Here is a 41,496-nt window from a genome sequence, read left to right on the forward strand (position 1 = left end):
ATGTTGGACATGGTGGAATCAGATGTAAATCTAATGAGTCATGATCTGGAACATTTTCTGGATGAGCTTTTATCTCATTCAGTTCTATAGACTCGCGTTCACTGGATTTTACCAGTTAGTCAAACGGCAGCTTTCCCCTATTTGACCTGAATTTGGGATAAGAAAACTGAGAATGAGCGCCGCCTTTTTCGTGTAAAATTTTGTTTCCGCAAACAAGTCTTAACCTGAACCGGGAGGCGCTCATGGACAGTTTAACTGAGCTTTATTGCCTGATCGACGATTTTTGCCGTGAATTTGAGCCGGCATGGCAACGGCATTTGCTGGCGATGGGGAAGAATCGGCGCCAACGGCCCGCCCTGTTGAGCCTAGCGGAGCTGATGACGCTCGCCATCAGTTGCGCTACCGCCAGTTCAAGCCCTTTTACCTGAGTTATGTCTGCCGCCATTTACGTGCCGAGTTTCCCAAGCTGCCGAGTTACCCATGTTGCGTGGAACTCCTGTCCCACTGTGCGGTACCGCTAGCGGCTTTGTTCGATCTTCTCAAGGGGCAATGCGACGGAATCTCCATTGCCGATGCGACCGCCCTTGCGGCCTGCGACAACAAGCGCATTCCGCGGCACAACGTCTTCAAAGGCTATGCCGAACGGGGCAAAACGTCGATGGGCTGGTTTTACGGCTTTAAGCTGCATGCCATCATTAATTCGAAAAGCGAATTGCTCCGAATCCAGTTAACGCCCGGCAATGTCGATGATCGCAAGCCGATGCCTGAACGGTGCCAAGGGCTGCAACTGATTACGCCGCTGAAGAAAAACATGAAACCCGTGCCCCGCACCGACTTTGACAAAGCCATTCTGCGCCGCCGCTCACTGATCGAGGCCGTATTCGATGAATTAAAAAATCTCTGCCAAATTGAGCATACCCGCCACCGCTCTCACTTTAATTTTATGGTCAACCTGATGGCGGGCATCGCTGCCTATTGCCTGTCCGACAACAAGCCCACATTGTCTCTGACCAAGGTCAATCTCTTGCAGTAAGCTTAATGGCTTATCCCGAACTCAGGTCACTACTAGATCACAAAAGTTAATCGAATAACATAATGAAAAAACTTCTTTTTCTTTTTGTGTTTGTGGTAATTCTTGTTTTGCCTTTTATCGCACAAGCACAAAATATGCCCTGTTCTGGCAAAAAAGGCGGAATTTCCCATTGCGATGGTTCCAGATTTGTTTGCAACGACGGCAGCTATAGTCGATCCCACCCAGAGTTTGCTCATACTGTTGATAGCCCTACTGCTGAAGCAAGTACCCAAATAACCAGACAAGACGAACTGTTAGAGCTGGACTATCAGGGCTTTGCTATCTGGTTGGATTGCCGACAGCGAGTGCCGGTGAAGTTTCGCTATAACGCTCAGCATGATACTGGCAGCGAAGCTCGTGCCAAAAATTTTCGTTGAGATCCGGATGTCTGACACTTGTTCCTATAAAAAATTGGCAAATTTTTGACGCCGAATTACAACTAATGCGATGGGAAAGGAGTTCTCACCGTTACCCATCGGCTAGAATTGCTAGGATCTGCGCAAATCCACTTAGATACTGCTGCTTGTATCTTGGTATCAGGAACTGGGACCCTTGTAGGGTTTTTATAAAAATTAACACCCATTTGGAACATGCCATCATCTGTTGCCAAAACCTCGGCTTCTAGATAATAAGACTGTTTATCAGCTGCTTTAGGCCGGGGCCAGACCGTATTCCAGCCATGAAAGAGTGAGTTAGGTTGTGTTCCAGTTGGAATTTCAATAATATTATCCACTAACTTGAAAACCGATCCGTGATTTTCACGTATCCATGCCGATGAGTTGCGCCATTCTGATTTTGGCATGTTATATCCCCATTTTAATGCCAATTTTAGAACCGCCTCCGTTTTTAGAACTGTTTTCGTTAGACATAGGGAATATATAGAGTGGAATTTGGACTGGTGTTGTAATGCTAGACATTTTAAGACTCCGTTAATAGAAAAAATATTCGATTATCTGCCGAGCGCGCTCGAATGCATAAATATGAAGCCGGTTGCTCCATGTATATAAAACTATTTTGCGGCGGGGCAATAGCGGTTTTCCGCTATTGCGTCCTTTCAACATGAAGATTGCAGGTTAATCTGCCGCTTCCAAAGATTTGAAGCCCACCTGGTTGTTGCTCGGATCAAAGACCATGCCGTAAGCGAACAGCGGGTTGAAACCGGTATTGATGAAAGCGTTGTTAGCAGGATTGCTGATAACATGCACTAGTGTTGGTGCTGACGTGTTTACTCTGCTGTTATCCAATAAGGCGACATTACCGTTCGTTATAGCACTATTTTTTGTTGTATATACGGTTGTAGCGACGGCATTGCCAGGGGAAAGCTGCGCCGATGCGGTGCCTGTCAATGGGAAGCTAAAACTAGGCGCCGATCCGCTATTGGCATTAATTCCAAGCGCGATATTGGCGGTATTCCAATCTGGATTTGTGCCGGGTGAAGGGAATAAAGTTCCCATATTATTCACCATCATCAGGTCCAGCCCGGTATCGATCAGCAGGGATACCGGCGTCGATTTCAATAATGTTGTTTCATTAGCGCCAGTCACGGCAATTGTGCCCTGAGGCGTACTCCAACTCCAGTCTTGGTAAGTTCCTTCGGAGCCCTTGGTCTGCGTTATCAGCGTTTGGAACGCAAATGAAGACGGGTTCGGATTTGAGGGATTAAGGCCAAGCTGAACTGTTTGGTGATCCAGATAATAGGAAGGATAGAGCAGCGTAGCATCCTTGGCGGAAATCAGATTAGCCAGAAATGCATTATCGGCAATCATAGGACGATCGAAGCCGACGCCCATCATGAAAGGACAACCGCTGATCGCGCCGATCACTTTTACGTTTTTAGCGATCACTTGTGGATTTCCGTTGCCATCGTCGCCTATGCCCAACGCCTCGACGTAATAATAGTAACCGATTATCGAATCGCCGGAAGGTTGATAGATAATAGCGGCCGGCTCGTATTTCGTGGTAACGCCGGGCAATAACGGGGATGCAAGGTGGGTTGCGTTGTATGTCGTCGTTCCGGTTGTTGAATCCTTGGAGGCGGACGATATAGCGGATATTGCCGCTTTGCCACCAACCAGCTGATATAAGGCTGCGGCCGGTATTACGATACCACATGAGCCGGTATCGATCTGCACCTGCAAGCCGACGTCATAGTTATAAGCGTTGTTTGTTTGGTTTGCGATTCCTATTTTGATCTTGAATTTTCCGGTAATGCTTTGATCGAACGGTATGTTAATCGGCGTAGCATAGTTAGTCATTTTTGTATACCTGGTTATTTAAGTTACTCAACGTAACGTGCGAAAGCCGGCACTAAAGCGGCCTTTAGCACGCGTCCGGAAGTTGCTGAATCACCGGCGATCCGGCCTAGCCCTTAAAATCACGGGCTTATGTCGTCAAAAAAGCCGAATAAATAAAAAAAGCACGGCGATTTTTGATTCTTATGCCGACGGCGGATAGCCGACGTCGCTAGCGATTTTCAGCGTATATTCGTAGTTATGAGCGCTATCGGCCGATAACGTCCAATTGAATATCCCTGCCAAACCTTCATAGTCCGACTGAGCCGGATAATCGGGCGTTGTCGGCTCGGTATCGATACCCCAGGCAATCTGGTTCTTTGGATAACCTAAACCCTCTAAGTCGCTCGGGAACGAGCCGCCATAGCATTGGGCATTGATAAGATCGAAATACTTCATATTGGTACTGTCGACCTGCGCGCATCCGCCGGCCGGCGTAATCGTGAAATAATAAGGTTTGTTGTCTTTCGTGCTTGCGGCATTAAGCGCATTGCGAATGTTTTCAATAACCGCATTAAAATTGCTTTGGGTAATAAAACCGGAACTTCCGCCGATGCTTTCATCGTCAATATCGAATCCATCCAATTGATATTGACGGATAAGAGCGACCACACTGGCCGGGAAACTGTTGACGCCGCTGGTGTAATCGTCACTGATATAGTCCCAGTCATTTTTGCCCCAGCCGAGCGAAATAAGAATTTTAATGCCGGGATTTACTTTACGCGCAGTAGAAGTAAGGAGTGGAAGCCGGGTCGGTTCGTCCGGCTGGCCTTGCTCGAGTTGAAGTTCGGCACCGCCTGCCTGGGTAGGATAAGCATGGGCAAACGCGACAAATATGGCGCTTATCTTATCGAACGGCATGCTTTCTGTAGGGGGAATGTATTGATTCGGGCCGGAGTTGTAAATAGGGTAATACGTGCCGGCATAAGGTGTTGGAAAGCTCATGAAAATTCCTCTTCATTGTGAATAGTTGAATGACGCAGGCCATTGGCTGTAGCCTGAAATCGACTATAACCACTCGAAAAAAAGAAAGCTTACAAAAGCCTACAAAGAAACGCGGGAGAGCGGAGAAATTGCCAATCGATGCGTGCGGTATTGTGGACAAAACGGTATATGCCGGTCGCCGGACATCGCTACGGATTAGACCTTCCAGGTTTTACGACTGCCAGGGATGGCGGCCGAAACTGCTCCCGGCAGTCCTCGGCATTTCCTCCATCCATGGAAGTCAGAAGTGTTGGTGCAGCCGGGAGCGGCTCCAGTAAAGACCTGGAAGGTCTGCCTTTCGGGCTATTTTTCGCCTAACATCAAGCCAGAAAATCAACTGGAAGATTGATTAGGAACAACTTGATAAGTCAGTACGCTGGCTACCTGAGGCTGGGTGACATCGATACCAAATGCCGCCAAATACCCCCAAACATGAATTATGCCCAAGTAACTGGTTACCGTGGAAAAATCAGAAATCGACGCTGGCGGCTGGGGAAATGTTTGTTGCGTAGGCGACGCGCTTGACTTAGAGGCAGCATAATAAGTAAGAGGCCAACTACTCGTCCAAGGAATCCGATGCGTCGTCATTGTCATATCGGCACCATCCCCCTTAGCCTGACAAATATTCGCAAGCAGATACAGGGCATCGGCTGCCGCAGGAATAAGATCGGCAAGCTGGGTTTTTATGGAAACTGTTATATCAGCAACTGTCTCGTCATCCCAGGAATAATACTGCATCGAACCTGGAGCCGTTGCTTGCGTTGCGTTATAAATGTATTCCCAAGCATGAGGTACTATATCCTGTATATTATAAACGAGAGCGTTTAGAGCGCTAACGCGGTTTCCGCTATTAAGGTTGGTCTCCTGTTGTACGCTAAAAGTGCTATCCCAGTTACTCGCAAAAATGGCATTTCCCGGCGTAGGTCCTGCCGTCGGCAATGCGCAGACCTGCGTACCAGCGGTCCAGTCGTGAGCATTATAGTTAGCGAACCAGCTTGCCAGCGTTGGCGCAAGCGCTCCCCCTAAACTGTGCCCAGTAAAAATCAATTTCGTTGTAGTAGAGGTTGGCGCCAGTTCGGACAGATACGCTTGAAGCGTTTGATTTACATTAGGTGAACAGCCGGATTGCACCAACTTATTCAACAAGTAATAAACGCCTTCGGCTGTTCCAAGTGAAATCTGGGCTTGTGCGGGATCGGCAGGAACAGGTGTTGGCGGATTATCAAGCGGATCAGGCCAGTTCACGCAATCGTTGGGGCCAACCTCAAAATCTTCATCGAACCAATCTAAGAACGCGGAAGGATCGGTACCGGCAATTGCCACGACATATGCATCTTGCGTCGTGCTGTAAACGATAAAAGCAGTATTATCGGCTTTTCCACTTTGGACATCTATCTCATAAACTCCCGGTCCCCAAACAACCTGCCAATCTCCACCAATCAATTGCGGGCCAAGTGTTTTAATAAGACCGGAAACTTCAATATTTTGATAAGCTTTGCCAACATTACCATCCATCAACGCGTCATATACAAAGTCGGCTACGTTCTGCTCGCTGCCTGTAACATGGCAAGAGCTGTTTGAAATCCAGTTAAACAAAAATACGGTTTGCGTAAGATCGAAACTATTTGAAGACATTATTGCTACCTCGATTTATTAAAAAATTAACTCAACGTTAAACACGGCACCAGCCTCGGTTTGAACTCAGCCAGCATTCGGTCGGGGTAACAGGGTTGCGCCCGTCACTTATCCAACACTACTGGACATGCGCTTTTCTGCAACCGGGAATTGTTTAACACCGTTTGCGAGACGGGACGATATGCATCGCGCCAAACGCCCATCCAGCGCTGCCTAGTTTCAGGTGATTTGTTAATATGTTGAACTACAGAGGTCATTGGCGATGACCTAAAATCGACTATAACCAATCAAAAAAAAGAAGCCCTACAAAAACCTACGAAAATCATGCGTCCAACGGATTCGCTCGGAAATTCTTTTTATTGCGGCAAGCTGATGAAATCCTTTGAGAAATGTGGTTTGTCGTGATAAGGAAGATATAGCCCGTTCCCATGCGTCCTTCCGCTATTTCCTAAATTTGAAAACCGGCCGGAAAATTGCCGGTAATCGGAATACAGGCTTCGTCTGTAAGCGCAAGCAAAGTTTGCACTCCCGATACAATAAAACCGGCACGAATGCGAACAAGAGCAGTGACGGTTCAAATATCCTTGCTGAAAACAAAATTGTAAAAACTTGAGTCTGCTAAGTGGAGATTCCGTTAAGGCACGAATACGGGACAAAGTAACTATTGGGCAGAGTTGTGTGTAGCGGTAAGCGTAACGCGCCACTATCATTAAGTTAAGGACGAGCAGTTCTTTCTCCCTGGTGAAGAAGGTTGGGATAAGAGGAGTCAAATAAACTTTTTGCCTTACTCATCGAATAGTTGATAGCCGGAAGGGCTAAGTGTGGAAGAATCAGAGTATGACCCTGGCAGGCATTCCTCCGGTCGTCTGAGCGTTGTTTGAGGCATCTTTTTCCGTCATAAGGAACGGGAAAATGCTGCGTTATGCGACGGTCACCTCGATACATAGCTGATAGCCCTGCCCACGCACAGCCTTGATCGGTTGATCGACGGCGCCCGCTTGCATGAGCTTCTTGCGCAAACGGACGATCTGGACTTCCAATGTGCTTTTACTGAGGTCCGCATCCGCTTTGCCGGACAATTCAATCAATTGCCAGGATTCCAGCCGGCGTCCAGGAGCACGGGCCAATGCCGACAACATCGCCGCTTCATGCGCGGAAAGGCCGACGCCGCCCTGGGAGCCTTGCAAAAATAACCCGGATCGGTTTAGCACAAACCCAGGACGATCTTGTTCGCGGCGTTTTATCCGCCTTGCCAGGGCGCCTACCGCGGCGCCAAGCTCTTCGACCGAAATCGGCTTGGTCAGGTACAGATCGGCGCCGTTTTCGTAGCCGGACAGTTTTTCACTGATTTGGCTGCGCGCGGTCATCATGATGATGCCGACATCCGGTTGCACGCTTCGCAGGCGGCGCGCGAGGCTGATGCCATCCTCGCCCGGCAGGTTCAGGTCGACGACCAGCAGGTCGATCGGAAACGCGCCGATTTCGTCAACCAGCGCTTCGGCACAATCGACGCCGACCGCGTTATGGTTCATGTTGCATAATGCTTCGACGGTCACTTCGCGCAAGGCGTCATGGTCTTCGACCACGACGATGTTCAGAGCGGTATCCATAGTTCAAACCTTACTTCATTTTCAAAAGGGCAATAGCGGATCCAGCCGCCAAGCTGTTCGATCACGCTGCGCACCAGGTACAGGCCAAGCCCCGAACCGGTCTTGCCTTGGGCGCCGGGAGCGCGGTAATACTTGTCGAATACGCGCTGCGGGTCGGGCATGCCGGCCGTGCCGGAAGCGTTGGCGATGCGTTTCAGAATGCCGCTCCGCCCTTGGTGTTCAAACAGGCTGACATCGATACGCACGGCGCTTTGCGGTTCGGCGTATTTGAGCGCGTTGTCGATCAGGTTGCCCACGGCAATGCGTAACAGTTGCGGGTCGGTTTCGAGCGCCGGCAGCGTTTCGGACTGAATCATCAGCCGTTGCGGCGTGGCGCTGGCGCTACGCAGTTCGGCGAGCAATTGGTCTACGCGGCAGGGTTGGCGTCTTGGCGCAAGCTGCTTCTGCTCCAATTGATCGGTTTGCAGGCAGCGCTCGATGATCGCATCGACGTCCCGCACCGATTGCTGGGCAAGATTTTTGACGGCGGCCGTTGTTTGTTTCATGCCCAAGGCCATGCGGATCACCGATAGCGGCGTCTTGAGTTCATGATTCAGCATGGACATGAAGCGGTTTTGTGCCTCGCGCTGGGTCCGTTCGATGTCGAGCTGCTGCCGGGTCAACGCCAGTTTCAGCAGCGCTTGTTGACCTTCATGCACCAACTGGCGGGAGCGAAGGTGCAAAAGAATGAACATCAGGCTCGCCGTAATAGAGCCAAGTACCAATATGACGTTCAAGTTCCATTCGATAGCCTTGACCCAGCCCAACACCGGTAATTGGGAAATCACCAGCGAAACGGCTTGCAGACTGTATACCGTGCGCAGGACACGGCGGCCGGGAATAACGTCTTTACGCGTGCTGAAAGCGAGGGCAAGTCCGACAGGAATAAACAACACAACCATCAGCGCGTTGATATGCAATGCAAGGCGCACATAGCCGAAGGCCATGATCGCTAATTCACTCAACATCACCAGAACCATCGCATCGAATCCGCGCATGATGAATTTCGACGGCGCGAAAGGCGCCAGCAGTACGCGATGGAATATCGCGGAGAATAAACAGTTAGCCCATACCATAAGGCTGGTCAGATGATCGACCAAATCCGGCGGATAGGACTCGAGCAGCGGCGCGAATGCGCCCAGAAACGCGAAGTTAAGGGCAATATAGGTAGCCTGGTGAAAACCGAACCAGGCTACCACCCGTTGGCGGCTGGACAGGTAATCGTTGACGGCCCAGACCAGCAGCGCCAGCATGAAGCCCAAATATACCGTCTGATACAGAGTGAGCCGCATATCCTTGATCTGGGCCTGATGGGGGGCGAGCGCTTCGACATTCAGCAAGGAAGTGCTGGTGGTTTTGAGCCGCAAATAATAGACATTTTCCGGCTGGGTCGGTTTGATCGTAAAGCCCAATACCATAGACGCCCTTTCGCGTTCCAAATAAGGCGTGCGGTCGCCGGTAACGCGGGTTTTCCATCCGCCAGGAACGGAGGGGGCCGCTTCGTACAGTTTTATTTCATCGAGAAAAGCGGGACGAATACGCAATATCAGTTCGCCGCCGTCAGCGCGCGGTCGCACTACGATACGTAACCAGTGGACTGAATCGGTATAACCTTTGGATAGAATAGGTTCAGAGGGTAGGAACTTTGCCTGAACGGCTTCTTCTATCGACAATGTGCCGGAGCGGTCTTCAAGAACGGTGCGCGAGACAATGAAGTCATCGCCCCAAGCAACGGAACAGAAACTCCAGACCATCGCCAAAAGCAAAAGAAAGGGAAGAGAACGCATGATTCAATGATCGGACTAAAAGTTGCCAGGATATAAGTTTTCAATTTTGTCTCTAAAGCCGGAAGGCAGACTTGGCCTTGCCGACTGCTCCGGTATTGCTAAGCCGCAGGGATGTGGTGAATAAAGAACTGACTGGAGCAGTTGCGGCCAGGCGCTCGCATTTTCGGCCGCCTACTACTTTGCAAGCGGAGCTTGCACGCCAAAACGCTCGAAAATTTTAGATAGCTTGCTTCGTAAGAGTGCGACTAAACGTAATGCAAGCCTATCGATCGGCTTGAGTTTCCGTCGGCTCCCTAAATTCTATCTTTAAAAATCAGTTGCTTAAAATTCTAACGCCCCGTTTCCCAGCCGCGAGCTGCGGTTATATTTGCCCGGCCGGAAGCCTGGCTGGAGTTTTGGCGTTTTTTATATCGGATTAGAGCTTGCAGCGATACCAATGTCGTCATCCTTGAAAACTTTGGTATCTTATCGCTACTTTGGAATTTATACCACGATTACAACCGCTTAAATCGCTATCGAGCAATCGTCGTCACGCGTCTGGAAGGAGCCATGGTTCTTGATAAAACGCTTTGTTCCGTTCCCGCAACGCGTCTCGTCGGCAAGGGCTCTCCGGCGCTTGCCGACGGGTTCGAGCAAGTTTGGAGAGCCTTACTCCGGCTTGTATCGAGATGGGTATAGCAATGAATGTTCAGCTTACCGCAGGCTTTAACCTACAAACCAAACAACTCCCGCATCTTTTGTCCCGGACTTTCCGCGCGCATGAACGCTTCGCCGATCAGGAAGGTGTAAATGCCGTTGTCCAGCATCAACTGCACGTCTTCGGGCTTATGGATGCCGCTTTCGGTGACGATCAGGCGGTCGGCCGGAATATCGGCTTTCAGGTCCAGCGTGGTTTGCAGCGAGGTTTCGAACGTGCGCAGGTTGCGGTTGTTGATGCCGATCAATTTAGTGTCCAGTGTTAACGCGCGTTGCAGTTCTTCGGCGTTGTGGACTTCGACCAATACGTCCATGCCCAGTTTGGCCGCGGCGTCGGCCAGTTCGTGCATTTGCCCGTCCTCCAGCGCGGCGGCGATCAGCAGGATGCAGTCGGCACCCAACGCGCGCGCTTCGTGGATTTGGTAAGTATCGATCATGAAATCCTTGCGCAACACCGGCAGCGGGCAGCGTTCGCGGACCATTTGCAGGTACACTTCGGCACCTTGGAAGAACTCCTTGTCGGTCAATACCGACAAACAGGCCGCGCCGTTCATCGCGTAATCCTGGGCGATCGTGACCGGCTGGAAATTCTCCCGGATCACGCCCTGGCTGGGCGACGCTTTCTTGATTTCGGCGATAATCGCCGGTTTTTTCGCCAAGGCCTTGCTTTGCAGCGCATTGTAGAAGCCGCGCGGGCTCTCGACGCCGGCGGAAACTTCTTCCAGGTTGGCGACTGTCATCGCTAATTTGCGTTTGGCGACTTCCTCGGCTTTTTTCTCGAGGATTTTTTTTAGGATGTCTGGCGTATCGGTCATGGCTCTCGTCATTGTTATTGGTTTTTTGAATAAGCGATCAACGCGTCGAATTTGGCTTTCGCGGCGCCGCTGGCGATCAGTTGTTGGGCTTTGTCCACGCCCGCGCTCAACGAATCGGTAATGCCGGCCGCGTAAATCGCAGCTCCCGCGTTCAGCGCGACGATGTCCCGGGCTGGGCCGGCTTTATTTTCCAGCACCGATTTTACCATCTCCAGGCTGGTCGCCGCATCGGTAATGGCCAACTCGCCCAACCCGGCGCGCTGCAAGCCGAATTGTTCCGGCGTGATCGTATAAGTGCTCACATTGCCGTCTTTCAGTTCGGCGACCGTCGTCGGCGAGGTGATGCTGATTTCGTCGAGGCCGTCGTCGGCGTTGACGATTAGCACATGCTTGCTGCCGAGTTTTTTCAGCACCTGCGCCAACGGCTCGACCCATTGTTTGGCGAACACGCCGATCAACTGGTTCGGCGCGCCGGCCGGGTTCGACAGCGGCCCGAGCAGGTTGAATAAAGTCCTGACGCCCATTTCCTTGCGGGCGTTGCTGGTGTGCTTCATCGCGCCGTGGTGTTTCGGCGCGAACAAAAAGCCGACGCCGATCCGGTTGACGCAGTCCGCGACTTGCTCGGCGTTCAAATCCAGATTCACGCCGGCGGCTTCGAGCAAATCGGCACTGCCGCAACTGCTCGAAGCCGCGCGGTTGCCGTGCTTGGCGACTTGGCCTCCGGCCGCGGCGACGACGAACGCGCAAGTCGTCGAGATGTTGAACGTGTTCGCGCCGTCGCCGCCGGTGCCGCAGGTATCGATGACGTGGTCGCCGCGCACCGGCACTTTGGTCGCCAACTCGCGCAGCACTTCGGCCGCGGCGGCGATTTCGTCGACGGTTTCGCCTTTGCAGCGCAACGCGATCAAAAAGCCGCCGATCTGTGCGTCGGTTGCGTTGCCGGTCATGATCTGGCGCATCACGGCGCGCATTTGTTCGGAACTAAGGTCTTGCTTGTTCAGCAGGGCTTGCAGGGCTTGTTGTATTTGCATATGAGTTTATTTATTTGTCCACGAAAGCCAAAAGTAGGCGCCTCTAGGCGACACGAAAAGCACGAAAAACGTTTTTCGTGTCTTTCGTGCTTTTCGTGGACTGCGATTATCAAAAATCAGCTGGTCAACGCATCCTGCAACCGCTGGTAAATGCCGCCGAAGCTGCCGTTGCTCATCAATACGAAATGTCCGCCGTAGCGCGCTTCGAATTTGAGCTTGGCGATAATCTCGTCCAGCGATGTGCAGATTTCAATATTGCCGGCGTATTTTTTCAGCGCGCCCAAATCCCAGCCCAATCCGTCCGGCTGGTAGATCAGCGCAAGGTCGGCATTACTCAGCGATTCGGCCAGCGTTTTGGTATGCACGCCCAGGCGCATCGTGTTCGAGCGCGGCTCGACGATAGCGACGATGCGCTCGGCGCCGACTTGTTTGCGCAAACCGTCCAGCGTGGTTTGGATCGCGGTCGGATGGTGGGCGAAGTCGTCGTATATCGTCACGCCATTCCCTTCGGCTCCGCTCAGGGCAGGAATGTTGGCGATGACTTCCATCCGGCGCTTGACGTTCTTGAACGCTGCCAGCGCGGCTATCGCATCGGCCGCCAGAATGCCGACGTGTTTCGCGGCCGCAATCGCCGACAATGCGTTGTAAACGTTATGCTCGCCGGTCAATGCCCATTGGACGCGGCCTTGCAATTGCCGGTCGAAGAATATGTCGAATTCGCTGCCGTCGCTGTTGACCAGTTCGGCGTTCCAGCCGGCATCGCTGTTGATCGACGACCGAACCACCGGCGTCCAGCAGCCCATCGCCAGCACGTCGTCGATATTGGCTTCGCGTTTCGGGCTGATAATCAGGCCTTCGCCCGGTATCGTCCTGACCAGATGGTGGAATTGTTTTTTGATTGCGTCCAGGTCCGGGAAAATATCGGCGTGGTCGTATTCGAGATTGTTCAAAATCGCGGTCCGGGGCCGGTAATGGACGAATTTGGAGCGCTTGTCGAAAAACGCCGAATCGTATTCGTCGGCTTCGAGTACGAAAAAATCGGACTCGCCCAGGCGCGCCGAAATACCGAAATTCAACGGGATGCCGCCGATCAAAAAGCCCGGCTTGAAGCCCTGGTGTTCGAGTATCCAGCTCAACATGCTGGTGGTTGTGGTCTTGCCGTGGGTGCCGGCGACGCCCAGCACCCATTTACCTTGCAGCACATGCTCGGCCAGCCATTGCGGACCGGACACGTAGCGCAGCCCGCGATTCAGCACGGCTTCGACTTCGGGATTGCCGCGTGACAACGCGTTGCCGATGATGACCAGGTCCGGGTTGCTGTCGAGGTTTTCGGCCCGGTAGCCTTCGATCAACCGGATGCCTTGCTGTTCGAGCTGCGTGCTCATCGGCGGGTAAACGTTCTGGTCGGAACCGCTGACTTCATGGCCCAATTGCCGGGCAATCACGGCCAATCCGCCCATGAAAGTCCCGCAAATGCCTAAGATATGAATATGCAATGTCTTGTCCTTGCTTGGTTATTTTTTTTCTGCCGGTTTCGCGCCTGCACCGTCTTTCGGAGCCGCTTTCGCATCCTCTATCGGTGTTTGTTCTTCTTCTTTTTTCTCATCCGTTGCCCCGGCCTTTTCGAGTATTTTAATGACTTTTTCATGGCCGATTTTTTTTGCCCTGGCCATGACAGTCGCATTCTGTTTATCAACCGCATTCACATCGGCACCGGCTGCAATCAATGAATTGACGATCTCTTCATCGCCAAAAACCGCTGCATCCATCAATGCGGTCGTTCCCAAATTATCGGCAATGCTGACGTCGGCGCCATAGGCCAGCAATGCTTTAACAATCTTTACATTGCCGTTGAAACTCGCGGCCATCAACGCCGTACGGCCGCTGGCCGTCTTTCCGTTAACGTCGATTCCTTGCGCGAGTAAAGCTTCCGTTCTCTCAAGCTTGCCCATCATCGCCGCGGCAAATAAATCTTTTGCGTCTTCCGCCTGGGCAGCCAGGGACAAGGCCAATAACAAGATTAGAAAACAGTCTCTATATTTCATACTGAATAGTCGCTTGCGTTTAATGAAAAGTTACGATGAAATATTCAACATATAACCTATATGATCTAATAATGAACGAAAAAAACAAAATATTAGTTGAAGCCACGCCTTTTTTTATTGAAGCGCAATCCTCTCCGGAAGAGGACCGCTATGTCTTCGCCTATACGATCACTATTACTAACGTCGGCGAAATACCGGCCAGGCTTCTGCAGCGCCATTGGCTGATTACCGATTCCAACGGCAAGGTACAGGAAGTCAGGGGCGACGGCGTCATCGGCGAACATCCTTATCTCAAACCCGGAGAATCTTTCCGCTATACCAGCGGCGCTATGATAGCAACGCCGGTCGGCACCATGCAGGGCGCTTATACGATGCATTCGGACGATGGCGATGATTTCCGCGCCGATGTGCCCCGGTTTACCTTATCTATCCCAAGAACCCTGCATTAGAGATGTCTATTTATGCTATAGGCGATATTCAAGGCTGTTTTGATGAATTATTAAGGCTCCTCGATACTGTTTCTTTTAACGCACAGTCCGATCAACTGTGGTTTGCCGGCGACTTGGTTAACCGCGGTCCCAAATCTTTAGAAACCCTCCGCTTCGTCAAGTCACTGGGAGATTCGGCGGTTACCGTATTGGGCAATCACGACTTGCATTTATTGGCGGCGTCTTGCGTGCCCAAAATAGCCAATAAAAAAGACTCGTTGCTGCCAATTCTTGAAGCGCCTGACCGGGACGAACTGATTCACTGGCTAAGGCATCGGCCGCTGTTTCATTCCAACGATGATTTTTGTTTGCTCCACGCCGGTCTTCCGCCGCAATGGGATTTGAAAAAAACCCAAAAAATGGCTTCGCTGGTGGAGCAAGTGTTAAGGTCTGACGACTATCAGTCGTTTTTAAATCAAATGTACGGCAATAAGCCTAACTTGTGGTCATCGAGCTTGAAAGGCGTTGATAGATTACGCTTTATCGTTAATTGCTTTACCCGGATGCGTTATTGCGATCTGAAAGGCCAACTGGATTTTATCCATAACGGGCCTCCCGGCTCACAGCCCAAAAACCTGATGCCGTGGTTCGAAGTGCCCAAACGTAAAAGCGCAAACATGCGTATTATTTTTGGACATTGGTCGTCTTTGGGATATTACGAAGGGGCAAACTGTTACGCGATTGATACCGGCTGCCTTTGGGGCGGCCAATTGACCGCGTTAAAGTTGGGCGAACAGATGCAGCGTTTTAGCATTGATTGCCCGGAAGCTAAAAAACCGCGTAAGAATAACTTGGCTGTGCCGAGTTAGCTTAAAATATAGATGAAACACGGATGACACTGATTAGACGGATTTAAACGGATTTTTAAAATGTTCTAATAATTTATCCGTGATTATCAGCCAAATCCGTCTCATCCGTGTTCTATCTCTTCATCTTTTCCAGCTTCAAAAAGCTGTAACTGAAGCCGGCATCGGCATCGTCCTGTATATCTTCACGCTCCACTTCGATCCACTGATCCGGATCAATTTCGGGGAAAAACGTGTCGCCGGGAAAGTCTTTATGTATTTGCGTCAAATAGAGCGTATCGGCAATCGGCAACATTGACTTATAAAAATCCGCACCGCCGATAATGAACACTTCGCCGCTATCGCGGCAACTTTCCAGCGCCTCGTTAATATCGTTAAACACCAGACAACCCGGTTGTTTATAGGACGGATTCCTGCTGATAACGATATTGGTGCGTCCCGGCAACGGCCGGCCTATCGATTCATGGGTCTTCCGGCCCATCAAAATCGGCGAGCCCATGGTTATTTTCTTGAATTTTTTAAGGTCGGCGGATAAATGCCAGGGCATTTGATTATTCAGGCCGATGGCCCGGTTGCTAGCCATCGCGACGATAAGTGATATTTTCATTTTAATGCAGTATGCTTTTAGTAATTTATTGCTACCCATCATACTATGAAAAATATACTGGTTGTATTTACCGGCGGAACGATTGGCTCTGTTGCAACTGGCGGCACGATTAATACCGAAGGCAGCACATCGTTCCAATTGATCCGGCTGTTTGAACAGCATTATGAAAATCACCGGCAAATCCATTTCGACACGATCCAGCCGTTACAGATATTAAGCGAAAATCTTGCTCCCGCTGCCTGGAATACGCTGATTCAAGCCATAGAAACGGCCCGGCCCGATCAATACGACGGCATTATCGTTACTCACGGCACCGATACGCTGGCTTATACGGCCTGCGCCTTGAGTTTTTACTTTAACGCGATCGACATTCCAATGCTGTTGGTTTCCAGCGATTATCCGTTGGCTCATGCCAAAGCCAACGGGCTTGAAAACTTTATCTGCGCCGTTGAGTTTATCCTGCAAAGAAATGAAACCGGTGTTTTTGTGCCGTATCGAAACCAACAACAAACGGCCCAATTGCATCGAGGCTCCCGCCTAACCTGTTCTTTACAACTCAGCGGCGATTTTTTCAGCGTGCAGGACAAAAGCTATATGCGATTTGAAAACCGGCAGTTTTCATTGCCGAATCCCCCGGAGCAGCAAACGCCGGCCCGGCATGTCCCGCTAAAAGCCGATTTTTCGGCGCGCATCTTAATGATCAAACCCTATCCGGGGCTCGATTACGGCAGTTTTAACCTGAACAATGCCGATGCTGTTTTGCATGACCTATACCACTCCGGCACCGCTTGCGCTTCATTGCAATGGGGCGAAAACTATTCGTTGCTTGAATTCATCAAGCGCTGCAAACAGCAAGGCATTAGCGTTTATCTTGCTCCGGCGCTTAAATCGGCCGATGCCTATCAAAGTACCCAAGCTCTAATTGAGCAAGGCGCAAAAATAATTTGGAACATGTCGATTGAGGCTGCTTATGTGAAATTGCTGTTGGCTTACGGCAATTGCGATCATCGGCAAGAAATAATGGATTTTATCGATGCGGATGTTGCCGGCGAACACCTTTAGCCGGGCTTGTGCGGATAAACATCGCGGCGTAGACCTTCCAGGTTTTTACTGGAGCCGCTCCCGGCGGCTCCAGCACTTCTGATCTCCATGGCAGTCGTCTTAACTGGAAGGTCTTAAAGTTTATTCGGCAATAAAACGACTTTGATAATCTTCCATCGAGCGCCTGATCACTTCATGCGCTTCTTCCCTGCCGTACACATTGGTTATTTCGCAGGAACTCTTCTCGCTCGGCAACTGTTTATAAGTCAAAAAATAATGCTTCAGCCGGTTGATATACGATTCGGGACAATCCGACACGTCGCGCCATTGCCGGTAAAACTCGTCGCCTTTCATGACCGCGATGATCTTGTCGTCGGCCTCGCCTCCGTCCAGCAAGCGAAAACCGCCGACCGGAACGGCCTGTAACAGAATATCGCCGTGCGTCACGCTACGCTCGCTTAAAACGCAAATATCCAACGGATCGCCGTCGCCTTTGGTAACCGGCTTGCCGGACATTAATGCCGCATATTCGGCAACCCTGTCCGCGCAATAGGTCTGCGGAATAAAGCCGTAAAGCGTAGGAACCGTGTTGGAAAATTTTTGCGGCCGGTCGATTTTAAGGTAGCCGGTTTCTTTATCGACTTCATACTTAACGGTATCCGACGGCACAATCTCAATGAAGGCCGTCACGACGTCCGGTGTATTGTTGCCAGGGCTGATGCCGTGCCAAGGATGCGCTTTGTATTGTATATTCATGAGTAATGGTTGGTTTTCTTAGAGAAATGGACAGCACCTATCTTAAAACTAAGTTGAGCAACTTGTCCGCTCAAACCCTACTTATGCCCTTTGGGTATAAAGCTGAGTCGAGCGGCGTATCCGCTCATACGAAACTTATGCCCTTTGGGTATAAACATTAAATAGAAATCGGCGCTTTAATATGTTCATGCGCTTGATAGTCAACGACTTCAAAGTCCTCGTATTGATAATCGAATATCGATTCGGGCCTGCGTTTTATTTTCAATAGCGGCAACGTATAAGGCTGACGGCTTAACTGTAAATTAGCCTGCTGCCGATGATTAAGATAAAGATGCACGTCGCCCCCGGTCCAGACAAAATCGCCGACGTCCAGATCACACTGCTGGGCGACCATATGCGTCAATAACGCATAACTGGCAATATTAAACGGAACGCCCAAAAACGTGTCGCAGCTGCGCTGGTAAAGCTGGCAAGACAGTTTGCCGCCGGCGACGTAAAACTGGAAAAATGCATGGCAGGGAGCCAAGGCCATCTTTCCTAACGCGACGTTCTGCTGCGGGCTGATACTCTCATCCGGCAAATCCGCAACATTCCAGGCGGAAACGATTATCCGGCGGCTGTTCGGCGTTTTTTTAAGTTGTTCGATAACTTGTTGAATCTGGTCGATATGCCGGCCGTCAGGCGCCGGCCATGAACGCCATTGATGCCCGTACACAGGGCCTAACTCGCCGTTTGCATCGGCCCATTCGTTCCAGATACTCACATTATGCCGATGCAAAAAGTCCAAGTTAGTATCGCCTTTTAAAAACCAAAGCAATTCATAAATAATTGATTTGAGGTGTATCCTTTTAGTTGTCACTAGCGGAAAACCTTCCGCCAGCGAAAAACGCATCTGGTGCCCGAAAATAGACAGCGTACCGCTACCGGTCCTGTCGCCTTTTTGATGACCTTCAGCCAAGATTTTATCTAATAATTCCAAATATTGCTTCATGTGTTTTTTTATGACTCTGGAGGGCGACAAAACGTACGGATCAGTTGGGTATCTCGACAGGAATATTATCCTATATTCGCACGTTCAATAAGTTTTATACCCAAAGAGCATAAGTAGGGTTTGAGCGGACACGCCGCTCAACTCAGTTTTATATTTCACGCTATAAATACCTATTGGTTCCGCTACAAGGTAATGCCAATAATTAAAATTTTACCATGTTTAATAAGTAAACACCGGCGCAAAGATATTTTATTTATGAATTTTTGAGGCCGCTTAGGTTGAGTCTAATCTTATACCCAAAGGGTATAAGATTCGTATGAGCGGATACGCCGCTCGACTCAGCTTTATACCCAAAGGGCATAAGTAGGGTTTGAGCGGACAAGTTGTCCAATTCAGCTTTAAGCCGGCAGCGATCAACAAACAGAAAAGAAACGATTCATATCATCTCGCCTATTGGATACAACATCATTATCTAGTATTCCTGCAATACCTTCCTCATAGGAAAAACAGCCTGACAAACCAATTGTCGCTATTACTTATCAGTATTCGTACCAATAGAAATAATTTATCGCAAAGCCATATTATTAGCTACTGGTTAAATCATGGTTAATATAATACCGGTAATTGTTTCAGAATAAACAAGTGCTTTAATTATAAATATTAAGCATCGATAAAGCCATTTTAGATTCCTACATAAAGTTCGCTGATTACCATTCCATTCAGCACATAAACGAATTTCATGCAAAGCCTAGTATTTTTCAACTTAGAGAATACTCTCGAGAACTAATATGAGCCAACCTGAATTACTGTCATGGAAAAGTAGCAATCAAGAAGAATTAAAAATTACAAAAAACTGGATAAACGAATTTCTATGCAGCCCTCATCCCGCATTAGGACGCACGGGGGATGTCTGCCCATTTACAAAAGAAGCCATTGATAAAGATAGTATCTATTTTTCGCTGGAAAAGTCTTTTTACCTGAACCAAGAGGACGAGATAAAGAAGATAACCAGTCAAATCAGATTATTCAAGGGATTAAAAATCAATAATGAAAACTATAAAGTGATAATAAATGCTTATCCTTATATTGATAAAAGTGAATATAATAAAATCGAACTGATACAAAACAAATTAAAGCCGGTATTTGTCAAGGAAGGTTTGATGATTGGACAGTTTTATCCGGGATGCAGAGAAAAGGGTTTATGGAATGATAACTTCTTTCCGCTTGATAGTCCTGTTAGTCTATTAGCTATTAGAAACATGGCAATAACCGATATTGCCTTTTTGATGTCGGATAATAGTTATATAGAAAAATATTTACAGGTATTCGAAAAAAAAGGAGAAGATTTTTTAACAAAATTTATGGAGCGCAAGAGATCGCCTTGATTAAATATAACAGTCATTTACCAGCCGGTTAGCCAGCATCCGATATTATTTTTAATATATTTTTAAACGCTATTTCATCTTATGTCATCAACAATACATGCAATAAAAGATAACCTCTATGTGAACTCTGTTTATATAGATAAATTAGGGCTGTCGTTCAACCAGTTTATATTAGTATCACCGGACCAAAGCATAACAATTATAGAAACAGGATTCAGGAAAGATTTTAATCAGCTATGTAAAAACATCGCATTTACCGGGCTGCAACCTGAAAATATAAAAAACATAGTCATACCGCATTTCGAAGCCGATGAAATGGGAGCAGTGCCTGAAATATTACAAATCAACAAAAAGGTAAATATCTATGCTCACCCTATTTGCGCATTTGGTTTAAACGATGTTTTTGATGCAAAGGCTAAACCGGTAAAAGACAATGAAGTTATATCCGTCTTCGCAGGATGCTCTTTAAAATTTATCCATACAAAACATGTTCACCAATGGGATAGCCTTGTTGTTTATTGGATTGAGCGGAAAATATTATTTTCTTCCGATTTGTTTATACAAGCCGGTGAGTTTACCGGTATAAAAACAAACGACTGCACGGCGGAAATCATTAATTCGATCAAAAAAGACAACTACTTACCTTCACATAGCCATCTGCTTAATGCGTTAAATAAAATAGAAGAAAATGAAATCGAAATTATTTTGCCAATGCACGGGTCAGGGTTATCGAATCATATTGGTCTTTATATCGATTCATTGAAAAACCTGGATTTCAATGATGTTTAGGATCAATAATCGGTGACGGCGCCGTGACCCGGCTCCATTCGGTTAAAACTTAAGGCTGGCGGCCGTAACTCAGCTTATACGCTTGACTGTTTTTTATGCGCAAAATAAAACAACGCCGCACCGATCAAGATCATCGGCGTTGACAGTATCTGCCCCATCGTCAACCAATTTAAAGCCAAATAGCCTATTTGCGCATCCGGCATTCTGAAAAACTCGATAAAAAACCTGAAGCAGCCGTAAAAAAACAGCGCCAGGCCGGTCGTCGCCATAGCAGGTCTAGGTTTGCTTGAGTAGACCCAAAGGATTGCGAACAGTACAAGGCCTTCCAAGAAAGCTTCGTACAATTGCGAAGGATGGCGAGCCAACGTGCCGCCGTTAGGAAACACCATCGCCCACGGCACATCGGTAGGCCTGCCCCATAATTCGGAATTGATAAAATTGCCGATACGGCCGGCGCCCAAGCCGATAGGCGCTAACGGCGCGATAATATCGGTCAATTGCCATAGGCTGCATTGCTGCTTTTTGGAAAATAGCCACATTGCGACAAAAACGCCCAACATGCCGCCATGAAAAGACATGCCGCCTTGCCATATCTTAAACAGTACCAACGGATTATTCAGGAAGCCGGAAAAGTTATAAAACAGGATATAGCCGATCCTACCGCCCAAAACGACGCCGAATGCGCCGTAAGTTACCAGGTCTTCTATCGCTTCCGGCTTAATCGGCGACCAGGGCTGTTCGGCGCGTTTTTGCCCTATAAACCATACCGCGGCAAAACCGATTAAATACATCAGGCCGTACCAATGAATCTTTACCGGACCTAAACTTAAAGCAATGGGATCAATTTGGGGAAAATTCAGCATAATCGTCGAATGAGTGATTTTTGAAAAGGCGGCTATTAATGGATGATTTATTGTTCAATTTTAGTGTTGTTATCTCGGGATATGTCATCTTGTTATAAAAATGAAAGCATCCGGAACCATGCCGTTAAGTAACTTCCGAGCACCTAACGGCACAGGTTGATAGTTATTATCCAAACTCGTGGGTTTACTTATTATATCTTTAGCTCCATCTACCAGCCTAATAAGATATGTCTTGAGTAAGAGCGGATTAATTACAGCGTTGCGTAATATGGGCAGGAAGTGGAAGCGGCCGCCGAATATCGCCATTAATCGTTATCAACCGAGCTGCCGATATATTCGACTTTTACTTGGGCCAATCCATGCAGTCCTATTTCTTTTGCCGCATCATGCGATAAATCAATCAGCTTGTTTTTCTTGAAGGAGCCGCGATCATTGACCAATACAATAACGGGCCGGCCATTATGCAAGTTAGTCACGCGTACTTTACTGGGTAACGGTATGGTCTTGTGCGCAGCTGCTAATCAAGCCGCTTGCTGGCATGGCAAGACCAAGCAATCCGGGGCGAGAATAATCCCTGGCATCATGAAAAAAGTGTGACCTGCGTATCACGGCTTATACCCAAAGGGCATAAGTAGGGGTTGAGCGGACACGCCGCTCAACTCAGCTTTATCTTCTCCGTTTATGGTTAATTTGTATGTCCCTATCTGACCCGTTCCAGCATCTGTTGATATTAACACGATGAATAAATCCGAGGTTATTGCAATCCGGGCTGGTTTTCGGAGCCGATGAGAGTGCCTCCATTAACGTGGCAATCATTAACGACTGGATCGTTGGAAATAGTGCGGCGGCAAATTTGCCGCCGTGCTATTTCCTGTTCTAAAGCTTATTTCATCATTGATCTTCTGAATCTTCCATCCAGTTTTCTATTGGCATCTTGAGATAACTGGGAGGCTTGATTAGCGGCCGCTTCCGCAGCGGCTGACTTTGCCGCCGCGTCGGCAGCTGTAGCTTGCGCATCGGCCGCATCGGCCGATGCTTTTTTCACGGAAGTATCCAGGCCGTTAACTTGCGACTGTAAATTTTCAATATCCGAAGTACTCGCGCAGGCCGTAACCAGACTAAAAGCCAAGGCAATCACGGTTAACTTTATTACTTTTCTCATGTTATTTTTTTCCTTACTCAAGATTATTACCATCAAAGAATATTCATTCCCTAATTTTTCGAAACCGGCGTTACGTACAAACCGCAACGGCTGAGTCAAGGTTACATAAACAACATGAAAGGAAACCTGTAGGTTTAATTAAGATTAAATGAAGATAAGGGGATAACTCAGGGGCACCGGCAATGCCGTTAAGTTAAGACTTGTTCCGTTCGTCCTGAGCCTGTCGAAGGGCGAGCGGAACAAGTCGTTAAGCCGCTCATGGTTCGCAGGGCTCTCCTGAATTTATCGAAGCCTGCCGTGAGCTTGTCGAATGGGGCTCACCACGAACGGCTTAACTTAACGACATTGGGGGCTCCGGGGGAAGGCGGCTGTTTCCCCGGTGTTGTATCGCTATAGGTAGGTGTCGTCGATGTCTTTTTTTCCGGTCAGCATGGTTTTAACCAGTTTCTCTTTATCGATGTAACTGGAAACGACGACGCCAGAAATGTGTAAAAACACTAGCAATAGCGTCAGGTTAGCGAAAACCTCATGCAGCTCTTCCCAATACTCTTCGCCTTCTTCCTTGTTATCTTCTTTTTCGTCGATAGGAGCAGGGTTGCTCGGTTGTATTTCAGTCCGGGCTTGTGTTGCCGATATGGCGAGCGGCCCTTTATTATTTTCTACGGCGTATAATTTCAAACCGGTCAAGGCAGTTACAGCCAAGCTGAGTAACAAGGCGACCACCATCGCACCGCCGGCGGGGTTATGGCCGATATAATGCTGCGGCTTGAACGCTATCAGATTTTTCAGGTATGCAACAATCTTAACCGGGGAATATATAAAATTACTGAAACGCGCATACTTTCCGCCTACAAGGCCCCACAGTATTCGCGCGAGCACGTAAGCTGCCACGACGTAGCCTGCCCATACATGCAGGGCCATAAAATCATCTTCGGTAAAGTAGGCTGTAAAAAATGCAATTACTAAAGTCCAATGTCCAATACGAATTAACGGATCCCATACCGTTAAGGTTTTTTTATTACTTGTCATGTTATTTTTCCTGATACGTTGCCGGTACAAATTAATTAAGCCAAATATTGCGTTAAACTGGTTTCTTTGGCATCCGTCATCCGACGTATAGGCGATTATCTATGGCACTTATTAACGATAATAAACGGTTTATACAGTGGGCTATTGCACTCAGCCTTTTTGTTTCTGTGCTGATTACACTTGATTTTATTGGCGACTATCGCGATGGCGTTGCATGGACGCATTTACTCACTGAAGTGCTAATTCTGACGTTCTCTCTGGCTGGCATCGTCTATTTCGGCCGGCTTTATCATCAATTTGCGCAATCCAAAATCAATTTGCTGAGGCAGGATTTGGCATTGGCCAATCAACAAGCTCAACAGTGGCGCGAGGCGAATCGCGGGCTTATCGAGGGTTTGGCGGCTCAAATTAAAAAGCAGTTTGATAGTTGGCAACTAACGCCGGCTGAAGCGGAAGTCGGCATGCTGATGTTAAAAGGTCTCAGCTTTAGCGAAATTGCCGGTCTGCGTAACGCAAGCGAGCGTACCGTACGCGACCAGGCCCGGGCGATTTACCGCAAATCCGGGCTGGCAGGACGCACCGAGCTGTCCGCTTTTTTTCTGGAGGATTTACTATTGCCACGTCAGTAAGAGTAAAGCGTGAATTCCGTTGATACGCCAGATTTGAGCGCGAAAACTTATGCGACCTTTTATATATGTGGTGGCCCCGCTATAGAGCAGTCGCAGGCTGCATTTTTACATTGCACGTTTCTACCGGGCGGGGCGAGCGAAGTGAAGCGCGCTGCACGCTTCACTCCTCAAACGTCTACGAATCGTCAACCTGATCGGCCAGCTCGGCCAGTTTCTTAACCGATTCCGATAATTGTTCAGCGTTTTCCGCCCGTATCGTTGCATGGGCCACTTTGCGGCCTTTGCGCGGGGCTTTGTCGTACAGATGCAGATGCGCATGCGGGATCGCCAGCACGTCTTCGGTCGCAGGCAGGCCGCCGATGAAGTTGACCATCGCCGCATGGCCTACCGGCGCGGTCGAACCCAGCGGCAAATCCAGGATCGCGCGCAAGTGGTTTTCGAACTGGCTGGTTTCCGCGCCTTCTATCGTCCAATGGCCGGAGTTGTGCACGCGCGGCGCAAACTCGTTGGCAAGCAGCTTGCCGTTCACGTCGAACAGTTCCAGCGCCAGCACGCCGACGTAACCCAACGCTTCCAGCAAGCGCGATACGTAGTCTTCGGCTTGTTGTTGCAGCGGATCGTTCGCTCGGCATTCGGATACGCGCAGGATGCCGCCGCGATGCAGGTTTTCCGATAGCGGATAGAACACCGTTTCGCCGGATACGCTGCGCACGGCGATGATCGACACTTCGCGCTTGAACGGCACGAACGCTTCGACGACGGACGGCACGCCCTGCAACAGTTCCCATGCCGGTTTTAAGTCGTCGGGCGATTTCAGCACCGATTGGCCTTTGCCGTCGTAGCCTTGGGTGCGGCTTTTCAGGATGGCCGGATAGCCTATTGTTGTCATCGCCTGTTCCAGGTTTTCAAGGCTGTCGATCGCTGCATAATCAGGCGTCGGGATGCCGATGTCGTGGAAGAAGGTTTTTTCGAACAAACGGTCCTGGGCCACTGCCAAGGCTTTAGGGCAAGGATGCACTTGCGTGTGCGAGACTAAAAATTCGGCAACGTTGGCCGGCACGTTCTCGAATTCGTAAGTGACCACGTCGGCGCGCTCGGCCAATTGCGCCAGCAATGCCGGATCGCGGTAATCGCCGACTAAAGGCTCGCCCAACCTATTCGCGCAGGCGTCGGCGGACGGGTCCAGGAACACGAATTCCAAGCCCAACGGCACACCCGCCAGAGCTATCATTCTGGCCAATTGGCCCGCGCCCAATACACCCACTCTCATAATGCGTCTCCCGGTCTTGGATCTGAGTGCGCAAGCACCGATTCGGTTTGCTCATTCCTGAACTTGTTTAAGGCGTCCTTATAGTGGACATGTTTGTTACTGATGATGGCCGCAGCCAGCAAGGCCGCGTTGATTGCGCCGGCTTTGCCTATCGCCAAGGTGCCGACCGGAATACCGGCGGGCATTTGCACGATGGATAATAAAGAATCCATGCCGTTTAGCGCTTTGGACTGCACCGGTACGCCCAATACCGGCACTGCGGTTTTTGCGGCGGTCATGCCGGGCAAATGCGCGGCTCCGCCCGCTCCGGCAATAATCACTTCCAGGCCCTTGGTTTCGGCTGTTTCGGCATAATCGAACAGTTTATCCGGGGTACGGTGTGCCGAAACGACTTCAACTTCGTGAGGGATGCCGAGCCGCTCCAGGGTTTCCGCAGCAAAGCGCATGGTTTCCCAGTCGGACGTCGAGCCCATGATGATGCCAACCAATGCGGTCATCTGTTACTCCTTATTAAGCAGGTAATCATAAATGTCTAAATAGCATGTAGGCCGGAATAAGTCTGTTTGAGCGGGAGCGAAAACAGGCGTTTCCGGCATATTGCATAGCAAGCCGGAAACGCTTTCCTTGCGCTACGCTCGGGAAAGCCTTATTCCGGCCTACGATTCTATATCCAAAAATCAAAGCCGCGTAGTATCGCATAAATGCAGCTATGTTCATCTTTATACACAAGTATTTTAAGAGTCGTCATTCCGGCAGGGATTGCCGGAATCCAGGTCACAGGGATGTGAACGCTTGATTTATCTAATCAACTCTTATTTTGTAAGACTTATTGTTGGCTTCGGAATTGCTATCCATGGCATCTGGATCCCGGCAATCCCTGCCGGAATGGCGCGGTTAATAAGCGCATAAATAATTTCTAATTTTCATCGTTATCCAACCCTGCCTGATCGGTAATACTTTTCGGGAAAGCCTTTTTGACTTTAACGCCCAGCTCGACGAAGCTGCCGGCTTGGCGGATCAGGTTGCCGTTGCCCTGGGTCAATTTATTCATCACGCCGTCATAGGTGCTGTTGACGGTGCTTAACTGCTTGCCCAGTTTGTCCAGGTCGTCGACAAAGCCGCGTATTTTGTCGTAAACCAGGCCGGCTTTATCGGCAATCGCACGGGCATTTTCGTTCTGGCGTTCATAGCGCCAGATATTTTCTATCGTGCGTAGCGTCGCCAGCAAGGTGGTTGGGGTAACGACAACGATTTTATGTTCGAAAGCGTCGGTAAACAAACGCTCGTCGGCTTGAAATGCGGCAATGAAGGCCGCTTCAATTGGCATGAATAACAATACAAAATCCAGCGATCTCAAGCCTTTTAAGTCCGAATAGTTCTTGTTGCTGAGCCCTTTGATATGTTCCCGGACCGCGTCGGTATGCTGCTTTAACGACAGCGTCCGCTCCTGGTCGTCTTCGGTCGAGCAATAACGTTCGTAAGCCAGCAGGGATACTTTGGAATCGATAACGACATCCTTGTTTTCCGGCAGGCGAACAATTACGTCCGGTTTGAACAGCCGGTTATCTTCATCCCGGAACGCGCCTTGCGTTTCGTATTCGATGCCTTTGCGCAGTCCCGATTTTTCCAGCACTTTTTCAAGGATCATTTCGCCCCAGTTGCCTTGGGCTTTTTTATCGCCTTTTAGCGCGCGGGTCAGGTTCAGCGCTTCCTGGTTCATTTGCGCGGTATCGCGCCTCAATGAGACGATTTCCTCGCGCAGGGAAATACGGTCTTTGTTCTCGTTATCGTAAACCGTTTCTATGCGTTGCTTGAATTCGCCCAGCTGTTCGCGCAACGGCGAGACGATGTGATCTAGGCTGGTTTTATGGTGTTCGGTGAATTGTTTGCTGCGGTCGTCGAAAATCTTGCCGGCCAGGTTTTCAAACTGGGTATTCAGGCGCACTTCCGCATCCAGCAATAATTTTAATTTTTCCTCGGTATTTTTCGCCTGTTCGTCGATGCGGGTTTGCAACTCGGCATTGTGGGTTTTGGTCTCGATAAATAGCTGCTGCAATTGCTTGAATTCGGCTTCGCGGTTTTGAAATTGCTTGAGTTTTTCTTCTAAAACAGCCTGGCCGGTTGAGAGTTGGCGAATCAGGTTTTTATCTTTGCCGCTTAGCAGGCGCATTGCCAATGCGCCAACCAGGAAGCCGGTAAAAGCCCAAATCAAAGGTGGTATATTACTGATAAAGCTCATGTTGACTAATTAGCAAACGGGGCGAGCAATTTTCCGACGCTATCGATATGCGTTACAAACAGTGGGTTTCCAAGTGCCTCATAATGCACGACGTCAAAAAAATACGGCAAAGGCAATTCTTCATTGAGTAAGAAATGTAACTGTTGAATCGTTTTGCCGGTGACGGCTGAGCCTTTTACCGCCAAGTCGACATCGGATGCTTTACGGTATGTGCCTCTGGCGCGGGAACCGAAAATAACCGCGTTTTCAATTTCAGGGAATTGTTGAATCGCGGTTGCGATAAGTTTTATATCGCTACGGCTCAATCCTGTATTCATCGCTCCAGCTCGATACTCATACGGCGATGCAATTGCTGTAAAGCCGGGAAATAGTCGGACTTGATTTTGTCGACCACTTCGATGGCCCTGATTTCTTCATACGTATGAGTGTTCAGGTTTGTATCGCTCAATGCATCGATCCACAGCTGGCCGTCAGCCAGAATATTGGCCTGAAAAGCCAGTTTTATCGCATCTCTTGGCGAATTAACGGTGTAGCCTTGATACTCCAGATAATCTTTCATGCATTTCCATGCCAGTTTAAAAGCCATTTTATAGAACTGGATGATGCCGCCGCGCTCAATTTCGGTTGGCGTTGTAATGGATAGCCCGCGTTCCAGCAATAAAAAGGCTTTTTCGTAATTATGGAAACGTTGTTGCCAGCGAATATCGTCAGTCATGGTTATTAATCTAAAAATTACGTAAAACTGTTCAGCATATAGAAGATAGAACACGGATAGAGATGGATTGACACGGATTTTTAGCTCGCCTTCGATTTGTTTGGTTTTTTATACCCAAAGGTCATAATTAGGGTTTGAGCGGACGAGCCACTCAATTCAGCTTTAAATCCGTGTTTATCCGTTTAATCTGTGTCATCCGTGTTCTATTGAACATACGCTGACCAGTTACAAAATTACAAACTCTTGAATACGGCTTCCGCAATATCCAAGGTTCTTTCCAAATCTTCATCGCTATGCGCAGCCGAAACAAAGCCGGCTTCGAATGCGGAAGGAGCTAGATAAACGCCTTGCTCCAGCATCGCGTGGAAAAAGCGTTTGAACAGGTTTTGGTCGCAATTCATGACCTGGGCGAAGCGGCTGACTTGTTGCTCGGCCGTGAAAAACAGCCCGAACATGCCGCCGACGCTGTTGGTCGTCAATGCGATACCGGCCAGGCCGGCGCGTTGTTTCAAGTCCGAAACCAGTTTTTCGGTTTTCCCCGTCAATGCTTGATAAAAACCGGGTTCGGTGATCAATTCCAGCGTTTTCAAACCGGCGGCCATTGCAACCGGGTTGCCGGACAACGTACCGGCCTGGTACACGGGGCCTAACGGCGCAAGATGTTCCATGATTTTGCGCGAGCCGCCGAAAGCGCCGACCGGCATGCCGCCGCCGATGACTTTGCCCAAGGTCGTCAAATCGGGCTTGACGTTGTAATAGCCTTGCGCGCCGGTCAATCCGACGCGGAAACCGGTCATTACTTCATCGAAGATCAACACACTATTATATTGATCGCAAACTTGGCGCAAACATTCCAGGAAGCCGGGCTCAGGCGGAATGCAATTCATGTTGCCGGCAACCGGCTCGACGATAATGCAGGCGATTTGTTCGCCCAGTTCGGCAAACAGGGCTTTGACCGCTTCGCTATCGTTGTAGGCCAGCGTGATCGTGTTCTCGGCAACGGCAGCCGGTACGCCGGGAGAGCTGGGTACGCCGAACGTCAATGCGCCGGAACCGGCCTTGACCAATAATGAGTCGGAATGGCCGTGATAGCAGCCTTCGAACTTAACGATTTTATCCCGGCCGGCGTAACCGCGGGCCAGACGGATTGCGCTCATCGTCGCTTCGGTGCCGGAGCTGACCATTCTGACCATATCGATAGACGGCAACAGTTCGCAGATTTTTTTCGCCATTAGCGTTTCAATTTCGGTCGGCGCGCCGAAACTCAGGCCTTTTTCGGCAGTTTGCTTAACCGCTGTAATAACGTCCGGATGGGCGTGGCCCAAAATCATCGGCCCCCATGAGCCGACGTAATCGATATAACGCTTGCCTAAACTGTCGTAAATATAAGCGCCTTGGGCACGGTCGATAAAAACCGGCGTGCCGCCCACGCCGCTAAAAGAGCGTACCGGCGAATTGACGCCGCCTGGAATTACAAGTTTTGCATCGGAAAATAACGCGCTCGCTTCTGTCATGATTTTTTATTGCCAAGGATGGTTGCCGCAAGCCTAACAGGCGCAGGCATGGAGTAGATTGAATTTAAGGCTTACAAGGATAGGATAAGTTTGCCTGGATTGAAAGTTTATCGTTAACGCTTATGAAAAATAAAGGTAACTATTCAGCCACGGATTAAATGGATAAGGCGAAAGGCACAGGGCAAAAGGCAAAAAAAATCGGCGTCGACAGGACCTTTGTCTTTCGCCTTTTGTCTCGCTCTTTAATATCCAAAGGGCATAAGTTTCGTTGGGCAGGAAAGCCGCTCAACTCAGCTTTAATCCGTATGCATCTGTGTCAATCTGTGGCTGAATAGTTACAAATAAAGCTTTTAAAGCTAAGCTGCGGAATGGACCGGTTGCTCGTTGAAACGGCTGTTTCTATCGTTTATAGCGTTTTTAGCATGCTTATTCAGGCTAAAAGAATGAACTTCGCGTCCTGAAAAAAATGGCAGTACCTTAATAATAAGATTATTATTCTTCGCTTAATACCACAGATAACTGATGTCAGAAGAGATTTATGTCAACACCATTGTCGCCGTCGCAACATTCAAAGCGTAATTTTCTCCGGTCGTTAAGCGTTGTTATTCTGGTTGTCAGTGTTTCCGAAGCGCTGGTAATGTTATTGCTTCATGCGGCCCAGCAATCGGGGATGGTCTTATCGCCCGTACAAAATATTGTTCTGGACGTTATTTTGCTGGCAATGCTGACCGCCCCGCTGCTGTGGCTATTGGTAATACGCCCTTTGGTTTTACAGATTGTCCGGGAAAGACGGTCAACCAATAGAGAACTGCTGAAGGCTTTGGAGAATCATGTCCTGGTGAGTATTGCCGATGTGCAGGGCCGCATTGTCTACGCAAACGACATGTTCTGCAAAGTCTCCGGTTATGAACAGACTGAGTTGCTTGGACAGGACCACCGCATTGTTAACTCCGGCCATCACGACCGCGATTACATCCGTAACATGTGGAGCACCATTACCAGCGGGCAGGCGTGGCGGGGGGAATTTTGCAACCGCCGTAAGGATGGAGAGTTGTACTGGGTGGATAGCACTATCGCGCCTGTGTTGGACAAGCTCGGCAAGCCCGAACAATATATTTCGATACGCCGGGATATTACCGAACGCAAAGCGGATGAACTCAAACTGGCGGCGCTGAAGCGCGGGCTGGACGCCAGCAGCGAGATGATTCTGATCACCAATGCCGAGGGCTTCATTCAGTATGCGAACCCGGCTCTTTGTTTGTTCACAGGCTGGGACGAACATGCGTTGATGGGGCAAAAACCTTCGGTACTGGACAGTCCTGACGCCGATCAACAAATCCTGGCCGAGTTGCAAAGCCGGCTGCATTGTTGCGAAGCCTGGTCGGGCCGGCTGAAATGCCGTCGACGCAGTGCGTTGGAATGCGTGGAGCAAGTTTCCGACGATAAGCTCGAATATTGGGCCAAAACCAATATTACGCCGATTCTGACTGCAAACGGCGCGCTGTCCGGGTATGTGCAGATTCAGCACGATGTGACCGATCAGGTCGAGCAGGAAGCGGCGTTGCAAATCGAAAGCGACGATACTGCCGCGCGGCTGGCAATCTCGGAGGCGCTGCATCAATCCCTGCCGCTGGAACAGCGTTTCGTTCAGGTGCTGGATATTCTTTTCAACCTGAAGGCCTTTGATTTGCAACACAAGGGCGGCATATTCCTACGGCATCAGAATGAAGACTATCTGGAAAGTTTTGTAAGTCTTGATGCCAATGGGGTTGGGAGGCATCGGGTCGCTTTTGGCGACGGTTTATGCGGCCAGGTTGCTGTTTCAAAGAAGCTTGTCGTTGCCGATCAGTGTTGTTGCGATGAACAGCGGGCTCACGGACATTACGCAGTGCCTATTGCGTCGGGCGAGGAAATCCTCGGTGTCTTATTTATATTTACCGATCCTTATCCTGTGCATAGCGAAGCCCGTATTGCGATGCTGAAGGAAGTCGGCGACATGATAGCGCTGGCGATACTTCAATATCAGGCCAATGCTTCGCTGGAAGCCGCTCGGGATGCGGCTTTGCAAGCAGCGCAAACCAAGACGGAGTTCCTGGCTAATATGAGTCATGAAATTCGCACGCCGATGAACGGCGTATTGGGCATGCTTGATCTGTTGCAGGATACTCAATTGTCTCGTGAACAATGGGATTTGATCGATATTGCCGCGCACTCTGCAGAATCCCTGTTAACCATCATTAACGATATTCTGGATTTCTCCAAACTGGAGGCGGGCAAGATAGAGTTGGAGCGGATCGAATTTAACCTGCCCGATTTAGTGGAAGAAGTTTGCGCGCTGCTGTCTAGCCGCGCTCACGGCAAGGGTTTGGAATTAAACTGCTTTTTGCCGCCGAATCTGCCGCAGCGTTGGCAAGGCGACCCGACGCGCATACGGCAAGTGTTGACTAACCTGATCGGTAATGCGGTTAAATTTACCGAGCAGGGTGAAGTTTCGGTGAAAGTCTCGGCAACTGCTCCTTGCGTTGCTCCCGATCACTGTTCCAGACGTGATTCTACCTCCCCCATCCATGGGATCGTATCTCCTGCATCCATGCAGTCGTCGGCAACTGTTCCCGGCACACCCTCTGTAGAGGCATTGCGTTTTGATGTTATCGATACCGGCATCGGCATCAGCGCCGAGACGCAAGCGCGCTTGTTCCAGGCATTCTCGCAGGCCGACAGCTCGACTTCGCGGCGTTATGGCGGTACCGGGCTTGGCCTGTCGATCAGCAAGGATCTGGTTGTGCTTATGAATGGCAGCATTGGCGTAGAAAGTGCCGAGGGACAGGGGGCAAACTTTTGGTTTACCCTGCCATTGACGCAAGTGGAGAGTGAGGCTCCGGTTCCGCCGGCAAATTTCACCGGCAAGCGGGTCTTGATAGTCGATGACAATGCTACCAACCGTATAATTTTGACGCATTACTTAAGCAATTGGGGATTTTCTTCAACTGAAACGGATTGCGGGCCGGCGGCGCTTATTGAACTTGAAGCCGCAGCCTTACGAAATGAACCTTATGATTTGCTGTTGTCGGATATGCAAATGCCGGACATGGACGGTTTTGCGCTGGCTCAAGCTATTGCCCGGAAAGCCATTATTGCGGATACGCCGCGTATTCTCTTATCTTCGGGCTCTATAGGCACCGAATCCGAAAGACTGGCAACGGGATTTATGCAAAGTCTGTTGAAACCGGTACGGCAATCGCAGCTTTTCGATGCAATTATCGCTGCATTGTCGTTTCCGTATCAAACATTAGCGCCTGTAAACCAGGTAAAAGAAATCTTGCCCGATTACAGCGATAAGCGCGTGTTGGTCGTGGAAGATAACAAGGTTAACCAGAAAGTGATAATGGCGCAGCTGGCTAAATTCCAGCTTAAGCCCGACTTGGCCAATAATGGGCTGGCCGCGTTGGATCGTTTGGATTGTCAAACGTACGACCTGGTGTTTATGGACTGCCAAATGCCGGTCATGGACGGCTATGAAGCCACGCGTATTTTGCGCGAACGGGAAAGCGGCGAAACGCATACTCCGGTAACCGCATTGACCGCACATGCGTCTACGGGTGAGCGCGAAAAATGCTTAGCCGCAGGCATGGATGATTATCTCAGCAAACCTGTAAATCGAGCCGATTTGGCCGTGGTTCTGGAACGCTGGATGGGCTTGCCGTCGGTTCCTGAAAGTACGTCCGTCGCGCAGGATAATACCATTGCAAACGAAGTGTTCCGTTCGGTCAGTAGTGCTGACGATAAGGCAGCGGTTTATTGGGACGAAGCCGCTGCACTTAAGCGGCTGGATGGCGACTATGATTTACTGATCGAGATGATGGATTTATTCCTGGAAGAGGCCCCTGTACAATTATCCGAGCTGAAATCGGCGCTGTCCGAGTCCGATTTTCTTGCACTGGCCGATGCGGCTCATGCGATTAAAGGCATGGCCGGACATTTTTGCGCTGAAAAAATAATCAACCTTGCGGTAAAACTGGAGCACTCAGCCCGCAACGGCAGCGTAGATGCCGACTTTCAGGTGATGGCCGATGAGCTAAATCAGGCCACGATGGAGTTAGTCGGCAATCTGTTAAACAGAACAAGCAAAATCAATGAACACTGAATTCAATCTTAATGAACTAAAAGCCACCGAACGATTGCCTTCCCCTTCGGGAACGGCATTGGCTATCATGCAGCTTGTGCAGCAAAAAGACGCCACCGCGCAGCAGGTCAGCCAGTTGGTTAAAGTTGATCCCGCTCTCAGCGGGCGTATCCTGCGTTTTGCTAATTCGGCCGCTTTTGGCGCACGGCGTCCGATTGCCGATGTGCAATCGGCAGTCATGATGATGGGCATGCAGGCAGTGCGCAATTTCGCGCTGAGTCTGTCGCTGATCAGCGACAACGGCAAGGGCCATTGCCCGGCTTTTAATTACGAGATTTACTGGTCGCGGTCCTTGGCAATGTCGGTGGCTATCGCGGCGATTACCGCACGGGAGCGCACCGTCGTCCCGGAGGAATCGTTCACGATCGGCCTGCTTGCCGATATAGGCAGCCTTGCTTTGGCAACCGCATGGTCTGAGGTTTACGGGGAATGTCTTGGAAAAGCAGAGGGTAAGCAGCTTCTTGCTTTAGAGCGCGAGCGTTTTGCAATCGACCATAATGCGTTGACTTTGATGCTGTTGGAGGACTGGGGATTTCCGGCGATATTTCTGGACGCGTTGAGGCTCAGTTTTGAAATGAAGGTAGCGGGAATTAGCCGAACCGACCAGTTCGCCAGACAACTGGTTCTTGCCCGCCTGATCGGCGAGTATTGCGTAAGCGACGATGTCCAGCGAACAGTATTACTGCCGGATTTAATAGCTGAAGCCGGCCTGCACGAAATGGACGAGCAAGCGCTGCTCGCGTTTGTAGATAACGCCATTGAGGTTTGGCACGAGTGGGGAAAATTAATCGATGTAAAAACCGATGTACGCCAGTCTTTGCTAAAACCGGACACGGCCCTGGAACCGGCGCTACCCGGCCTGGATATATTGCTGGTCGACGACGACCCGATGATGCTGGCGCGGCTTTCCAAGCAGCTTGTAGCATCCGGAAATCGGGTCGCGGTATGCCGTAATGGCGAATCCGCATTAAAACATGTGATTGAGTGCGGACCTCAATTGGTGATAACCGACTGGCGGATGAAACCGATGGATGGACTAGCGCTTTGTAAAGCATTGCGGGCATCGTCGTTCAGCAAAAATATCTATCTAATCATGCTGACCTCTACCGAAGACGAGGATGCGTTGGTTGAAGCTTTCGATGCCGGTATTGACGATTATGTAACTAAACCGATCAGTTTGCGTGTGTTGCTGGCTCGCCTGCGTGCAGCGCAACGCATCATCATGTTGCAAAACGAGCTGGAGAAAGAGAGCCGGGATATCCAGCGCTATACGGCGGAGTTGGCGGCAGCTAATCGCCGTCTTAAGTCTATGGCAAACACGGACGTTCTGACCGGTTTGCCTAATCGGCGCTATGCATTGAACCGTCTGGAACAGGAATCGGCGACGGCGTTACGCGCGAATCAAGCCTTGAGCGTTTTAATGGTGGATCTGGATCATTTTAAATCGGTCAATGACACCTTGGGGCACGATGTCGGCGACCAAGTGCTGGTCCACGCGGCCGGCTTGATGCGAGCGACTGCGCGCACTAATGATATCGTGTGCCGGTTAGGCGGCGAAGAGTTTCTGGTTATCGCCCCGAATACTGACAGTGCTACGGCGATGTTATTGGCTGAACGCATCCGCCGGTCTATTGAAAAAGCTCAGCCGAAAGGATTGGCGTTGCGTTATCCGGTTACGGTCAGCATTGGCGTGGCAGGGGCCGTGGGCGCCAAGCCGAGCTGGAAAGACTTGATCAAATGGGCGGATGATGCGCTGTATCTTGTCAAACAGGGCAAGCGCAACGGCGTCAGGCTTGCTTCACAGAATTAGCCTGACGATGAGGCTTGCTATCGGTTCGGCTGGAACGCTCTGCCAATAGCAGCGGTTGCGCTTACCGTGTTTCAACTTTATCCGTATCAATACGAGATCATGCAATGAATGTATTAGCTATTTATAGCATCAAGGGAGGTGTCGGTAAGACTTCAAGCGCGGTTAACCTGGCCTACACAGCCGCCCGCAACGGTTATCGTACCTTGATTTGGGATCTCGACCCGCAGGGAGCCAGCAGTTACTATTTTCGGATCAAGCCGAAGATCAAAGGCGGCAGCAAAGATTTAATCGCCGGCAAACGCGAACTGGACGACCTGATTAAAGGCACCGATTTTGAAAACCTGGATTTATTGCCGGCCGATTTTTCGTTCAGGAATCTGGACCTGGTTTTGGATGCCAAGAAAAAACCGACGCAACAACTCAAAAAACTGCTGAAGCCGTTGGCGGACGAGTACGATTTTATTTTCCTGGATTGCCCTCCCAACATTTCATTATTATCCGAGGCCGTTTTTGAGGCGGCCGATATTTTGTTATCGCCGATAATTCCCACCACTTTGTCGTTAAGAACGCTTGAGCAATTGGAAAAATTCATCAACGATAATGACTTGAAGAAATTGACGCTGATCCCTTTTTTCTCGATGGTCGACCGGCGTAAAAAAATGCATCGCGACATCATGGAGAATTTGCTGCAAACGCACCCTGAGATTTTAACGGCAGCGATCCCGTGCGCGAGCGATATTGAGCGGATGGGATTGGAGCGCATGCCGCTGGGCGGCTATATCAAAAAAAGCCCGTCGACAATCGCTTATAATGCGTTGTGGCAGGAAATTCTGGTCCGCATGACCGATCATCTATAACAGACAACAATGGAACATCGCTTGAGTTAATACCTTTTTTGCATCAACCTCTTGGAGAAACCTATGCCTAATAAACGATTTATTTTGAGCAAGCCCAAATCTTCAATAACAGATGTCGCAACGCTGGGCGTAACGAAAGAGGATTTTATCGATGACTTTAAACAGTATTATGTTCATTCATTGGGCCGTGACGAGAATTTCCGTTCATCGCCTTTCTATGCTTGTGAAGCACTGTCGTTAGCCATACGCGACCGGCTGATGGAACGCTGGAAAACCACGCATAAAACCTATAACAAAATGGACAGCAGGCGCTTGTATTACCTTTCAATGGAATTCTTGATGGGCAGGACCTTGAGCAATGCGATGCTGAATCTGGGCGTAACCGATGAAGTGACCCGGGCCATGCATGAATTAGGCATTGTGATCGAAGAGCTGGTCGACAGGGAACTCGATGCCGGCCTCGGCAACGGCGGCTTGGGGCGTCTGGCCGCCTGTTTCATCGACAGTTGCGCGACCTTGCAATTGCCGGTCGTCGGTTACGGTTTGCGTTACGAATACGGCATGTTTACGCAAACGATCGTCAATGGCGAGCAAATTGAAAAGCCGGATCACTGGCTGCGCTACGGCAATGTATGGGAAGTTGAGCGGCTGGAATATTCGTTACGCGTCAAACTCGGCGGCCATACCGAAATACAGACCGATGAACAAGGCAGGCAGCGGGTTTGCTGGATCAGCACCAACGATGTGCTGGCCGTGCCTTTTGACACGCCGATACCGGGGTTTAAAAACAACACCGTCAACATCTTGCGCTTATGGAAAGCCGTCGCGACCGAGGAATTTAACCTGGATGAGTTCAACGCCGGCGGTTATGCCGAATCGGTCGCCGCAAAAGTGACCGCGGAGCACATCACGATGGTGCTGTATCCGAATGACGCGAACGAAAACGGCAAGGAATTGAGGCTGCGCCAACAATATTTCCTGGCCTCGGCGAGTTTGCAGGACGTTATCGCGCATTGGATCAGACAGCACGGCCATGATTTCAGCAACTTCGCGAAGAAAAACTGTTTCCAGTTAAACGATACCCATCCGAGCATCGCCATTGCCGAATTGATGCGCCTGCTAATGGATGTACACGGCCTGTCATGGACGGCAGCCTGGGGAATTACCGGACAAACCATGGCTTATACTAATCATACCCTGCTGCCTGAAGCGCTGGAAAAATGGCCGGTCCAACTGATGCGAAGATTGTTGCCGCGATTGATGGAAATTATCTTTGAAATCAATGCTCATTTTATGTCGGAAGTTGCCGCGCGTTGGCCCGGCGACAGGGCACGCTTGAGCCGGATGTCGATTATCGAGGAAGGCACGGAACAGCAGGTACGCATGGCTTATCTGGCTATCGTCGGCAGTTTTTCGGTCAACGGCGTTGCGCAACTGCATTCCCAGCTATTACAGCAAGGCTTATTCCGCGATTTTTATGAATTATGGCCGTACAAGTTCAATAATAAAACCAACGGCGTAACCCCGCGTCGCTGGTTGGCTTCGTGTAATCCGGAATTAGCCGCGTTGATAACCGAAACCATTGGCGACGGCTGGATAACCCATTTGGATGATTTAAAAAAACTGGAGCCTTACGCCGAAGATGCCGGGTTCAGGAACCGTTGGCGAGAGATAAAACAGCGCGCAAAGCAGCGCTTGGCGGAATACAAACGGCAGCAACAAGAAGGGACTGATTTGAGTCCCGAAGCATTGTTTGACGTACAGGTTAAACGCATCCACGAATACAAGCGGCAGATTTTAAATGTACTGCACGTGATCCATCTTTACGACCGCATTAAACGCGACGAAACGCAGAATTGGGTGGCGCGGTGCGTATTGATCGGCGGCAAGGCGGCGCCGGGTTATGCAATGGCAAAAAGAACGATTAAATTAATTAATAATGTCGCTAAGGTCGTTAATTCGGACCCCGACGTCGGCGACAAATTGACGCTGTTTTTTCTGCCCGATTACCGGGTTTCGGGCATGGAAATGATTTGCCCTGCGGCGGACCTTTCCGAGCAGATTTCCACTGCCGGGAAAGAGGCGTCCGGTACCGGTAATATGAAACTGATGATGAACGGCGCGTTAACTATCGGCACGCTGGACGGCGCCAATATTGAAATAAGGGAAGAAGTCGGCGATGAGAATTTCTTCCTGTTCGGCCTAACCGAAGAACAGATCGAAGCAAGGCGGCAGCATTACGATCCTGTTGCGATCATTGACCAGGACGAAGACTTGCAACGGGTCATGAACCTGCTCGAAAGCGGGCATTTTAACCAGTTTGAACCGGGCATCTTCGACGAGCTTATCGCATCGATTAAAAGCAAGTACGATCCGTGGATGACAATTGCCGATTTCAGGAGTTATATCGATGCGCAAAAACGCGTCGAAACGGCCTATCAGGATAAGGATCATTGGACCCGGATGAGCATATTGAATTGCGCAAACAGCGGCAAATTTTCCACGGACAGAACGATCAACGACTATAACCGGGACATCTGGAAGCTGGAACCGGTGCCGGTGCAATATCCTTAGGATTTGGTTAAAAATAACTTCTCGAAATCACTATTTTCGGTCGTCAAGCCGTTCGGGCTGAGCCCCATTCGGCAAGCTCATGGCAGGCTTAACTTAACGACATTAGTTCAAACCTGCCCACCCACGCCTTTAAACTTCTCAACAAAAGCGGCAATTTTTTGGAAAACACTTTGTTTTTTAGTTAAGTATTGCGGATTAAGCGGGCTCATTTTGGGAAGAATTGCATTGAGTTCAGTGCCATTTTCACTGGCATATTCTCGTTTTAACGATGCAGCAATATAACGCTTAGCCGCTTCCGCATTCAGGTTTTCAGCACTAATTAATTCTTCCGCTTCACGCTGTTGTTCAGCTTGCGCATAGGTAAAAAAAGCCTCAATAATGCCGGGTTTGTCGAGAATGTTGTCCAAGTTGGTTTGGTTAATAAAATCAACCAGCAAACTTTCTTTGGCACGATTGCCAACGCTAGCACGAATTAAACGGCGCACCTCATCAACCAAGGTCGCTTTATCTTTAAGCTTTTTATTGTGCTCAAAAATCAACTCCAAAATGTAATCCAGATTAATCTCTTGTGATTTAAGCAGATCCACCTCAAATACCACATCATCCCAATCAATGGTGGAGGCGGCTTTCTCGTTGGCGGATTTTTCACGACGAAGCCAATCGCGAATATCGTTATAGGTTGAACGGTAATCTTGAATGGTGCGCTCGGCCGGTATCTTAATCGCTTGCATAGCAATCAAGTCATCATCGCTTAAATAGTGCTTCGCTTTAAACGCCTCCACAGCTGCCGGGTCGGTCATATCCAAGCTTTGCAAGGCTTTTAAGCCAGCAAATTCGTCGTAGTTTTGCAGCACATTCTCGACACGCAAATATTCGCCAAACAATTTAGCGAAGTCTTTTTTATCTTTTTCCGTAATAATCTCATCAGGATTAGAAAAGCGCTGTTGTAATTCCGCCACCACGTCCATATAGCCGCGCCGTGCTTCGCCTGTTGCCACATCGGTAAAGCCTTGCATATATTCTTTGTAGCTTTTCTCCAGCACCACGTTTTTAGTGTTCTTGTCACCAAACAAGGTAATAGCATCAATGGTAGCTTTTTCTAAATCGCGGAAGGTAACGATATTGCCAAACGTCTTGGTCGCATCATAAATACGATTGGTGCGTGAATAGGCTTGTATCAAGCCGTGGTAGCGCAGGTTTTTATCCACAAATAAGGTGTTCAACGTGGGCGCATCAAAGCCTGTTAAAAACATGCCCACCACAATCAATAAATCAATTTCCTGATTCTTCACGCGCAGCGCAAGGTCGCGGTAATAGTTTTGAAACGCATTGCTATCAACGCCGTAATTGGTTTTAAACAACGCGTTATAGTCAGCAATGGCCGCACTTAAAAACTCTTTAGCGCTGCTCTCCATGGCCGTGAGTTCAAAGCTTTCTTCGTTGCTTAGGTAATTTTTGGCAATGCTGACATCAAATTTCTGAATCTTGCCTTGGGGGGCATCTTTCCATGAGGTTAAGCCCATGTTGGCTTTTTCGGCATCGGCGCGGGTGTAAACCACTTCGGCGGCGGTTTGCCCGTGAATTGCCCAGTGCAATTTGTTTTGCACGGTTGCAAAGAACCGCTTGGTAGCGATGGCCGTGACATCATAGTCCAGAGCGGTGGCGTAAATGTCGGTAATCTTTTGATAAAACTAGAAGTTACGCATTGACCGCTGGTTAATATTGTGGATTGAGCTGGTCTTTGCCCGGCATAAAGCCGGTGATGAACGTGGCGATAACCTCA

General features: G+C 49.5%; 35 protein-coding genes and 2 pseudogenes. 13 read left to right on the plus strand and 24 right to left on the minus strand.

The genetic code is table 11. From position 1 onward, the window contains the following. Nucleotides 1–242 precede the first annotated feature (242 nt). A pseudogene (locus EKO24_RS09815) lies at nucleotides 243–1,033 on the plus strand (transposase). Between the two features lie 62 nt (nucleotides 1,034–1,095). After that, nucleotides 1,096–1,449, plus strand: coding sequence for a YdcA family protein (locus tag EKO24_RS22570; protein WP_127030164.1), 354 nt, complete (start codon nucleotides 1,096–1,098; stop codon nucleotides 1,447–1,449). A gap of 62 nt (nucleotides 1,450–1,511) precedes the next feature. Here the strand turns inward: EKO24_RS22570 and EKO24_RS09825 are convergent, their stop codons facing one another. From EKO24_RS09825 to EKO24_RS09835, 3 genes are all read right to left on the minus strand, one after another. Beyond that, on the minus strand, nucleotides 1,512–1,874 hold the full coding sequence (locus EKO24_RS09825; RefSeq protein ID WP_127030163.1) for a hypothetical protein: 363 nt from the start codon (nucleotides 1,872–1,874) through the stop codon (nucleotides 1,512–1,514). Nucleotides 1,875–2,145: 271 nt separating this feature from the next. Next, nucleotides 2,146–3,327, minus strand: a complete 1,182-nt coding sequence (locus EKO24_RS09830) for a hypothetical protein (RefSeq protein WP_127030162.1) — start codon at nucleotides 3,325–3,327, stop codon at nucleotides 2,146–2,148. A gap of 180 nt (nucleotides 3,328–3,507) precedes the next feature. Further along, on the minus strand, nucleotides 3,508–4,308 hold the full coding sequence (locus EKO24_RS09835) for a glycosyl hydrolase family 18 protein (protein ID WP_127030161.1): 801 nt from the start codon (nucleotides 4,306–4,308) through the stop codon (nucleotides 3,508–3,510). A 138-nt stretch (nucleotides 4,309–4,446) separates the two neighbouring features. Between EKO24_RS09835 and EKO24_RS22575 the strand changes: the two genes are divergently transcribed. Further along, nucleotides 4,447–4,665 (plus strand): hypothetical protein, encoded by a 219-nt coding sequence (locus tag EKO24_RS22575; RefSeq protein ID WP_127030160.1) that lies wholly within the window; start codon nucleotides 4,447–4,449, stop codon nucleotides 4,663–4,665. A gap of 15 nt (nucleotides 4,666–4,680) precedes the next feature. Here the strand turns inward: EKO24_RS22575 and EKO24_RS09845 are convergent, their stop codons facing one another. The 7 genes from EKO24_RS09845 to EKO24_RS09875 form a co-directional block, all read right to left on the minus strand. After that, the gene (locus EKO24_RS09845) at nucleotides 4,681–5,982 is read right to left on the minus strand and encodes a lipase family protein (protein WP_127030159.1); all 1,302 of its coding nucleotides are present in this window, start codon (nucleotides 5,980–5,982) and stop codon (nucleotides 4,681–4,683) included. Between the two features lie 920 nt (nucleotides 5,983–6,902). After that, nucleotides 6,903–7,592: a response regulator transcription factor gene (locus EKO24_RS09850; RefSeq protein ID WP_127030158.1), complete on the minus strand. Its 690-nt coding sequence runs from the start codon at nucleotides 7,590–7,592 to the stop codon at nucleotides 6,903–6,905. After that, a complete protein-coding gene (locus EKO24_RS09855) occupies nucleotides 7,577–9,385 on the minus strand; it encodes a sensor histidine kinase (RefSeq protein ID WP_206667252.1) in 1,809 nt (602 codons plus the stop codon). Before EKO24_RS09855 ends, EKO24_RS09850 begins: the two co-directional genes overlap by 16 nt. A 743-nt stretch (nucleotides 9,386–10,128) precedes the next feature. Beyond that, nucleotides 10,129–10,929 (minus strand): indole-3-glycerol phosphate synthase TrpC, encoded by an 801-nt coding sequence (gene trpC / locus EKO24_RS09860; RefSeq protein WP_127030156.1) that lies wholly within the window; start codon nucleotides 10,927–10,929, stop codon nucleotides 10,129–10,131. A gap of 14 nt (nucleotides 10,930–10,943) precedes the next feature. Next, entirely contained in the window at nucleotides 10,944–11,960 is a 1,017-nt protein-coding gene (gene trpD / locus EKO24_RS09865) for an anthranilate phosphoribosyltransferase (RefSeq protein ID WP_127030155.1), read from the minus strand. A gap of 116 nt (nucleotides 11,961–12,076) precedes the next feature. After that, the gene (gene mpl / locus EKO24_RS09870) at nucleotides 12,077–13,456 is read right to left on the minus strand and encodes a UDP-N-acetylmuramate:L-alanyl-gamma-D-glutamyl-meso-diaminopimelate ligase (RefSeq protein ID WP_127030154.1); all 1,380 of its coding nucleotides are present in this window, start codon (nucleotides 13,454–13,456) and stop codon (nucleotides 12,077–12,079) included. A gap of 18 nt (nucleotides 13,457–13,474) precedes the next feature. Further along, on the minus strand, nucleotides 13,475–14,005 hold the full coding sequence (locus tag EKO24_RS09875; RefSeq protein ID WP_127030153.1) for an ankyrin repeat domain-containing protein: 531 nt from the start codon (nucleotides 14,003–14,005) through the stop codon (nucleotides 13,475–13,477). A gap of 71 nt (nucleotides 14,006–14,076) precedes the next feature. Here EKO24_RS09875 and apaG point away from each other — a divergent pair, with 71 nt between their 5' ends. Then, nucleotides 14,077–14,454 carry a Co2+/Mg2+ efflux protein ApaG gene (apaG, locus tag EKO24_RS09880; RefSeq protein WP_127030152.1) on the plus strand — a complete coding sequence of 126 codons (378 nt, stop codon included), beginning with the start codon at nucleotides 14,077–14,079 and terminating at the stop codon, nucleotides 14,452–14,454. A gap of 2 nt (nucleotides 14,455–14,456) precedes the next feature. Continuing rightward, nucleotides 14,457–15,302, plus strand: a complete 846-nt coding sequence (locus EKO24_RS09885; RefSeq protein WP_127030151.1) for a symmetrical bis(5'-nucleosyl)-tetraphosphatase — start codon at nucleotides 14,457–14,459, stop codon at nucleotides 15,300–15,302. A 112-nt stretch (nucleotides 15,303–15,414) separates the two neighbouring features. Here the strand turns inward: EKO24_RS09885 and EKO24_RS09890 are convergent, their stop codons facing one another. Continuing rightward, nucleotides 15,415–15,906: a dihydrofolate reductase gene (locus tag EKO24_RS09890; RefSeq protein ID WP_127030150.1), complete on the minus strand. Its 492-nt coding sequence runs from the start codon at nucleotides 15,904–15,906 to the stop codon at nucleotides 15,415–15,417. A gap of 45 nt (nucleotides 15,907–15,951) precedes the next feature. Between EKO24_RS09890 and EKO24_RS09895 the strand changes: the two genes are divergently transcribed. Then, nucleotides 15,952–16,968 (plus strand): asparaginase, encoded by a 1,017-nt coding sequence (locus EKO24_RS09895; protein WP_127030149.1) that lies wholly within the window; start codon nucleotides 15,952–15,954, stop codon nucleotides 16,966–16,968. Nucleotides 16,969–17,088: 120 nt separating this feature from the next. Here the strand turns inward: EKO24_RS09895 and EKO24_RS09900 are convergent, their stop codons facing one another. Beyond that, nucleotides 17,089–17,703: an inorganic pyrophosphatase gene (locus EKO24_RS09900; RefSeq protein WP_127030148.1), complete on the minus strand. Its 615-nt coding sequence runs from the start codon at nucleotides 17,701–17,703 to the stop codon at nucleotides 17,089–17,091. Between the two features lie 157 nt (nucleotides 17,704–17,860). Further along, a complete protein-coding gene (thyA, locus tag EKO24_RS09905) occupies nucleotides 17,861–18,694 on the minus strand; it encodes a thymidylate synthase (protein WP_127030147.1) in 834 nt (277 codons plus the stop codon). A 788-nt stretch (nucleotides 18,695–19,482) separates the two neighbouring features. Here thyA and EKO24_RS09910 point away from each other — a divergent pair. Continuing rightward, complete coding sequence (locus EKO24_RS09910; RefSeq protein ID WP_127030146.1) at nucleotides 19,483–20,079, plus strand: DUF6875 domain-containing protein; 597 nt, start codon at nucleotides 19,483–19,485, stop codon at nucleotides 20,077–20,079. Between the two features lie 81 nt (nucleotides 20,080–20,160). Further along, nucleotides 20,161–20,868, plus strand: a complete 708-nt coding sequence (locus EKO24_RS09915) for an oxygen-binding di-iron domain-containing protein (protein WP_127030145.1) — start codon at nucleotides 20,161–20,163, stop codon at nucleotides 20,866–20,868. 74 nt (nucleotides 20,869–20,942) lie between these two features. Here the strand turns inward: EKO24_RS09915 and lgt are convergent, their stop codons facing one another. The 4 genes and pseudogenes from lgt to EKO24_RS09935 all read right to left on the minus strand — a co-directional run bounded on the left by lgt (nucleotide 20,943) and on the right by EKO24_RS09935 (nucleotide 23,922). After that, the gene (gene lgt / locus EKO24_RS09920) at nucleotides 20,943–21,731 is read right to left on the minus strand and encodes a prolipoprotein diacylglyceryl transferase (RefSeq protein WP_127030144.1); all 789 of its coding nucleotides are present in this window, start codon (nucleotides 21,729–21,731) and stop codon (nucleotides 20,943–20,945) included. 305 nt (nucleotides 21,732–22,036) lie between these two features. Continuing rightward, a pseudogene (locus EKO24_RS09925) lies at nucleotides 22,037–22,237 on the minus strand (septal ring lytic transglycosylase RlpA family protein); the annotation flags it as partial. Between the two features lie 377 nt (nucleotides 22,238–22,614). Next, entirely contained in the window at nucleotides 22,615–22,893 is a 279-nt protein-coding gene (locus EKO24_RS09930; RefSeq protein WP_127030142.1) for an Lpp/OprI family alanine-zipper lipoprotein, read from the minus strand. A 390-nt stretch (nucleotides 22,894–23,283) separates the two neighbouring features. After that, the gene (locus tag EKO24_RS09935; protein WP_127030141.1) at nucleotides 23,284–23,922 is read right to left on the minus strand and encodes a cytochrome b/b6 domain-containing protein; all 639 of its coding nucleotides are present in this window, start codon (nucleotides 23,920–23,922) and stop codon (nucleotides 23,284–23,286) included. Nucleotides 23,923–24,023: 101 nt separating this feature from the next. Here EKO24_RS09935 and EKO24_RS09940 point away from each other — a divergent pair, with 101 nt between their 5' ends. Then, a complete protein-coding gene (locus tag EKO24_RS09940; protein WP_127030140.1) occupies nucleotides 24,024–24,551 on the plus strand; it encodes a helix-turn-helix transcriptional regulator in 528 nt (175 codons plus the stop codon). A 175-nt stretch (nucleotides 24,552–24,726) separates the two neighbouring features. On the opposite strand, the gene EKO24_RS09945 is transcribed toward EKO24_RS09940, so the two are convergent. From EKO24_RS09945 to hemL, 6 genes are all read right to left on the minus strand, one after another. Then, nucleotides 24,727–25,821: a 5-(carboxyamino)imidazole ribonucleotide synthase gene (locus EKO24_RS09945; RefSeq protein ID WP_127030139.1), complete on the minus strand. Its 1,095-nt coding sequence runs from the start codon at nucleotides 25,819–25,821 to the stop codon at nucleotides 24,727–24,729. Then, nucleotides 25,818–26,318, minus strand: coding sequence for a 5-(carboxyamino)imidazole ribonucleotide mutase (gene purE, locus EKO24_RS09950; protein WP_127030138.1), 501 nt, complete (start codon nucleotides 26,316–26,318; stop codon nucleotides 25,818–25,820). Before purE ends, EKO24_RS09945 begins: the two co-directional genes overlap by 4 nt. A 419-nt stretch (nucleotides 26,319–26,737) precedes the next feature. Then, on the minus strand, nucleotides 26,738–28,060 hold the full coding sequence (locus tag EKO24_RS09955; RefSeq protein ID WP_127030137.1) for a DNA recombination protein RmuC: 1,323 nt from the start codon (nucleotides 28,058–28,060) through the stop codon (nucleotides 26,738–26,740). A 5-nt stretch (nucleotides 28,061–28,065) separates the two neighbouring features. Next, nucleotides 28,066–28,377 carry a nucleotidyltransferase family protein gene (locus tag EKO24_RS09960; protein WP_127030136.1) on the minus strand — a complete coding sequence of 104 codons (312 nt, stop codon included), beginning with the start codon at nucleotides 28,375–28,377 and terminating at the stop codon, nucleotides 28,066–28,068. Further along, entirely contained in the window at nucleotides 28,374–28,775 is a 402-nt protein-coding gene (locus tag EKO24_RS09965) for a nucleotidyltransferase substrate binding protein (RefSeq protein ID WP_127030135.1), read from the minus strand. Before EKO24_RS09965 ends, EKO24_RS09960 begins: the two co-directional genes overlap by 4 nt. Before the next feature lie 233 nt (nucleotides 28,776–29,008). Then, on the minus strand, nucleotides 29,009–30,289 hold the full coding sequence (hemL, locus tag EKO24_RS09970; protein ID WP_127030134.1) for a glutamate-1-semialdehyde 2,1-aminomutase: 1,281 nt from the start codon (nucleotides 30,287–30,289) through the stop codon (nucleotides 29,009–29,011). Nucleotides 30,290–30,827: 538 nt separating this feature from the next. On the opposite strand from hemL, the gene EKO24_RS09975 reads away from it, so the two are divergent. The 4 genes from EKO24_RS09975 (at nucleotide 30,828) to EKO24_RS09990 (ending at nucleotide 39,713) form a co-directional block, all read left to right on the plus strand. Continuing rightward, entirely contained in the window at nucleotides 30,828–34,433 is a 3,606-nt protein-coding gene (locus EKO24_RS09975) for a response regulator (protein ID WP_143733209.1), read from the plus strand. Next, nucleotides 34,423–36,282, plus strand: coding sequence for a diguanylate cyclase (locus EKO24_RS09980; protein ID WP_127030688.1), 1,860 nt, complete (start codon nucleotides 34,423–34,425; stop codon nucleotides 36,280–36,282). Before EKO24_RS09975 ends, EKO24_RS09980 begins: the two co-directional genes overlap by 11 nt. Before the next feature lie 104 nt (nucleotides 36,283–36,386). Next, nucleotides 36,387–37,139, plus strand: a complete 753-nt coding sequence (locus EKO24_RS09985) for a ParA family protein (protein ID WP_127030687.1) — start codon at nucleotides 36,387–36,389, stop codon at nucleotides 37,137–37,139. A gap of 63 nt (nucleotides 37,140–37,202) precedes the next feature. After that, complete coding sequence (locus EKO24_RS09990) at nucleotides 37,203–39,713, plus strand: glycogen/starch/alpha-glucan phosphorylase (RefSeq protein ID WP_127030686.1); 2,511 nt, start codon at nucleotides 37,203–37,205, stop codon at nucleotides 39,711–39,713. A gap of 107 nt (nucleotides 39,714–39,820) precedes the next feature. Here EKO24_RS09990 and EKO24_RS23680 read toward each other — a convergent pair whose 3' ends face one another. Further along, nucleotides 39,821–41,392 (minus strand): type I restriction endonuclease subunit R, EcoR124 family, encoded by a 1,572-nt coding sequence (locus EKO24_RS23680; protein ID WP_127030685.1) that lies wholly within the window; start codon nucleotides 41,390–41,392, stop codon nucleotides 39,821–39,823. Between the last annotated feature and the right edge of the window lie 104 nt (nucleotides 41,393–41,496).

It is taken from the genome of Candidatus Methylobacter oryzae (assembly GCF_003994235.2).
In the GTDB taxonomy this organism is placed as follows: domain Bacteria; phylum Pseudomonadota; class Gammaproteobacteria; order Methylococcales; family Methylomonadaceae; genus Methylobacter_A; species Methylobacter_A oryzae.

Coding starts and splice junctions, on each gene's coding strand:
- EKO24_RS09945 (WP_127030139.1), bottom strand. CDS start 25,821: ATGAGAGTGGGTGTATTGGGCGCGGGCCAATTGGCCAGAATGATAGCT.
- EKO24_RS09930 (WP_127030142.1), bottom strand. CDS start 22,893: ATGAGAAAAGTAATAAAGTTAACCGTGATTGCCTTGGCTTTTAGTCTG.
- EKO24_RS09910 (WP_127030146.1), top strand. CDS start 19,483: ATGAGCCAACCTGAATTACTGTCATGGAAAAGTAGCAATCAAGAAGAA.
- EKO24_RS09915 (WP_127030145.1), top strand. CDS start 20,161: ATGTCATCAACAATACATGCAATAAAAGATAACCTCTATGTGAACTCT.
- EKO24_RS09835 (WP_127030161.1), bottom strand. CDS start 4,308: ATGAGCTTTCCAACACCTTATGCCGGCACGTATTACCCTATTTACAAC.
- EKO24_RS09825 (WP_127030163.1), bottom strand. CDS start 1,874: ATGCCAAAATCAGAATGGCGCAACTCATCGGCATGGATACGTGAAAAT.
- trpC (WP_127030156.1), bottom strand. CDS start 10,929: ATGACCGATACGCCAGACATCCTAAAAAAAATCCTCGAGAAAAAAGCC.
- EKO24_RS09850 (WP_127030158.1), bottom strand. CDS start 7,592: ATGGATACCGCTCTGAACATCGTCGTGGTCGAAGACCATGACGCCTTG.
- EKO24_RS09830 (WP_127030162.1), bottom strand. CDS start 3,327: ATGACTAACTATGCTACGCCGATTAACATACCGTTCGATCAAAGCATT.
- purE (WP_127030138.1), bottom strand. CDS start 26,318: ATGACCGCATTGGTTGGCATCATCATGGGCTCGACGTCCGACTGGGAA.
- trpD (WP_127030155.1), bottom strand. CDS start 11,960: ATGCAAATACAACAAGCCCTGCAAGCCCTGCTGAACAAGCAAGACCTT.
- EKO24_RS09855 (WP_206667252.1), bottom strand. CDS start 9,385: ATGGTCTGGAGTTTCTGTTCCGTTGCTTGGGGCGATGACTTCATTGTC.
- EKO24_RS09935 (WP_127030141.1), bottom strand. CDS start 23,922: ATGACAAGTAATAAAAAAACCTTAACGGTATGGGATCCGTTAATTCGT.
- EKO24_RS09985 (WP_127030687.1), top strand. CDS start 36,387: ATGAATGTATTAGCTATTTATAGCATCAAGGGAGGTGTCGGTAAGACT.
- apaG (WP_127030152.1), top strand. CDS start 14,077: ATGAACGAAAAAAACAAAATATTAGTTGAAGCCACGCCTTTTTTTATT.
- EKO24_RS09900 (WP_127030148.1), bottom strand. CDS start 17,703: ATGAATATACAATACAAAGCGCATCCTTGGCACGGCATCAGCCCTGGC.
- EKO24_RS09875 (WP_127030153.1), bottom strand. CDS start 14,005: ATGAAATATAGAGACTGTTTTCTAATCTTGTTATTGGCCTTGTCCCTG.
- EKO24_RS09960 (WP_127030136.1), bottom strand. CDS start 28,377: ATGAATACAGGATTGAGCCGTAGCGATATAAAACTTATCGCAACCGCG.
- EKO24_RS09965 (WP_127030135.1), bottom strand. CDS start 28,775: ATGACTGACGATATTCGCTGGCAACAACGTTTCCATAATTACGAAAAA.
- EKO24_RS09890 (WP_127030150.1), bottom strand. CDS start 15,906: ATGAAAATATCACTTATCGTCGCGATGGCTAGCAACCGGGCCATCGGC.
- EKO24_RS22570 (WP_127030164.1), top strand. CDS start 1,096: ATGAAAAAACTTCTTTTTCTTTTTGTGTTTGTGGTAATTCTTGTTTTG.
- EKO24_RS09845 (WP_127030159.1), bottom strand. CDS start 5,982: ATGTCTTCAAATAGTTTCGATCTTACGCAAACCGTATTTTTGTTTAAC.
- EKO24_RS09940 (WP_127030140.1), top strand. CDS start 24,024: ATGGCACTTATTAACGATAATAAACGGTTTATACAGTGGGCTATTGCA.
- EKO24_RS09975 (WP_143733209.1), top strand. CDS start 30,828: ATGTCAACACCATTGTCGCCGTCGCAACATTCAAAGCGTAATTTTCTC.
- EKO24_RS09990 (WP_127030686.1), top strand. CDS start 37,203: ATGCCTAATAAACGATTTATTTTGAGCAAGCCCAAATCTTCAATAACA.
- lgt (WP_127030144.1), bottom strand. CDS start 21,731: ATGCTGAATTTTCCCCAAATTGATCCCATTGCTTTAAGTTTAGGTCCG.
- EKO24_RS09980 (WP_127030688.1), top strand. CDS start 34,423: ATGAACACTGAATTCAATCTTAATGAACTAAAAGCCACCGAACGATTG.
- hemL (WP_127030134.1), bottom strand. CDS start 30,289: ATGACAGAAGCGAGCGCGTTATTTTCCGATGCAAAACTTGTAATTCCA.
- EKO24_RS09895 (WP_127030149.1), top strand. CDS start 15,952: ATGAAAAATATACTGGTTGTATTTACCGGCGGAACGATTGGCTCTGTT.
- thyA (WP_127030147.1), bottom strand. CDS start 18,694: ATGAAGCAATATTTGGAATTATTAGATAAAATCTTGGCTGAAGGTCAT.
- EKO24_RS09955 (WP_127030137.1), bottom strand. CDS start 28,060: ATGAGCTTTATCAGTAATATACCACCTTTGATTTGGGCTTTTACCGGC.
- EKO24_RS09885 (WP_127030151.1), top strand. CDS start 14,457: ATGTCTATTTATGCTATAGGCGATATTCAAGGCTGTTTTGATGAATTA.
- EKO24_RS22575 (WP_127030160.1), top strand. CDS start 4,447: ATGCGTGCGGTATTGTGGACAAAACGGTATATGCCGGTCGCCGGACAT.